The following is a 56,687-nucleotide window of genomic DNA, read 5'->3' on the forward strand; positions in this document are numbered from 1 at the left end:
CCAGAAAACCCCAGTCAGATATGACTGGGGTTTTTTGCTTTCCAGGCGCACAAAAATCATCCCTTCTCGCTGACCCTCCAGGGTATTGACCATGCAACTACAAGACATCCTGTATTCCCAAGGTTTTGGTACGCGTCGTGTTTGCGCGGGCCTGATTCAGCAGGGATGGGTCTCGGTGCGTGAGGCATCTTCGCCCAATGCCGAGTACGTGCTCTGCACGGAGGCTACCGCAGGCTATGAGCCCGAAGGACTGCTGTTACGTGTACAGGGTGTGGATTGGCCGTTCCACGCCAAAGCCTACGTGCTGCTTCACAAACCCGCCGGCACGGAGTGTTCTCAGAAGCCTTCTACGTACCCCAGCATCTATACGCTTCTGCCTCCGCCGTTGCGCCAGCGGCCCACGAAGAGTGCGGTACAAGGAGTGCAGGCGGTGGGGCGCCTTGATCAGGACACAACGGGTATGTTGCTATTGAGCGATGACGGGCAATTCATTCATCGCTTGACTTCGCCCAAGAAGCATGTTCCGAAGGTTTATCAAGTGACGACCAAACACCCGGTGGACGAGACACAGGTGTCGAAATTGTTGGCGGGGGTTGTGCTGGACGATGATCCCAAGCCGGTGCGTGCTGCAAACTGCTCCATCGTGGATTCCCATCGCTTGGATATGACGCTGACTGAGGGCAAGTACCACCAGGTCAAGCGGATGATTGCAGCAGTTGGCAATAGGGTGGAGGGGCTACATCGCTCTCGCATTGGACGCATGGATTTGCCTGCGGATTTGGCCCCCGGCCAATGGCGATGGCTCAATGCTTCCGATCTGGCACTGTTGAACAGCAATGCTTAAGCATGTTATCTGGAGGAGCGGCCTCTTTTGACTGGCTCAGAGCGCGCTGCCAGGGCACTGTGACTCATGTCGTTGATCCCTTGACTGCCGAGGCAGGGAGAGCTTTGCTGGCAAGTTGTGGTCTCGCCCTGCGATATGCCCTGGCACCCCAGGCAGCGCAATATCGGGATGACCTGAGTCAAAGAGAGCACGATCACCCTGATGTTACGTGTTGTCGCTCGGGTCCGTGCTGGGCGCGGCGCTACACTTCAAGGCTGTGTTGAAAGTGGTTTTGTGAAGATTCTCTCGATTGCACGCATCTGCGTTGTGGCCCTTGGTGGGTGGTGTTACTCCTTGGCCAGTGTGGCGGCGGGCGCTCCGCCACTTTTTGTACTCAATTCGCTGGAGGCCAACGTTAGCGTCATCGACCCGGTGACCTGGACGGAGACGGCCCGCATACCTACAGGTAAAGAGCCGCACCATCTGTATCTGACCCCCGATGAAAAGTCGATCATCGTGGCCAACGCGCTTGGTGACACGCTGACGTTCGTAGACCCCCGTACCGCCGAGGTGCAGCGTACCGTACGTGGGATTGTGGACCCCTACCATCTGCGATTCAGTCCCGACATGAAATGGTTCATCACGGCCGCCAACCGTCTGAATCATGTGGACTTTTACCGCTGGGACGGCAAGGACCTGACCCTGGTGCAGCGCGTGGCCACATCGCGCACCCCTAGCCATCTGTGGATCGATAGCCGCAGCACCACCGTCTATTCGACCATGCAGGACAGTGACGAACTGGTGGCGATTGATATTGCCACACAGACCATCAAATGGCGTGTCAAAACAGGCCCCATGCCTGCGGATGTCTACGGCAGTCCCGATGGTAAGCACCTGTTTGTGGGACTGACAGGCGGTGACAGCGTGGAGGTGTTCGATATCTCAGGGCGTGAAGCGGTCAGCGTCAAGCGGATCAAGACAGGCAACGGTGCACACGCCTTTCGCGCTGCTGGCGACGGGCACCACCTGTATGTGAGCAATCGCGTGGCCAACTCGATCAGCAAGATCGACATGAACACCCAGCAAGTCGTCGAGTCGTACCCCGTGCCGGGCGGGCCTGATTGCATGGATGTTTCGGCGGATGGCCGCTATATCTACGTCAGTTCGCGTTGGGCCCGGAAGCTGTCTGTGGTGGACACCCAGGCCAAGAAGGTGGTGCGCCAAGTCAACGTGGGTAAATCGCCCCACGGCGTATGGACCCTGCAACACGCGCCACGTTGAGCGCTGTACAGTCGGTCAGTGGTATGTTCCTCAGCGCTTTTCGTGGATCACGGAGAAGGCGTCGCGATGCTATCGTATTGATAGCTTTTTGGGCATGTTTCACTAGCGCTACCGCCCAAAATGACTGCAAAAAGCCCCTGTACCTGACCTTTGACACTGGCCACATGGAAGTGGCGCCTTTGGTGGCTGAGGTGCTCAAGCGCCATCAGGTGCACGTGACCTTCTTTGCTGCAAACGAGCGCACGAAAGAAGGCGATGGAAGTCTTGGAGACCATTGGGCCCCATGGTGGCGTGCACGTGCCGCGGAGGGCCATGAGTTTGCTTCCCACACCTGGAACCACACCTACTGGCGTGCCGATGCCGGCAGCGCGCCGCATCCGGCGTTTCGGGTCCGTCCCTCGGCGGGACAGCGTGAGGGTCAAAGCTTTGCCGTGTCCGCAGCTGAATACTGCGAAGAAATTGCCCGTGCTGCGGATCGTTTGAAGGCCATTACCGGCAAGACGCCTTTGCCCCTGTTCCGCGCGCCTGGCGGCAAGACCTCTGCACAATTGATTGCCAGCGCGAAGGCCTGCGGTTACGCGCATGTGGGGTGGTCGCCTGCCGGCTTCTTGGGGGATGAGCTGCCCAGTGAGACGGCCAGCAACACCGCGCTGCTGAACAAGGCGCTGCGTGATGTGCGCAGTGGCGATATCCTGCTGGCGCACCTGGGGATCTGGTCGCGCAAGGACGCCTGGGCGCCCGCTGTGCTGGAGCCTTTGATTGAAGGGCTCAAGCAGCGAGGGTTTTGCTTTCGTACCTTGCGGGATCATCCTGACTATGCGGCCGCAGCGGCTCAGGTTCGCTAGATGGGCAGTGGGATCAAGTTGGATCGCGTGTGCCGTGGCTGAGGGCGCACGCGCCGCATGTTTGCATGAATAACCAGGTGCCAGGGAGCGCGACACGATGGGATGGCTAGGCGGTGTATTTGACAGCGTGCAGCAATGGCTTTTTGAGAGCGTGCTGCAGCCGCTGATGTTCACCACAGGGCTGGCCAGCCTGCTGGAGAACGGTTATGAGGCATCCGGCTGGCTGCTGGTGGGATTGCTGCAGCTGGTCGTCATCGTGGCTGTGATTGGCCCCATGCAGCGCTGGTGGCCGGTGGAGCAGGTCAATGACCGCGCCACCATCCGCACTGACATCCTCTACACCCTGATTCACCGGCTGGGACTGTTCCGGCTGGCGCTGTTTTTCACGGTGGATCCGCTGGCGGATTCACTGTTTGGTGCCTTGCGTGTGGCGGGTGTCAGCACGTTCCAGCTCGATGGCCTCTGGCCGGGTGTGACGGACATCTCCTGGGTCAGCTTGCTGCTGTATCTGGTGGTGTTCGATTTTGTGGACTACTGGATCCACCGGGGGCAGCATCACTTTGAGTGGTGGTGGCGCCTGCATTCGCTGCACCACGCACAGCAGCAGATGACGATGTGGAGCGACAACCGCAACCACCTGCTCGATGACCTGCTGCGCGACGTGATTCTGGTGACGGTGGCGCAGCTGATTGGCGTTGCGCCGGGGCAGTTCATTGCCATCGTGGCCATCACTCAGCTCAGCGAGAGCTTTCAGCACGCCAACGTGCGGCTGTGGTTTGGTCAGGTGGGTGAGCGGCTCTGGATCAGCCCCCGGTTTCACCGCCGGCACCACAGCATCGGCATTGGCCACGAGACGGTCAAGCCTTCGACCGAGACAACATCGGGCCAAGCAGCAACGCCGCCGCGTGTGGTACTCGGCGGGCACAACTTCGGGGTGCTTCTGCCTTGGTGGGACATGCTGATGGGCACGGCCAACTTTGAAAAGCGCTTTGACCCCACGGGCGTGCGCGACCAGGTCGAGCCGGGCCCCGATGGCCGTGTGCGCGACTACGGCGCGGGGTTCTGGTCCCAGCAATGGCGGGGCGTACTGAGGTTGCTGGGCAGGGCCTGAGCGGCTTGGCGGGCGCTGCCTGTATGCTTGCCGCCATGGGATTACTGCTTGATTCTTTCTGGCGTGCCGCTGCCTATTGCCTGCGTCCGCGGGTGATTGCGCTGTCGCTCTTGCCTCTGTTCTTGATGGCCGTTTTGGCACTCGGAATGGGTTACTTCTACTGGGACGCGGCGGTGCAGGGGATGCGCGCGTTGCTCGATGCGTCCTCGTTGCTGGCCAGCGTCTGGGGTTGGCTTCAGGGCTGGGGCCTGGGGGATGTGACTGCTGTCATGGCGCCGTTGATGGTGGTGCTGGCCGTGGCGCCTGTGCTGGTGGTGGTGTCGCTGCTGGCCGTAGCGGTACTCATGACCCCCGCCCTGGTGGCATTGGTGGCTGCGCGGCGGTTTCCGGATCTGGAGCGCAAGAAGGGCGGGTCCTTCGTTGCGAGTGTGGCCTGGTCGGTAGGGTCCACGGTGTTGGCGCTGGTGGCGCTGGTGGTGTCCGTTCCGCTGTGGCTGGTGCCGCCGCTGGTGCTCATCCTGCCGCCGCTGATCTGGGGTTGGCTGACCTACCGGGTGATGGTGTTCGACGCCCTGGCAGACCACGCCAGCAAGGAAGAGCGCCTGGAGATATTCCGCCGCCATCGCAGCAGCCTGCTGGCCATTGGCATCGTCACGGGCTACCTCGGGGCAGCGCCCAGCATTGTGTGGGCATCGGGCGTGGTGTTTGCCGCCGCGTTTTTTGTGCTGGTGCCGCTGGCGATCTGGATCTACACCCTGGTGTTCGCGTTTTCCTCGCTGTGGTTCACGCACTACGGTCTGGCCGCCCTGCAGCGCTTGCGTGCCGAGCGGGCCACGATGGCGCCGATGACCGGGCCCGCCCCATTGGCCGAAGCGGCCGCGCACCCCAAAGACGCGCCAGCTCTGAACATGGCGGCACCCCCAGCCCCCGCGCTGCCGCCCCCTGCAAATCCGAACCCTGGAGACAATCCACTATGACCCCCACCTTTGGTCTCATCATCGTCGGTGACGAGATACTGTCGGGCAAACGGGCCGACAAGCACATGCCCAAGGTGATCGAGCTGCTATCGGCGCGGGGCCTGTCGCTGGCCTACGCCGACTATGTGGGCGACAGCCCGGACCGCATCACGGCCACTTTGCAGCGGGCGTTCGCGTCGGCCGATGTGGTGTTCTCGTGTGGCGGCATTGGTGCAACCCCTGACGACCACACGCGGCAATGTGCTGGACGTGCCCTGGGCCGGGATCTGGCCCTGCACCCAGAAGCCGAGGCGCTGATCCGCGAACGCATGCAGGATGTGGCGCGCGAGCAGGGCGTGCCCTATGAGCCCGACCGGTCCGACAACGTGCACCGCCTCAACATGGGCATGTTCCCGGTGGGTGCGCGCATCATCCCCAATCCCTACAACAAGATCCCCGGCTTCAGTTGCGACGGGGCTGGGGGCGGTGCCGTGCACTTCGTTCCGGGCTTCCCAGTCATGGCCTGGCCCATGATCGAATGGGTGCTGGAGCACCACTACGCAGCCCATTTCAACCGGGCACCGCAGACCGAGCAGTCGGTGGTGGTTTATGGTGCGATGGAGGCAGCCTTGACGCCCCTCATGGAGCAGATTGAAAAATCGCACCCGGATGTGCGGGTGTTCAGTTTGCCCAGCGTAGATCATCCACAATACGGGCGGCATATCGAACTGGGTGTCAAAGGGCCCGCGTCCTCGGTGCCTGCTGCATGGCAGGCTTTGAAAACAGGATTGCACGAATTTGGTGCAAATTGCGGCCCTGAATTGGTGCGCAACCTGTGAGACTCAGATTTGGTAGATGGATTGCACCGTATTGGTGCTTTTTGGCGCATGCCACGCCGACCTGTCGCGGGTAGCGCTCCTTCATAGTGCGGTGCTGCACTCGGCTGGCACGCAAACTGCTTTTATTTCGGCAAACTCTTTTTTCAACAAGCGCTTTATCCAGGAGAACCTGATGGCCAAGACCGTTGCAGACGTGATGAAGATGGTGAAGGAGAACGAAGTCAAGTTCGTTGACTTCCGTTTCACCGATACCCGTGGCAAACAACAGCACACCACGGTGCCCGTCTCTCACTTCGACGAAGACAAGTTCACTTCGGGCCATGCCTTTGACGGCTCGTCGATCGCCGGTTGGAAGGGCATTGAAGCCTCCGACATGCAGCTGATCCCCGACCCGAGCACGGCCAACATCGATCCGTTCTTTGAAGAAACGACGCTGATCCTGACCTGCGACGTGATCGAGCCCACCGACGGCAAGGCCTACGACCGCGATCCCCGCTCCATTGCCAAGCGCGCTGAAGCCTACCTGAAGGCCTCCGGCCTGGGCGATACGGCCTACTTCGGTCCCGAGCCAGAATTCTTCATCTTCGACGGCGTGCGCTGGAGCACTGAACCCAACAACACGTTCTACGAAATCGAAGAGTACGAAGCCCCCTGGAACACAGGCGCCAAGCTCGAAGGCGGCAACCGTGGCCACCGCCCCACCGTCAAGGGCGGCTATTTCCCCGTGCCTCCTGTTGACAGCACGCAAGACATGCGCGCCGAGATGTCCCTGATCCTCGAATCCCTGGGCATTCCGGTCGAAGTGTTCCACCACGAAGTGGCGGGCGCTGGCCAGAACGAAATCGGCACCAAGTTCAGCACGCTGGTCGAGCGCGCCGACTGGACGATCCTGCAAAAGTACGTGATCCACAACGTGGCCAACGCCTACGGCAAGACCGCCACTTTCATGCCTAAGCCTTACCACGGCGACAACGGCTCCGGCATGCACGTGCACCAGTCCGTCTGGAAGGACGGCAAGAACCTGTTCGCTGGCGATGGCTATGCTGGTCTGTCGGACTTCGCGCTGTACTACATCGGCGGCATCATCAAGCACGCCCGTGCCCTGAACGCCATCACCAACCCCGGTACCAACAGCTACAAGCGCCTGGTGCCTCACTTCGAAGCACCGGTGAAGCTGGCCTACTCGGCCAAGAACCGTTCCGCTTCGATCCGTATCCCTTACGTGGCCAACCCCAAGGGCCGTCGCGTGGAAGCCCGCTTCCCCGATCCACTGATGAACCCCTACCTGGGCTTCGCAGCCCTGCTGATGGCCGGTCTGGACGGCGTGGAAAACAAGATCCATCCTGGCGAAGCCGCTACGAAGGACCTGTACCACCTGCCTCCAGAAGAAGACAAGCTGGTGCCCACCGTGTGCCACAGCCTGGACCAGGCCCTGGAACATCTGGACAAGGACCGCGCGTTCCTGACCAAGGGTGGCGTGTTCACCGACAGCATGATCGACGCCTACATCGATCTGAAGATGAACGAAGTGACCCGCTTCCGCATGGCAGTGCACCCTGTCGAGTACGACATGTACTACTCGCTGTAATCGTCTGCCTGCAGACCATTGCTCAAGAAAAGGCGGCGCAAGTCGCCTTTTTTCATGGGCGGGCGGCGGCGCTACCTGCGCCGAACGCGTGCGGCGGAACCAAGACGCCAGGTGTTGCATCCGTATACACAGCCCTTCAAGGGTCTGCCCTTGTTGGATTGGAGATGTAGGGTGATTGGGGGATACTCCCCTGTCCCCTGCATGTCAGTGCGAGGAAACCGAATGAATAAAACGCTCATCACCCTGCTCCTCATTGCCGCCACCGTCCCCGCAGTCCAGGCGCAAGACCGCATCTACCGTTGCGGCAACGAATACACCAACAACGCCCAGCAAGCCAAGGAGCGCGGCTGCAAGCTGGTGGAGGGCGGCAACGTTACCGTGGTGCAGGGCACCCGCCCAGCGTCTGCCGCAGCTCCTGCAGCGGGTGGTGCGGCAGCCCCGTCGTCTGCGACCTCGCCCGCAAACGCTCCACGCGTCAGCAACAACGAGCAAAAATCCCGCGACTCGGATGCCCGCGCGATTCTGGAGTCCGAGCTGCGCAAGGCGGAAACGCGCCATGCCGAACTGCTCAAGGAATACAACAACGGCGCCCCCGAGCGCAACGCACTCGATCTGCGCAACCCCCAGCGCTACACCGAACGCACGGCCGAACTCAAGGCCAGCGTGGCCCGCAGCGAGAGTGACATTGCGGGTATCAAGCGCGAGATTGCCCGCCTGCCTGCCCCTGCTGCACCCACCAACTGATAGCGGTGATTGCGTGTGAGTGCCCCTTCTTCCTTCGACCTTCCCGGCACTGACACCGGGCGTTTTCATTCCCTGGACCTGATGTCCACCCTGGTGGCGGTGCTGCGCGCTGACGATGGCGCGGTGCAGTTTGCCAATGCCGCGCTGGAAAACACACTGGGCCTCTCGCGCCGTACCCTGGAAGGGGCGGACTTCTCCACCTTCTTCACCGACCCGGCACTGCTGCAGACCGCACTGGCGGGCGCCCGGGGCAAGGACTTTGCCGCGCTGCGCTACGAGGCCAGCCTGAAGCGCCTGCACCAGGACCCGGTGCCCGTGCACGTCAACGTGGCCGATGCCGAGCAGGTGGGCGAAATCCTGGTGGAGCTGTGGCCGCTGGAGCAGCAGGCCCGCCAGGACCGCGAAGAGCGCCTGCGTGACCAGGCCCAGGCCAACAAGGAGCTGATCCGCAACCTGGCCCACGAGATCAAGAACCCGCTGGGCGGCATTCGGGGCGCGGCACAGCTGCTGGAGATGGAGCTCGACAACCGGGAGCTCACCGAATACACCCAGGTCATCATCCACGAGGCCGACCGCCTGCAGAGCCTGGTGGACCGGCTGCTCGCGCCCCATCGCCACCCCCACCTGGTGGGCGATGTGAACATCCACGAGGTGTGCGAGCGCGTGCGCTCGCTCGTGCTGGTCGAATACCCGCAGGGCCTCAAGGTACAGCGCGACTACGACACCTCCATCCCCGAGTTTCGTGGGGACCGTGCGCAGCTCATTCAGGCGGTGCTAAACATCGTGCAGAACGCGGCCCAGGCGTTGTCAGAGCGAATCGCCAAAGGCGATGCCGTGATCACGCTGCGCACGCGCGTGGCCCGCCAGGTCACGTTCGGCCGACAACGCTACCGGCTGGCACTGGAATTGCATGTCATCGACAACGGACCGGGCGTACCCGATGCCATCAAGGAGCGGATTTTTTATCCACTGGTATCGGGTCGGGACGGCGGATCAGGGCTGGGGCTGACGTTGGCGCAAACCTTCGTGCAGCGTCACCACGGGTTGATCGAATGCGACAGCGTACCGGGTCGCACCGACTTCCGAATCCTGATCCCCTTGCCCTGACAGCGCATGACGGTCCCTGACACGCAACCACAGGGAAGGTAAGAAAAACATATGAAGCCGATCTGGATAGTAGATGACGACCCCTCGATCCGCTTCGTCCTGGAAAAGGCGCTGGCGCGCGAGAACCTGCCCACGCGCAGCTTCACGCACCCCCGCGAAGTGCTGGACGCACTGGCCGATGTCACCGCAGGCGACCCCGCGCGCCAGGGCCCCCAGGTTCTGGTGAGCGACATCCGCATGCCGGGAGGTTCGGGCCTGCAACTGCTGGAGAAGGTGCGCGAGCTGCAGCCCGGCCTGCCCGTCATCATCATGACGGCGTACTCCGACCTCGACAGCGCTGTGTCGGCCTTCCAGCGCGGCGCGTTCGAATACCTGCCCAAGCCGTTTGACCTGCCCAAGGCGGTGGAGTTGATCCGCCGCGCGGTGGAAGAAAGCCAGCGCGAAGAAGTCACCGAAGAGCGCCAGACCGCGACCCCCGAAATGCTGGGCCAGGCGCCCGCCATGCAGGACGTGTTCCGCGCCATCGGGCGGCTGTCGCAAAGCCAGGTCACGGTGCTCATCACCGGCGAATCGGGCTCGGGCAAGGAGCTGGTGGCGCGCGCGCTGCACAAGCACTCGCCTGTGGCAGACGGCCCCTTTGTGGCCATCAACACGGCTGCCATCCCCAAGGACTTGCTGGAGAGCGAACTCTTCGGCCACGAGCGCGGCGCGTTCACCGGCGCGCAGACCCAGCGGCGCGGCCGCTTCGAGCAGGCCGAGGGCGGCACGCTGTTCCTCGACGAAATCGGCGACATGCCGTTTGATTTGCAGACGCGCTTGCTGCGCGTGTTGTCCGACGGCCAGTTCTACCGCGTGGGCGGCCATGCGGCCGTCAAGGCCCATGTGCGTGTGATTGCCGCCACCCACCAGAACCTGGAGCAGCGCGTCAAGGAAGGCGGCTTCCGCGAGGACTTGTTCCACCGCCTCAATGTGATCCGCCTGCGCCTGCCCGCGCTGCGCGAGCGGCATGAAGACGTGCCCATGCTCACGCGCCACTTTCTGCAGCAAAGCGCGCGGCAGCTGGGCGTGGAGCCCAAGCGTATTGCCGATTCGGCACTGGCGCGGCTGGAGCAGTTTGCCTTCCCGGGCAACGTGCGCCAGCTGGAGAACATCTGCCACTGGCTCACGGTGATGGCGCCCGCGCAGGTGATCTCGCTGCAAGACCTGCCCCCCGAAGTGCTGGAGGCCCCGGTCTACCAGCCGCCGGTGCGTGCAACGGCGGGCGCCGAGCCTGCGGCGGCCACGGTGACATCGATGCCGGTGGCCCCGCTGGCGCCTGTTGCGCCAGTAGCGCAGCCTGTACCCGAATTGGTGGGGGGCCTGCACCCTGCAGCGCAGGTGTCCGCTCCAGTGTCGGCGTCTGCACCTGCGGCCGTTGCGTCCTGGTCGGCCGACGCCGCCGTAGCCCCTGTGGCTGCCGCCCACAGCTGGGAGCAGGCACTGGAAACCGAGGCGCAAAAACTGCTCGCAGGCGGCCAGCCCGAGGTGTGGGATGCGCTCACGCGGCGCTTTGAGTCGCGCCTGATCCGCACGGCCCTGGTGGCCACCCACGGCCGTCGCATGGAGGCCGCGCAGCGCCTGGGCATTGGGCGCAACACCATCACCCGCAAGATCCAGGAGTTGGGTCTGGACGCGCCGGAGGAAGTATGAAAATGGCCGCAGGTGCATGTTTATCATGCCTCTGCAGCTATTGAAATCGTAGCAATGCAAGGTGCCACTACATCGCTGGTGGCATCGCTGCAACCTGGCCCGGATGCGCGCTGCGCATCGCACTGCATGGCGGGCCATGTCCTACATGCAGGCCCTCCCTGGGCCGACCCGGCACTCCGGAGGTGGCTTCAACAATGAAGTCACTGTCAACCAACCGGAGATGTTCCTATGTCGGATTTCAACGATGCCAACCGTGACCCCTTGACCAATGAGCCAGGTGCTCACCCCGTCGGAACGGGCGTGGGCGCCGCCCTCGGGGGCGCCGCTGCCGGGGCTGCTGCAGGTGCTTTTGGCGGCCCGATCGGCGCTGCCATTGGTGGCGTGGCGGGTGCTGTGGCGGGCGGCCTGGCAGGCAAGGCTGCTGCCGAGGCCGTCAACCCCACCGAAGAAGACGCGTACTGGCGCGAGACCTACCACCGCGAGCCCTACTACGTGGGCGGCCGCACGTACGACCAATACCGTCCTGCCTATGAACTGGGCTGGTCGTCGGTAGGCCGCTACGAGGGCGACTTTGACGCCATCGAGCCGCGCCTGGCCGACGACTGGCGTGCACGCCACGGCAGCGACGGCCTGGCCTGGACCGATGTGCGCCCGGCCACCCGCGCCGCGTGGGAGCGCGCCGCCAACCGCACTGCGCTGGCCAGCGACCGCCCGATGGACGTGATCGACGCCGAAGACGTGGTCGATGTGCTCAACGACCTGCTGGAGTCTGCACGTGACGGCGAATACGGCTTCCATGCCTGTGCCGAGCACGCAGAGTCGGGCCAGCTCAAGGGCATCTTCCAGCGCCACTCGCGCGAGTGTGCGGCTGCCGCCGTGGAGCTGGAACACGAGATCCGCCGCCTCAATGGCGACCCCGCGCAGGGGGGGACCGTGGCGGGCGCGTTGCACCGGGGCTGGGTGTCGGTGAAGACCGCTTTGTCCACCCAGGACGACAAGGCCGTGCTCGAAGAGTGCGAACGTGGCGAGGACGCTGCGGTGGCCCGCTACCGCAAGGCGCTGAAGGCGACGCTGCCTGCCGATGTGCGCGCTCTGGTGGAGCGCCAGGCCCAAGGCGCCCAGCGCAACCACGACGAGGTGCGTGCGCTGCGCGACGGGTTCTCGCCCCGTCCCTGATCCCAGGTGCCAAGGGCGACCCTTGGGTAAACCGCACCTGACCGTGCGTCGGTTGCTGCGCTGAGGGCTGACCCCAAGAAAAAGGCTGCCAGAGCATTCCTCTGGCAGCCTTTTTTGCATCGCGTGCGGAGCGGCTCAAGGGTGCATCAGGCGCTCATCGTGACAACCACCGGCGCATGGTCGCTGGGCTGTGGGTTCTTGCGCGGGGCGCGGTCCACCACGCAGGCCGTCACCGTGGGCTTGAGGGCCTCGCTCACCAGAATGTGGTCAATGCGCAGGCCCCGGTTTTTCTGAAAACCCAGCATGCGGTAGTCCCACCAGGAATAGCTCTTCTCGGGCTGCTCGAACATGCGGAAGGCATCGGTCAGCCCCAGGGCCAGCAGGGCCTGGAAGTGGTTGCGCTCTTCGGTGGTGTGGTGGATGGTCTCGCGCAGGCCCTCGGGGTCGTACGAGTCGCGGTCTTCGGGCGCCACGTTGAAGTCGCCCACCAGCACCAGGCGCGGGTGGGCGGCCATCTCGGCGCGCACCATGTCCTGCAGCGCCTGCAGCCAGCGCATCTTGTAGGCGAACTTTTCCGAGCCCGGCTCCTGGCCGTTGACGAAGTAGCCGTTGAGCAGGCGCAGCGGGCCTGCCGGCGTGTCCAGCGTGGCGGCGATGACGCGGGCCTGCTCGTCGCCAAAGGCGGGGATGTTGCGCACCACATCGCGCAGCGGGTGGCGGCTCAGGATGGCCACGCCGTTGTAGGTCTTTTGGCCGAAGGCCACGGCTTCGTAGCCGACCTCTTTCAACGCGTCGTGGGGAAACTTGTCGTCGGTGAGCTTGAGCTCCTGCAGGCACAGGGCATCGACCGGGTTGGCGGCCAGCCAGGCCAGCACCTGGGGCAGGCGCACCGACAGGGAGTTCACGTTCCAGGTGGCAATTTGCATGGTTTTTGGCCGGTAGCGCTAGTGGATAATGCGCTGGCAGCTATCAAAATGTGAGTAGATGAGGGATGGGGCAGAAGCGTCAGGCGCGGCGCACACGGGTCACAAAGCTGAACGGCAGCCCGTTGGTGCTCACGTGGTGCTCGCGGGCGGTTTCTACCCATTCTGCGCCCAGCACAGGGGCATAGGCATCGCCGTCAAAGTCCTGGGCGATCTCCGTCACCTCCAAGCAGTCCGCCAGGGGCAAGGATTCGGCATAGATCTGCGCGCCGCCAATGATCCACACGGTTTTGCCTGCGTCGCACAGCGCCAGGGCTTCGGCCAGGCTGCCTGCGCGGTGGGCACCGTCGGCCTGCCAGTCGGCCTGCCGCGTCACCACGATGTTGGTGCGGCCGGGCAGGGGGCGAAAGCGTGCGGGCAGCGAGTCCCAGGTCTTGCGGCCCATGACCACCGGGCAGCCCTGGGTGAGCTGCTTGAAGTGCGCCATGTCCTCGGGGATGTGCCAGGGCAGGCGGTTGTCCTTGCCGATGACGCCGTTGGCCGCGCGGGCGTAGATGAGGTGCAGGGGCATGGGGCTCGCTCGGTGCGTGAGTGGGGAGGGGATCAGATGTGCAGGAACGCCAGCGCGCCCACACCCAGGCCCACGGCGGCCACGCCGTACATGCCGTATTCCAGCCACTTCTTCTTGGTCAGCAGCGCAATCGCGGCCAGGGCAATCGCCACCTGCAGCGCGGTGGTGGCCTGGGCCCAGCGGTGGTGCTGGTGCATCTGGGCCTCGCTTTGCTGATCGAAGGCGTGGGCATCGGCCTCCAGCTTTTCGGCCGCGGTCTTGATCTCGTTCTTTTCTTTTTCGTAGCGGTCGATCTTGGCCTGGTATTTGACCTTCTCGGCTTCAGCCGGGGTCAGGTCACGGGCCAGCTCGGCCAGGCTTTGTTTGGTGCTTTTGGACTGGAAGTAATTCCACTGGTTGGAGGCCTCGGTCTTCTTGATGGCCGCGTCGTTCTTCATCAGGCCCGCATTGGCCTGGGTGGCGCCGCCCATGTAGGCAAAGATGGCACCCACCGTCGCCACGATGGCCGTGAACATGGCGATCTTGTTGGTGGACGAGCCGCCGCCATGTTCCGCGCCGTGGTGTGCAGCATCGTGGCCGTGGGTGGCATGTTCGACCGCGTGGTCGTGGGGGCCGTGTACGTGGAATCCGCCGGAAGACATAGATAGAAGCTCGTTGTATTGGTTATGGGTGAAAGCGGGGCCTGTGCCGCAGGCTGGCTGGTGCAGTGGTCAGGTCAGACTGCCACGGGCGCCTTGATGGCAGGGTGGCACTGGTAGTCCACCACTTCAAAGTCTTCGTACTCGTAGTCGAAGATGCTGTCCGGCTTGCGTCTGATCTTCAGCACGGGGTAGGGGTAGGGCGTGCGCGCCAGCTGGGTCTGCACTTGCTCGTGGTGGTTGCTGTAGATGTGGCAGTCGCCACCCGTCCAGACGAAGTCGCCCACCTCCAGGTCGCACTGCTGGGCCACCATGTGGGTCAGCAGCGCATAGCTGGCGATGTTGAACGGCACACCCAGAAAGATGTCTGCACTGCGCTGGTACAGCTGGCAAGACAGCGTGCCGCGCCCGCCGGGCTCTTGCGCCGGGGCTACGTAAAACTGAAAGAAAGCGTGGCACGGCATGAGCGCCATCTTGTGCAGCTCGGCCACGTTCCAGGCGCTCACGATGATGCGGCGCGAGTCGGGGTTGGTCTTGAGCGTTTGGATGACGTCGCTGATCTGGTCGATGTGCCCGCCGTCCGGCGTCGGCCAGCTGCGCCACTGCACGCCGTACACCGGGCCCAGGTCGCCGTCCTCGCGCGCCCATTCATCCCAGATGGTCACGCCGCGCTCTTTCAGCCAGTTGTTGTTGCTCGATCCGGTCAGGAACCACAACAACTCCTGGATGATGGACTTGAGGTGCACCTTCTTGGTCGTGACCAGCGGAAAACCTTCCTTCAGGTCAAACCGCATCTGGTGGCCGAACACGCTCTTGGTGCCGGTGCCGGTGCGGTCCGACTTGTCCACGCCGTGGGTGAACACATGGCGCATGAAATCTTCGTACTGGGAGCGCACGGGGCGGGCGGGCAAGGCAGGAGCTGCCGGGGCAGCAGAAGGCTGGGTCATGGGATGGATCACTCAGGGTAGGGCGCCGCCATCAAGGGGTGGCCGTTGCCGACGGCGGATTTTATGCGGAGCGGGAGAATGCCAGACTCGCCATCCATCCACTGCACTTCCAATGACGACTTCCGATACCCCCGTCACCATCCGCCCCCTCCAGGCTGCCGACTGGCCCGCCGTGTGGCCCATCCTGCGCACCACCTTCCAGGAGGGAGACACGTATGCGTTTGCCCCCGACAGCACCGAGGCCGAGATCCACAAAGCCTGGGTAGAGCTGCCTGCTGCGACCTTTGTCGCCCTGGGCGTGGGCGGGGAGATTCTGGGCACCTACTTCATCAAGCCGAATCAGCCTGGGCAGGGCGCCCATGTGTGCAACTGTGGCTATGTGGTGGCGCCGACCGCGCAGGGGCAGGGCGTGGCCTCGTTGATGTGTGAGCACTCCCAGCAGCAGGCTGTGGCCATGGGCTTTCGGGCCATGCAGTTCAACCTGGTGGTGGCGAGCAACGTGCGCGCCGTGCGGCTGTGGCAGCACCTGGGCTTTGCGATCTTGGGCACGCTGCCCGGGGCCTTCCGGCACCACACGCTGGGCTATGTCGATGCCCATGTGATGTTCAAGACACTGGTTGCCTGAGCTTGTTGCCAATGCAAAAAGGGCTCCCACATGGGAGCCCTTTCCGAGAGTCCGGGGGCACACGTCCACAACAGTGAGAGGCCGCCACCCAGGAAGGTCGGCGTTCTTACATCGCGCTGATTTCGCCCGATGGGATCTTGCCGGTGCGCACGGCTTCGGCCGCTGCGGCGCGCACTGCAGCACGGTCGGCAGTCGACTTGTAGGTTACGACACGCGAACCAGCGGGTTCGATGCTGCGTGTTTGGGCCACGGTAGAGGCTTCAGCAGCCACTTCGGCACGGGTGCGGTTGGTGTCGAACTTGAGGGCGAATTGCGAGCTGTCGGCTTCGTCAGCGTGGGCGCCGAAAGCGGAGAAAGCAGCCACAGCAGCGATGGACAGGAAACGTGTTGTCTTGTTCATGGTGATCTCGATTCTTGATGGGGTGGGGGGCGAGGTCCGTTGATTCCGGGACGGCTTACAGAGCGCCGAGTTCGCCGGAAGGGATCTGGCCAGTGCGCACAGCTTCAGCAGCCTGGGCACGCACGGCAGCACGGTCAGCCGTGGACTTGTAGGTCACCACACGCGAACCAGCGGGTTCGATGGAGCGGGTCTGGGCCACGGTAGCGGCTTCGGCGGCCACTTCAGCGCGGGTGCGGTTGGTTTCAAACTTGGTGGCGAACTGCGAAGCGTCGGCTTCGTCAGCCTGGGCACCAAAAGAAGCGAAAGCGGCGACAGCGGCGATGGAGAGGAAACGTGCGGTGTTGTTCATGATTGATAAGTCCTTGAAGTTGAAAAGCGTCTCAAAAAAGCCGGGTCAAAAACCATTCCTGAACCGGGTTCGGTGAGTCGCCTTGCGGGTTCGGCTCATCGATGGGTTGAACTGTACGCCGATGGTGTTCAGGGAAAAACCACTGAGTCGCAAACTGACTGTTCCAGTTTTGGAAACAGTAGGCCCACTCAGGACGCGCCCTTGGGTCAAATGTGCGCAGCGCCCCGCAGCGCCAGGGCGGGCACCCCAGGCCCACAATGCACATACCCAATTGATGCGACTAGGTATAAATCCTGAGATTCTGGCGAAATTTAGTATGTGTAGTGCTTTTCAAAGTATCAACTGAGCATCAGAGCATCGGTATCGTTCAGCCCATCAATGCCGCAATCCGACTGGCGTTGAATGGCAGATCCATACCAACTACGCAGGAGACGTTCTGATGCCCCGTTCCACTCGTCCACACACTCGCCTGGCTCTGGCCGTTGCTGCCCTGGCGGCATCGCTGTGCGGAGCCGCTGCGCATGCGCAGACCGAACTCGTGATTGCCACCGTGAACAACGGCCACATGATCGAGATGCAAAAGCTCAGCAAGAACTTCGAGCAGGCCCACCCCGACATCAAGCTCAAGTGGGTCACGCTCGAAGAGGGTGTGCTGCGCCAGCGCGTCACCACCGACATCGCCACCAAGGGCGGCCAGTTCGACGTGATGACGATTGGCATGTACGAAGCGCCCATCTGGGGCAAGAAGGGCTGGCTGCAGGAGCTGAAGACCGATGCTGCCTACGACGTGGATGACCTGCTGCCCGCCGTGCGCAATGGTCTGACGGTGGACGGCAAGCTGTTTGCCGCGCCGTTCTATGGCGAAAGCTCCATGCTGATGTACCGCAAAGACCTGGCCGACAAGGCCGGCGTGCAGGTGCCTGAGCGTCCCACCTGGCCGCAGATCAAGGACCTGGCCGCCAAGATGCACGACCCCAAGAACGGCGTGTACGGCATCTGCCTGCGCGGCAAGCCAGGCTGGGGTGACAACATGGCGTTTTTGACCACCCTGGTCAACACCTTCGGCGGCCAGTGGTTCGACATGCAGTGGAAGCCGCAGCTCGAATCCAAGCCCTGGAAGGACGCGATCACCTTCTACGTCGACCTGCTCAAGAACTATGGCCCGCCCGGCTCGTCGGCCAACAGCTTCAACGAGATCCTGGCGCTGACCAACTCCGGCAAGTGCGGCATGTGGGTGGATGCCACCATCGCCGCATCGTTCGTGGCCGACCCCAAGCAGTCCAAGGTGGCCGACCAGATGGCCTTTGCCCAGGCGCCCACCATGAACACGCCCAAGGGCGCGAACTGGCTGTGGTCGTGGAATCTGGCCATCCCGGCTGGTTCCAAAAAGGTCGACGCCGCGCAGAAGTTCATCACCTGGTCCACCAGCAAGGACTACATCCAGCTGGTGGCCAAGACCAACGGCTGGGCCAACGTGCCCACCGGCACGCGCAAGAGCACCTACGCCTCGCCGGAATTCCAGAAGGCCGCGCGTTTTGCCGCCGCAGAGAAGACCGCCATCGACTCGGCCAACCCCACGGATTCGACCTTGCCCAAGAGCCCGTATGTGGGCGTGCAGTTCGCGGCCATTCCGGAGTTCCAGGCCATCGGTATCGCCGTGGGCCAGCAGATGAGTTCTGCGCTGGCAGGCAAGACGACGGTGGACGCGGCACTCAAGGCCGGCCAGGTGGCGGCTGACCGCGAAATGAAGAAGGCTGGCTACTACAAATAGGCAAGCACCCATTGGGCTACTGCGCGGCCCGATCTGGGGGCGGTGTTCCTCGCCGTACTGGAGTACGACTGCGGTACAGCACCCCCACCTCGGGCCGCTCGCTACGCCCGCTGGGCGCTTGCCTCACTGCGCTGTGTAAGTCTGTATCGGAATTCCCATGAACCGCCGCCTGCTACCCCGTCTGCTGCTCACGCCAGCCATGGCCACGCTCTTCCTGTGGATGATCGTGCCGCTGGTGATGACGATCTACTTCTCGCTCATCCGCTACAACCTCATGCAGCCGGACCAGACGGGCTTTGCCGGGCTGGAGAATTTTGAGTATTTCGTCACCGACCCGTCGTTTGGCACGGCGGTGGTCAATACGCTGCTGCTGCTGGGCAGCGTCATTCTCATCACGGTGGTGTTTGGCATTGCGATTGCGCTGCTCATCAACGAGCCGTTTGCGGGCCGGGGCATCGTGCGGGTGCTGTTGATTTCGCCGTTTTTCGTCATGCCCACGGTGAACGCGCTGATGTGGAAGAACATGATGATGAATCCCATCTACGGCGTGCTCGCCCAGGTGTGGATGTTCTTTGGCGCACAGCCGGTGGATTGGCTCACGGACCACCCTTTGTTCTCGGTGATCGTCATGGTGTCGTGGCAATGGCTGCCGTTTGCCACGCTGATCTTCATGACCGCGTTGCAGAGCATGAACCACGAGCAGCTCGAAGCCTCGCGCATGGACGGCGCCAACTACCTTCAGCAGCTGCGCTACCTGTATGTGCCGCACCTGGCGCGCTCGGTGGCTGTGGTGGTGATGATCGAACTCATCTTTTTGCTCAGCATCTTTGCCGAGATCTACACCACCACGGGTGGCGGGCCGGGCGATGCGAGCACCAACGTCACCTTCCTGATCTTCAAGCAGGCGCTGCTCAACTTCGATGCGGGCGTTGCATCGGCCGGGGCGCTGTTTGCAGTGCTGCTGGCCAATATCGCGGCGGTGTTTTTGATCCGCATGGTCGGCAAGAACCTTGACAAGTAAGACGGGGCAACGCTCATGACAACGACACAACGACGCCGCTCCAACTACCCGCTGGGCCTGCTGGCTTTGCGCACCGTGGCCGCCTGGGGCGTGGCCCTGCTGCTGTTCTTTCCGCTGGGTTGGCTGTTCCTCACGGCGTTCAAGACCGAGTTGCAGGCCATCGCCGTGCCGCCGCAGCTGTTCTTTGTCCCCACGCTCGAAAACTTCCACGAGGTGCAGGAGCGCAGCGACTACCTGCTGTACGCCAAGAATTCGGTCATCACCAGCGTGGTCTCTACCCTGGTGGGGCTCATGCTGGCTGCGCCTGCGGCCTACGCCATGGCCTTCTTTAAGGGCAAGTACACCAAGGACATCCTCATGTGGATGCTCTCGACCAAGATGATGCCTGCCGTGGGCGCGCTGGTACCCATTTATGTGCTGGCGCAAAAGAGCCACCTGCTCGATACGCAGCTTGCGCTCATCATCGTGTTCGCGCTGTCCAACCTGCCCATCATGGTCTGGATGCTGTATTCGCACTTCAAGGACATCCCGCGCGAGATTCTGGAAGCCGCGCGCATGGACGGCGCCACGCTGTGGCAGGAGGTGCGCCTGGTGCTGCTGCCGCTGGGCATGGGCGGCCTCGCGTCCACCGGCCTCCTGTGCCTCGTGCTGTCGTGGAACGAGGCCTTCTGGAGCCTGAACCTCAGCGCCGCCAAGGCCGGCACGCTGGCCACACTGATCGCGTCGTACTCCAGCCCCGAGGGCCTGTTCTGGGCCAAGTTGTCCGCCGCCTCGCTGATGGCCATTGCGCCCATCGTGGTCTTTGGCTGGTTCAGCCAGAAGCAGCTGGTGCAGGGCCTGACGTTTGGTGCGGTCAAGTAAGCCGTAGTTTTCCTCCCAGTTTTCAAGATTTCAGGAACCCGATTCCATGGCCTACCTTCAACTGCGCGGCATCGAGAAATTCTTTGGTGAACACCGCGCCATCAAGGGCATCGACCTCACCATCCAGCAAGGCGAGTTCATCGTCTTCGTCGGCCCCTCGGGCTGTGGCAAGTCCACGCTGCTGCGGCTGATCGCGGGGCTCGAAAACATCGACGGCGGCACCCTGATGCTGGACGGCCGCGACATCACCGACCAGCCCTCGAGCAAGCGCGACCTGGCCATGGTGTTCCAGAGCTATGCGCTGTACCCGCACATGAGCGTGTACGAGAACATGAGCTTTGCGCTCAAGCTCGCCAAGGTGGACAAGCAGGTGATCGACGAGAAGGTGCAGAACGCCGCGCGCATTCTCAACCTCACGCAGTACCTGCTGCGCACGCCCAAGGAGCTGTCGGGCGGGCAGCGCCAGCGTGTGGCCATCGGCCGCGCCATCGTGCGCGCGCCCAAGGTGTTCCTGTTTGACGAGCCACTGTCCAACCTCGACGCGGCGCTGCGCGGACAGACGCGCGTGGAGATCGCCAAGCTGCACCGCGACCTTGGGGCCACCACCATCTACGTCACGCACGATCAGGTCGAGGCCATGACGCTGGCCGACCGCGTGGTGGTGCTGCGCGATGGCGTCATCGAGCAGGTGGGCACGCCGCTGGAGCTGTACGACAAGCCTGCCAACCAGTTCGTGGCCCAGTTCATCGGTACGCCGCAGATGAATGTGGTGCCCTTGCCGCAGCTGCCATCGCCCGTGCAGCAGCAGGCGCCCGCCGGGGCCGAGGGCGGCGCCATCGGCCTGCGACCCGAGAACATCACGGTGCGCAACGCCGGCGCGACGCCGATGCCGGGCCAGGTGGACCTGGTGGAAGCATTGGGCGCAGAGACGCTGATCTACGTGAGCACCCCCAGCGGCGCGCAGTTTGTGGCGCGCCAGAACGACCGCACAGGCCTGCGTGCGGGCGATGCGGTTTGCCTGGACATCGATGCTTCGCAAGCCCATTGGTTCGACCTGAACGGCCGCGTGGTGGCCCGCCAGACCGTATGACCGCCATGACTGCTTCCATGCCCCCCGGACAAGAACTTCAAGGCAAGGTGGCTGCCGTTACCGGCGCCGCATCAGGCATCGGCTTTGCCAGTTCCCAAGCCATGGCCCACGCTGGCGCGCGCGTGGTGCTCATCGATCGCGACGAGGCCGCGCTGGCCAAGGCCTGTGCAGCGATTGGCGCCAACGCCTTGCCGCTGGTGCTGGACCTGCTCGATGCCAGGCAATGCGCCAGCCTGCTGCAGCGCACGCTGGCGCTCGCGGGCCAGCTCGACATCTTCCACGCCAACGCCGGGCTGTATGTGGGCGGCGACCTGGTTGATGCCGACCCCGACGCCATCGACCGCATGCTGAACCTGAACGTCAACGTGGTGATGAAGAACGTGCACAACGTGCTGCCCCACATGATCGAGCGCGGCACGGGCGACATCATCGTCACCAGTTCGCTGGCCGCGCATTTCCCCACGCCGTGGGAGCCCGTCTACGCATCGTCCAAGTGGGCCGTCAACTGCTTCGTGCAGACCGTGCGCCGCCAGGTGTTCAAGCACGGCATTCGTGTGGGCTCCATCTCGCCCGGGCCCGTCATCACCTCGCTGCTGGCCGACTGGCCCGCGGAAAAGCTGGCCGAGGCCAAGGCCAGCGGCAGCCTCATCGAGGCGTCCGAAGTGGCCGACGTGGTGCTTTTCATGCTCACGCGCCCCCGCGGCATGACTATCCGCGACGTCGTGATGATGCCCACGAACTTTGATCTCTAGAAACCCGCAGTCACGCACCATGAATTTCATCCTGCACCTGGGCCTGGGCTCGTTCCACCGCGCCCACCAGGCCGTTTACGTTCACGCATTGCGCCAGCAGGGCGACACGGGCTGGGCCATCGCAGGCGGCAACCTGCGCCCGGACATGGCCGACACCATCGCGGCGCTGCAAGCGCAGGATGGACGCTACACGCTCGAAACCGTCACCCCCCAAGGCGAGCGCAACTACGCCGTCATCGAGTCGATCCAGCGGGTGATCCCCTACCAGGACGACTTGGCCCCGCTGATTGCCATGGGTGCCGACCCCGCCACCCGCATCATCAGCTTCACGGTGACCGAGGCGGGCTACTACCTGGATGCCCAGAACCAGCTCGACTGGCCCACGTTTGCCGACCTGCGCGCCGACCTGGCGGCCGTGAAGGCGGGCCAGGCAGGTCACACCATCTATGGCGGCCTGGTCAGCATCCTGCGCGCGCGCAGGGCAGCCGGTGCGGGCGCCGTGACGCTGATGAACTGCGACAACCTGCGCCACAACGGCGACCGCTCGCGCGGCGGGCTGCTGCAGTTCATCGAGGCGCTGGGCGATGCGCCACTGAAAGAGTGGGTAGAGCAGAACACCACCAGCCCCAACGCCATGGTGGACCGCATCACGCCGCGCCCCACGCCCGATGTGGCCGAGCGCGTGAAGGCTGCAACAGGTTGGGATGACAAGGCAGCACTCATGGGTGAAAGCTTTATCCAGTGGGTCATTGAAGACGACTTCATCGCAGGCCGCCCCGCGTGGGAAACGGTCGGTGTCGAGATGGTGCAGTCGGTGCAGGCCCATGAAGAGGCCAAGATCCGCCTGCTCAACGCCACCCACAGCTGCATTGCCTGGGCGGGCACGCTGGCGGGCTACCAGTACATCCACGAAGGCACACACGACGCGGCCATTCGCCAGATGGCCTACGACTACGTCACCGACGACGCGATCCCGGTGCTCCACACGCCCGAGCAACCATGCCCCATCAACCTGGAGCAGTATCGTGACGTCGTGCTGGACCGCTTCGGCAACCCCGCCATTGCCGACACCAACCAGCGCGTGGCCATGGATGCGTTCTCCAAGATCCCCGGCATGATTGCGCCCACTATCCGCGACAAGCTCGCGCGCAACGCGTCGTTCGACAGCGTGGCCATGCTGCCCGCGCTGTTCCTGGCCTACCTGCAGCGCTGGCACGCGGGGCAGATTCCCTACACCTACCAGGACCAGGCCATGGACCCCGCCGTGGCGCATGCCATCTGCGATGCCGCTGACCCCGTGGCGGCGTACGCGGCCGACACGACCCTGTGGGGCGAGATGGCCAGCCACCCCCAACTGGTGGACGCGTTGCGCAAAGCCTATGCCCGTGTGCTGGCTTTTGTGGCGGAGCGGACAGGCGCCTGATGCTGGTGTAATTTGAGCCCACTATCGCCATGACCGTGAAGATGCCCATCGCCCCGCGCCAGACCAAGCCCGAGCTGGAGCACGACTATGTGCGCTCGCCCGCGTTGGGCTACGAGTCGCCCGAGACGGCGGGCTTCATCCGTTGTTTGTCGCACGGGTTTCCCACGCCGCTGGCGCGCTGGCATTACCACGACGAGTACGAGCTGCACCTGATCACGGCCACCTCTGGCAAGGTCTTTGTGGGGGACTGGATCGGTCAGTTCCAGCCCGGCCACCTGGTGCTGACCGGGCCGCGCCTGCCGCACAACTGGATCAGTATGGATCTGCCCGAAGGCGGCGTGCCGCTGCGCGACCTGGTGATCCAGTTCTCGCACGCGCCGCTGGTGGCCAGCAGCGAGACCATCCCCGAGCTGCGCGAGGTGCTGCCTCTGCTGGAGCGCGCGCGCCACGGCGTGGAGTTCTTTGGCATGGAAGCGCAGGCGCAAGAGCATTGGCACCGCATCAAGGCGCGCCAGGGGCTCGCCCGGTTCGGCGCGTTCTGTGAGTTCCTGAGCGACCTGGCGCGCTGCACCGACTTTCGCCTGCTGTCGAGCACGCAGCTGCAAAGCGAGGACAACGATACTCAGCTCGACCAGATCAACGCCATCGTGAGCCGCATCACCGACCACCTGGCCGACCCGCTGTCGGCGGCCGACCTGGCGCAAGAGCTGGGCATGACGGAAAGCCGCTTTTCGCGCTTCTTCCGCCGCGCCACGGGCAATACCTTCACCGACTTTGTGAACCTGGTGCGCGTGAACCGCGCGTGCCAGCTGCTGATGGAGACCGAGCGCTACATCACCCACATTGCATATGACGTGGGCTTCAACAACATGGCCAACTTCAACCGCCGCTTTCTGGACATCAAGGGCATGACGCCCAGCGAGTACCGCAAGCAGGGCGCAGGAAGATTTGGAAAGACTTCCTGATCCCCGGCCGGATCTGCACCCTGAGAGGCGGGGGGGCCCTTGTTGCGTGACCCCTGCACGCAGCCCGCCAAAGGCAAAGGCCGGGCCATGGCTTTCACTGTGAATCACTGACATCTGTCCATCACCCATGTACCTCGGAATCGATTTAGGCACCTCGGGTGTCAAGCTCCTGCTGCTGGACGATGCGCGCACTGTGGTCGCTACGGCAGATGCCGCCGTGCCTCAACTGCGCCCCCAGCCCACCTGGAGCGAGCAGCACCCCGTTGACTGGTGGGCGGCAGTGGAGTACGCCGTGGCGCAGTTGCGCGCGCAGGCTCCCGCAGCGTGGGCGCAGGTGCGGGGCATCGGCCTCTCGGGCCACATGCACGGCGCGGTGGTACTGGACGCGCAGGGCCAGGTGCTGCGCCCGGCCATCTTGTGGAACGACGGCCGCGCCAGCGCCGAATGTGCGCAGCTGGAATCGGCTGTGCCCACTTCGCGCCAGATCACCGGCAATCTCGCCATGCCCGGCTTCACCGCGCCCAAGCTGCTGTGGCTGCGCACGCACGAGCCCGCCGTGTTCGACCAGATCCGCACCGTGCTGCTGCCGAAGGACTGGCTGCGCCTGCAGCTCACGGGCGATGCGGTGAGCGACATGTCCGACGCATCGGGCACGCTGTGGCTGGACGTGCAGGCCCGCGCCTGGAGCCCGGCCATGTTGCAAGCCTGTGGGCTCAATGTTTCGCACATGCCGACGCTGGCCGAGGGCAGTGCGCCCACCGGCACACTGCGCAGCGATGTGGCACGCCGCTGGGGGCTCGGTGACAGCATCGTCGTGGCTGCTGGCGCGGGCGACAACGCCGCCAGTGCCGTGGGCGTGGGCGCCCGCACTGCGGGGCAGGGCTTTGTGTCGCTGGGCACCTCGGGTGTGGTCTTTCGCGTGACGGACGCTTTTGCGCCTGCCACCGAGCGCGCCGTGCATGCCTTTGCCCATGCGCTGCCGCAGCGCTGGCACCACATGTCCGTCATGCTCAGTGCAGCGAGTGCGTTTGGCTGGGTTACCCGGATGACGGGGCGTGGCGACGAGGCGCAACTGTCTGACGCCGTCAGCGTCCTCAACACCACCCGCCAGGCGCAGGCGCCGCTGTTTTTGCCGTACCTGAGTGGCGAGCGCACACCGCACAACAACGCGGCTGCCACCGGCGTGTTCATGGGCCTGCGTGCCGAGCACGAAGCGGCGGACCTGGCCTATGCCGTGATGGAAGGCGTGGGCTTTGGCCTGCTCGATGGCCTAAATGCCATGCGTGCCGCCGGGGCCGGGCAGGGTGGTGCAGCCCGCCGGGATGACGCAGCCCTGGCCTTGGTCGGTGGCGGTGCCCGCAGCAACCCCTGGGCGCAGCTCTTGGCCAGCGCGTTGGGCACCCCGCTGCAGCGCCCGCAGGGCGCACACGCCGCAGCCGCCCTGGGGGCTGCGCGCCTGGCGGCCATGGCCTGCGGTGGTGACGAAGCCCACTGGTGCCAACCCCTGCCCGCTGACGCCACCTTCATGCCACAGCCCGCACAACAAGCCCAGCTGGCCGAACGCTATGCCCGCTTTGTCGCGCTGTACCCCGCGCTGCAATCGCAGTTCTGACGCACTGTCTGCTTCCTTCCAAACGTCCATGACTTCCGCATCCACGATTTCCAACGGCACAGCGCCCATCCACGCTGCCATTGCCGGCGAGGCCCTCATCGACCTGATCCGCCGCCCCGATGGCAGCTACCTGCCGTGCCTCGGCGGCGCGCTCTACAACCTGTGCCGTGCACTGGCCCGCCAAGGCGTGGGCACCCAGTACCTCAACCCCCTGTCGCGCGACCGTTTTGGGCGTGAACTGGCTGCGCAACTGGTGGCTGACGGCGTGGTGCTGGCCCAGCCCGAGCCCGTGCAGCAGGTCACGTCACTGGCCGTGGTCAACCTCGACGCACATGGCCACCCCGACTACGCCTTCTACCGTGAAGGCGTGGCAGACCGTGCCGTGTCTGCCGCAGGTCTGGGCGATAGCTGCGCCGCCTTGCCCGCGCTGCAGTTGGTGTGCACCGGCGCGCTGGCGCTCGACGCGCGTGACACTGCCATCTACCTGCCGTGGCTGGCCGCCCAGCGCGCCGCAGGCCGCTGTGTGGTGGTCGATGCCAATCTGCGCCCCTCCGTCATGCCCGACCTGGCGGCCTACCGCACCACGGTGCACGCCGCGCTGGCCCACGCCCACATCATCAAGGCCAGCGACGAAGACCTGGAGCATCTGGCTGTGCCTGGTGTGGATGCCCTGGCCCGCGCGCAGCACCTGCAGGCCGCCAACCCACAGGCCCATCTGCTGGCGCTCACGCTGGGCGCGGAAGGCGCCTGGCTGCTGCACCGCAACGGCGTGCAGCGTTTTGCCAAAGAGGCCCAGCCGCTGCCAGTGGTGGACACCGTGGGCGCGGGCGACAGCTTTCTGGCCGGGCTGCTGGCGCATTTGCTGCGGCAATTGCAGGCTGCCGGTGGTGCGAGCTTTGTGCGGTTTGTCGAGGCGCTGGTGGCCGATGCGTGCCAGCAGGCGCTGCGCCATGCGCTGGCCAGCGCCAGTTTGTGCGTGATGGAGCAAGGCTGCGTGCCGCCGGGCTGGGAGGCTGCCCGCGCTTGGGGCCAGCAGCATCCCGCAGCCCAAGACCCGCGCTGACATGGGGGTTGCGCCCGCACCCTTGGAGGCGGGCCGTCTATGATCCAACGTCGCCGATTCGCTGGGGATGCCAATGACTGATCTTGTGGTTGCGGTGCTGTGGTCAGCCGTCGATGCGCTGCTGATATTCACTGGCGCATTGGTGGTGCGTGTGCTCAGCCTGGGTCGCTGGCGCACAGAGCATGTGCGCCACCAGGAAGCCCGTATGTTTGCTCCCGCCGGAGCATTGTCGTTTCGGCGCGAGGGTCAACGCGTGGTGACTGCGAGCAGCCTGTACATCGCCGGATCTTTGTTCTACGTATTGCTGGCTGTGTTGCTGGTGGGCTTGTCGCGGGCCGCATCGGCATGAGGCCTGACAACGCAGCCTCCGGCGCCCTCCGCATCATCCCTGTGGGCCCCGATGCCGCAGAAGCCGCCTGCACGGTCATCCGCCAATCCATCACCCACTGCTGTGCGCTTGACCACAGCCATTACCCCACCATCCTGATGGCCTGGCTGGCCAACAAGACGCCCGAGAACCTGGCTGCTTGGATCTCCGCGCCGGGCGCTGCAGCATGGGGGGCATACCGAGGCAACACGATGGTGGGCTTTGCGCTGCTGGCGCGGGCCACGCTGGCGCTTTGCTATGTGGTGCCAGAGGCCTTGCACCAAGGGGTGGGGCGGGGCCTGCTGCAGCACGTGGAGGCCCATGCACGCGGGGTGGGGCTCGAAGCTTTGGGGTTGGAGAGCACGCGCACTGCGGAGGCCTTTTATCGCCGCCATGGCTATGTGCCGCATGGAGCGGTGCAAACCTGGGCGGGGCTACAGGCACAGCCAATGCGCAAGGTGTTGTGACGTCACCTTTTCTGCCGTGGCGTCGCCCTTCGTGTCACGGACGGGAGGGCGAATGTTCTAGTAGAAATGGCCTCTGGCGCCCAATTTATATGCGCTTAAAGCTCTCATTTTCATAGCGGTGGGTGCTCCCAGTCCTGCCGCAGCTCACACGTCGGTACGCACCCGGTGGCCCTGGTTATCGCTCATTTCCAGAATCCACCACTGCGCCCCCGTGTTCTTGTCGATGAAGCGCATGTGCGAAGCGATGTTGGCCAGCGTGGGGCTGTCGAGGTGGAGCAGGCGTTGCACATAGTCCACCAGGTCCTCGGCCGCGTGGGTGAATTCAAAACCGTCGTGGTCGAACTCGAACACCTGGCCGGCGCACTCGCCATCGGTCGCGATCAGGATGTAGTTGCCCGAATGGGGTGTCTCGCCAATCACTTGGCAGTGTTCGATCCAGTCGGGCAGGATCTCTTCGCGTTCTTCGTCGCTCAGGTGTTCCGTCCAGCCCTCAAACGCCTCTTGCAGCGTGGGCCATTCAGCGGGCGGGGCGATGTAGCGGGCGGCGTCGCCCGAGTCGGCATCGTGGTACAGCAGCACGCCGCCGAACGTGGCGTAGAAAGCGGCGAGCTGGCCCACACCGGGCAGGGGGGCATCCAGCGCAGCGGGGGGCTGGATGCGGTGCTGAAAATTCACCGTTTTGGTCTCTTGCGGCTTGTTGATGCGCTCACAGGAGAACGTGCCTTTGTGTTCGGCGATGGCGCGGTGCAGATCAGGCAGTGTCATGGGCAGACCTTGGGTGGCTGTCAAAGTTCTTGTGCGTACACGATGAAACCATGGTGCTTGGCCAGCTTGTCGTACAGCTGGCGCCCGGCGGCATTGGTCTCGTGGGTTTGCCAGTACACGCGGGACGATTGGGCGGCGCGCGCTGCGCCGTACACCGCTTCGATCAGCGCCCGTCCCACGCCCCGGCCGCGCGCGGCTTCGCGGGTGAACAGGTCGCTGAGGTAGCACACGGGCTCGATGCGCGTCATGCTGCGGTGAAACACATAGTGCGTGAGGCCCAGCAGCTCGCCGCTGGCATCGTCTTGCGCCACCAGGCAGAACATGGGCTCTGCCGCGTCATGAAACCGCTGCCAGGTGGCTTGCGTGATGTGCTCCGGCAGCGCGGTGGCGCCAAAGCGGCCATAGAACGCGTTGTAGCCGTCCCAGAGCGGTCGCCAGGCGGCGTAGTCTTCGGGTTGAACCGGGCGCACAGTCACGGCAGCGGTCATGGGTCAGCTTTCAGTGGGTTTACTGCAGCACGCGCTTGGGGTTCATGATGCCCTGCGGGTCCAGCGCCTGCTTGATGGCGCGCATCATGCCAAGCGCCACGGGCGACTGGTACTTGGCGAGCTTGTCGGCCTTGAGTTCGCCGATGCCATGCTCGGCCGAGAACGAGCCGCCAAACTCGGCCACGGCCTCGTACACCAGGTGGTTCACATGCGCCTCGTGCTCGCGCAGGAAGGCCTTGGGGTCGCCTTCTGCCGGTGCCTGCACGTTGTAGTGCAGATTGCCGTCGCCCAGGTGGCCGAAGTTGACCAGGCGCACGCCGGGGATCTCGCGCTGCAGCACCGCGTCGGTGTGGGCCACAAAGGCGGGGATGCGCGAAATCTGCACCGAGATGTCGTGCTTGATGTTCAGGCCCTCTTCGGCCTGGGCGAGCGGAATGCTCTCGCGGATGTGCCACAGCTGGTGCGCCTGGGTGAGGTTCTCGGCCACCACGGCGTCGGTCACGCAGCCCATTTCAAACGCGGTCTCCAGCAGCGATTCAAACCGTGCACGCGCATGTTCTTCGGATTCGCTGTCGGAGTTTTCGAGCAGCACACACCAGGGCGCGTTGTCGTCGCCCAGAAACGGCACGCGCAGCTGCGGCATGTGTTTGCCCACCAGGCTCAGCGCAAACTGGCCCATCACCTCAAAGCCCGTGAGGCCCGCGCCCAGCTGCTTGTGCGCCAGGCCCAGCAGCGCCACGGCGTGCTCCATGGATGGCACGGCGGCCCAGGCTGTGAGGCGTGCGGCGGGCTCGGGGTAGAGCTTCATCGTCGCGGCGGTGATGATGCCCAGCGTGCCTTCGCTGCCGATGAACAGGTCGCGCAGGTCGTAGCCGGTGTTGTCCTTGCGCAGGCCCTTGAGGCCGTCCCACACCTCGCCCTGCGGCGTGACCACTTCGAGGCCCAGGCACAGGTCGCGCGCATTGCCGTAGCGCACCACCTGCGTGCCGCCTGCGTTGGTGCCCAGGTTGCCGCCAATGGTGCAGCTGCCCTCGGCAGCGAGGCTCAGAGGGAAGAGTACGCCGGCCTTCTCGGCCACGTCCTGGAGGTTCTGCAGGATGCAGCCCGCTTCTACCGTCATGGTCAGGTTGTCGGTGTCCACGCTGCGCACCGCGTTCATGCGCGTGAGGCTCAGCACGATCTGTGTGCCGCTGTCATCGGGCGTCGAGCCCACGGCCAGACCGGTGTTGCCGCCTTGCGGAACGATCGCGGTGCCCGCTGCCGCACAGGCCTTGACCACAGCGGCCACCTCTTGCGTATTGGCAGGGCGCACCACGGCCAGGGCCTTGCCGCGCACGCGGCGGCGCCAGTCCTGTTCCCAGGCGGTGAGGTCGCCTTCGTTGAGTACATGGGCGGGGCCGACGATGGTGCGCAGGGTGTCGAGCAAGGTGGTCATGGGTGAAGCGACGGGTTCAGTGGGTTGATCGGGTAGCGGAGGGCTGCGACATGGGCATCAGGGGGCGGGTGGCGCAGCGCTGGCTTCTGCCGCAGCGGCGGCTGCCTTGGCGTTGCGCTGGCGCACGCGCACATGCAGCGTGCAGGCGGTGAACAGCACGAGGCACAAGGCCACTTCGCCCCAGGCCAGCCATTGCGATGGGGGCTTGTCGCCCCAGCCGCGCACCACGCCTTCGGTGAAATACAGCCAGATCACCAGGCTGACCCAGCGGTAGGTGTACATGCGGTTTTTCAGGATGCCTGCCAGCGGGATGCACAGCGGCAGGGCCTTGATCGCCAGCCAGGTGCCGCCTGGGCGCAAGGGGGCCAGCACCAGTTCCCAGGCCAGGCACAGAACAATCAGGGCGAGCAGGCTGCCGGTGGCTACCCAGCGTGTGGCGGCAACGCCGTTGTCGGACGGTGTGAGAGGGGAGGCAGGGGCGGTGGGGGAGGCGGTCATTGGGGTGGCATCATATCGGCCATGCCTTTTTCCATACAGACAGTAGCGTCGCGCACCGAGGCGTTGATCAATGAGCTGTCGCACTTCCCATGGAAGACCACGGCCCAGACGCTGCGTGAGCGCTTTCGTGAGGACCACCTGGGCCTCACGGCCAGCAGCCTCACCTTCACCACCATCCTGGCGCTGGTGCCGTTTTTCACCGTGGCGCTGGCGGTGTTCACCGCATTTCCCATCTTCGGCAAGCTGCAGGATGCGCTGCAGGGCTGGCTGGTCAGCAGCCTGGTGCCCGACAGCATCTCGCGGCAGGTGCTGGGCTACCTCACGCAGTTTGCGGCCAAGGCCAGCAGCCTCGGCGTGGCGGGGTTCAGCATCCTGCTGGCCACGGCGCTGGCGCTGATCCTGACCATTGACCGCACGCTCAACGACATCTGGCGCGTGCAGCGCCTGCGGCCGCTGGGCCAGCGGGTGCTGATCTACTGGGCCGCCATCACACTCGGCCCGCTGCTCATGGGGGCGAGCCTGGCGCTCACGTCGTATGTGATGTCGGCCTCGGGTGGGCTGGTCAAGCGCCTGCCCGATGGTGTGCAGCTGCTGTTCGATTCGATCCAGTTTGTGGTGCTGGCGGGCGGCATGGCGTCGCTGTACCACTATGTGCCCAACACGCCGGTGAAATGGCGGCACGCCTGGACGGGCGGCTTTTTTGTCGCGGTGTGCATCGAGCTGGCCAAGAAGGTGCTGGCGGTGTACCTGGGCAAGGTGCCCACCTATTCCGTGGTGTACGGCGCGTTTGCCACGCTGCCCATCTTGCTGGTCTGGATCTATGTAGCCTGGGTCATCGTGCTGCTGGGGGCGGTGGTTACCGCGTACTTGCCCAGCCTGCTGGCGGGGGTGGCGCGGCGCGGCACGGTGGCGGGCTGGACGTTCCAGCTGGCGGTGGAGGTGCTGCAGGCGCTGCACCGTGCGCGCCAGCAGCCCATCAAGGGCCTGCGCCCCAGCCAGCTGGCCCAGTTGCTGCGGGTCGATGGATTGCAGCTGGAGCCGGTGCTGGAAGCCCTGACCGCGCTGGACTGGGTCGGACAGGTGGCCGATGCTGCGGTGAGTGCGGCCGACGTGCCCGAGTCCCGCTATGTGCTGCTGGCCGACCCGGAAAGTACCTTGCTTGCGCCCCTGGTGCAGCGCTTGCTGCTGCAGCGCGTGGACAGCCTGGGGCCGCTGTGGGTCAACGCCAAGCTCGAAAGCTTGCACATGGCGGATGTGCTGCAGGCGCGTTGACCGGTGTGAATGACTGCCTTCAAATAGCGGCTCATTGCTATACAAATAAGAGCTAATGAGGCATGTTGCACTAGCGCTTCCAGCCTCTGGGGCTTCAAGTCATCTCACAGGGGCACTTTACCCGTCCAGATGTCCTTGTACATGACCCAGTCGCCCATGAAGCTGTACAGCGGGCGCTTGAAGCTGGCGGGCTTGTTCTTTTCAAAGCCGAAGTGCCCTAGCCAGGCAAAGCCGTAGCCGCAGAGCAGGCCGTACAGGAGGTACTGGGGCTTGCCCGTGGCCACCAGCATGGCCAGGCAGACCAGCGTGAGCGTGGAGCCCACAAAATGCAGGCGGCGGCACGTGCGGTTGCTGTGTTCGCTCAGGTAGAACGGGTAGAAGTCCGCGAAGCGCTTGAAGGCCCGAGGGTCCGTGCTGGGCGCTGGTTGCGGGGTGGCAGTCTGGGTGGTCATGGCGTTGTCTCCGGGCGGCGTTGGGGCTCTGCCCGCGTTATACGCCGTGACCCCGGCGCGCACCAGCGGGGCAGTGCGGGTGTGGTGTCGCCAACGGGTCTGCCGCTTTGAACAGGTTCTGAAAGCCCCGGCGGGCCTGCCAGCGCGCCGGGGTTTGGGAGTCACCGGGCCAGGAAGTCCCGGATGGCGGCCAGTGTCTCTTCAGGCGCCTCGGTCATCTGGTTGTGCCCCACGGGCAGATGGGCGATCTGCACCTGCTTGCCCGCCGCCTGGGCGGCCTTGACGAGTCCCTGTGCGGCCTTGGGCGCCGTCATCTGGTCCTGGCTGCCCAGCGCAAACAGCACGGGGCAGGTCAGTTGCGCCATGGCCGCTTCGCCACCGGCATAGCTGTCACAGGCCACAAATCCCCGGTGGAACACGTTGACTGCCGTATTGCTGCGCAGCACCTTGCGCCCCAGCGCCATGCCCGCACCAAACACCCAGGTGCCCGGGCCCAGGGCCGACGGGGGCGCAGACAGGGTGCTGCGGGAAAACACATTGACCATGCGCATCGCCTTCTCCGGGTCGGTCTGCGAGGCTTCTATGAGTGCGGGCGACACCTTCATCGGGAAGGCGGTGCCCACCAGCACCAGGTGGCTGATGCGGTCCTTCAGGCGCGCAGCGGCTTCCATGGCGATGAGGGAACCCCAGCTGTGGCCAACCAGCGCCGCGCGCTGCACGCCCGCGGCATCGAGCAGCGCGCCGATGAAGTCTGCGCCTTGCTCCACCGTGGCGGGGGCATCGCCGCCACTGCGGCAGTGGCCGGGCAGGTCGATGGCCAGAACGTTCCAGCCGTGGTTGGCCATGTAGCGGCTTTGCAGGGCCCACACGCTGTGGTCGTTGAGGACACCGTGGATGAACACCACCGTGGGCTTGGCGGCATCAAATGCCTTGCCGCCGGTGTAGCAGTAGATGGCGGCGCCGTTGACTTGGATGTGCATGGTCAGGCCCCCGCCTTTTCTGCGGCTTTGAGCGCGCGTTTCAGGTCGTCAATGAGGTCGTCGGCATCTTCGAGACCGATGGACAGGCGGATCGTGCCCTGGCTGATGCCTGCGCCCGCCAGCGCTTCGTCGCTCATGCGGAAATGCGTGGTGCTGGCCGGGTGGATCACCAGGCTGCGGCAGTCGCCCACGTTGGCCAGGTGGCTGAAGACCTTGAGGGTTTCGATGAATTTCTTGCCCTGCTCGCGGTTGCCCTTGAGGTCAAAGCTGAACACCGAGCCCGCACCGCGTGGCAGCAGCTTTTGCGCCAAGGCGTGGCTGGGGTGAGACTCCAGCAACGGGTGGCCCACGCGCGACACAAACGGCTGCGCCGCCAGAAACTCCACCACCTTCTCGGTGTTGCGCATGTGCTGTGCCATGCGCAGCGGCAGGGTCTCGATGCCTTGCAGGATGAGCCAGGCGGTGTGCGGGCTCATGCAGGCGCCAAAGTCGCGCAGGCCCTCGCGCCGCGCGCGCAGCAGAAAGGCGCCCACGGTGCTCTCTTCGGTGAACACCATGTTGTGAAAGCCATCGTACGGCTGCGTGAGTTCGGCAAATTTGCCGGCCGATTTGGGACCGTCCCAGTCAAAGCTCCCTCCGTCCACCACGATGCCCCCCACCACCGTGCCGTGGCCCGAGAGGAACTTGGTGGCAGAGTGGTAGACCAGGTCGGCGCCATGCTCGAAGGGCTTGATGAGCCAGGGCGAGGTGAGGGTGGAGTCCACCAGCAGCGGCACGCCCGCTTCATGGGCGATAGAGGATACGGTAGGGATGTCCAGCACATCCAGGCCGGGGTTGCCCACGGTTTCGCCAAAAAACAGCTTGGTGTTGGGGCGCACAGCGGCGCGCCAGCCGTCGATGTCGCCGGGTTTGACGAAGGTGGTCTCGATGCCGAAGCGCGAGAGCGTGTAGTGCAGCAGGTTCTGCGATCCGCCATACAGCGCCGTGCTGGCCACGATGTGGCTGCCCGCGCCCATCAGCGTGGCAATCGCCAGGTGCAATGCCGCCTGGCCGCTGGCGGTGGCAATGGCGCCCACGCCGCCTTCCAAGGCGGCCACGCGCTGCTCCAGTACCGCATTGGTGGGGTTGCTGATGCGGCTGTACACATGGCCGCCGCGCTCCAGATTGAAGAGGGACGCGGCGTGTTCGCTCGACTCGAAGACGAACGAGGTGGTCAGGTGGATGGGCACGGCGCGCGCGCCGGTGGCGGGGTCGGGGCTGGCGCCTGCGTGCAGCGCCAGCGTGTCAAAGCCGGGGTCGGAGTAACCGGGCATCTGTGTGTCTCCCATGTTGTCAATGCAGGCGGGCATTGTGGGCTATATTTGCTGACAAACAGCCTGCAGCACCTGGGCAACCCCAGCGGTTGTGCTGGTGTGTGCGGGCCCACACATACTCTTTCCGATTCTTCCCGATCCCCCGGAGACTCCGCACCATGAAAGTCAGCGACATCCTTCGCGTCAAAGGCAACACCCTCTACACCGCATCGCCGGACGAGCCGCTGGCGGGTGCCGTGAGCCTGATGGCAGAGCGCGACATTGGCTCGCTGGTGGTGATGGAGCATGGCGACCTGGTGGGCATGCTCACCTTCCGCGAAGTGATCCAGGCGCTGGTCAAGAACGGCGGCAGCGTGGGCACGATGCTGGTGCGCACGGCCATGGACGATGCGCCACTGACCTGCACTCTCGAAACCGACATGGACGAAGTGCGCCGCATGATGCTGGACCGCCACGCACGCTATATGCCCGTGATGGACCGCCGCATGCTGATGGGCGTGATCAGCTTCTATGACGTGGCCAAGGCCGTGGTGGACAGCCAGAACTTCGAGAACAAGATGCTCAAGGCCTACATCCGCGACTGGCCGGAAGAAGAACCTCGTACTTGAGGTTGTGGGCAGGGCGCGAGGCCTGCGCCCCGGCGTGACGGCACAGATGAGCCTCTAGCCAGGTCAGCGATAGGGGCGAGGCGCCTGGGCGCAGAGCCAGGCCTCGATCTCATCGGGTGGTAGCGGCTTGCCGAACAGGTAGCCCTGCATGACCGGGCAGCCGTGGGCCTGCAGCCACTGCTGCTGGCCGGTGGTCTCCACCCCCTCAGCCACCACCACCATGCCCAGGCTGTGCGCAATGCTCAGCACCGACACCGTGAGGGCGCGCGCCGTGGCGCTGGTGGTGAGGTCTTGCACAAAAGCCATGTCGAGCTTGAGCTCGCTGATGGGCAGGCGGTGCAGGTAGCTCAGGCTGGAATAGCCGGTGCCGAAGTCATCCAGGGACAGCTTGAAACCCTGGTGGTGCAGGGCCTCGATGTTCTGCAGCGTGACGGGCCGCGCATCCATCATCACACTCTCCGTGATCTCCAGCAGCACATCGCTGGCGCGCAGGCCATGGCGCTGCAGCGCATCGCTGATCTCCTGCGCAAACTCCGGCCGGTGGAAGCTGCGGCCCGACAGGTTGATGGCCACGCAGGGCACGTCGTGGCCTGCAGCGCGCCAGGCCGCCAGCTGGCGGCAGGCTTCGTCCAGCAGCCACAGGGTCAGCTCATGGATCAGCCCGGCGTCCTCGGCCACGGGGATGAACTGCGACGGCGGCACCATGCCCCACTGCGGGTGGTTCCAGCGCGCCAGAGCCTCCACACCGTGCAAGGTGCCGGGGGAACTGCTGAGAACCTGCGGCTGGTAGTGCAGCGTGAGGCTGCGCTCGGACAGCGCCTGCTGCAGCGCGCGCTCCAGCGAGGCGCGCTCCTGGGCACGGCGGTTCATCTCGGCGCTGAAAAGCTGCAGGCTGTGGCGATGGTCGCTTTTGGCCTGGTGCATGGCCTGGTCGGCATGGCGCAGCAGGGTGTCGATGGTGTCTCCATCGTTCGGAAACATCGCAATGCCGATGCTGGCGTGGGGCACATGGGTCTGCCCGAAGATGTCCAGCGGCTGGGCAATGTCGTGCAGCACGCGCTGGGCGCTTTGCACGGCCTGTTCGGTGGTGCATTCGGAGAGCAGCAGCACGAATTCGTCGCCCGACAGGCGCGCGATCAGGTCGCGCGCGCGCAGGCCTTGTGTGAGGCGCTGGGCCACCTCGCTCAGCAGCGCATCGCCTGCGGCGTGCCCCTGGGTGTCGTTGATCTGTTTGAATCGGTCCAGGTCCAGAAACAGCAGCGCGCCGGTATGGCGCCCCCGCTGCAGGTCGGCCAGCGCCCGCTCTCCACTGCTGCGAAACAGGGCCCGGTTGGGCAGCCCCGTCAGCACATCAAAAAACGCGAGCTGGTGGATACGCTCGTGCGTGCTGTTGCGTTCGATGGCCAGCGCACACAGGTGCAGGCATACATCGACAAGGCGCTGATGCAGCGCGTCGGGTGCGCGCGGTTCGCGGAAGTAAAACGCAAAGGTGCCAATCGGCTGACCCCGGTGGTCGCGAATGGGGCTGGACCAGCAGGCGCGCATGCCGCTCGGGGCAAACAATTCCTGGTAGTCAGCCCAGAGGGGGTCTGTGGCCATGTCGGTGACCACCACGGGCGCGTTGCGGAAGGCGGCGGTGCCACACGACCCTACCTTGGGGCCAATCGCCAGTCCGTCCAGCGCGCGGCTGATGGTGGCTGGCAGGCTGGGCGCTGCCAGCGGGTGCAACCGGCCTTGTGCATCTACCGCCAGGATGGAGGCGGTGACCTCGGGCGCGATGCGTTCGACCTCGCGGCAGACCAGTGCCATCAGCTCGGGAAGGGGCAACTCGTTGACCATGCCCTCCAGCACGTGCGTCTGCAGGACCTCGTGCATCTTGGTGAGCGTGATGTCGGTCAGGATCGAAATGCTGCCCCCCGGTCCGCCGGAGCTTTCGTCGGACGCATTGATCACCAGGGACACCCAGCGGGGTTGCCCCGCCTTGCTGTAAAGCAGTGTGTCCGTACGAAAACTGCCTTTGGCCAGCACATTGCCCCGGATGCTTTCGAGCAGGTCCGGATCAGAGTGGGGGCCCAGCAAGACCTCGCTCAGGTGCCGGCCCAGCACTTCGGCGGGCTGGTAGCCAAATAATCGCGTGAACCCTTCGTTGATATAGACCACACACTTGGAGCTGTTGGTCATCACGACAGCGTTGTCGCTGGCGTCCAGTGCGCGGCGAAGGGGAGCATCTGCCAGGGCGGCAGTCAGAAGGGTGCGGGAAGGTGATGTCGGACCCGGAGAGGGCGGCGCGAGGGCGGGCATGGAGATCCCAAAAATCGATGTTTACATGCTAACAAGCGTCCAGAACCCTGCCAAGCAGGATATGTCATGCCTGTGCAAACGCGCCACGTATCGGGCGTGTGGTGCCTCGTGAGTGCGGTGACGTAGGAGCTGTTGGGGAGTACACCGCAGCAAACCGGTGCGGCCTTGCGTCGGGCACCCGGGGCTCTGGGATAATCCCGCCCCATGAGCGGCAACACCATCGGTACCCTATTCGCAGTCACCAACTTTGGTGAATCCCACGGCCCGGCCATTGGCTGCGTGATCGACGGCTGCCCGCCCGGCATGCCGCTCACCGAGGCTGACATCCAGGCCGACCTGGACCGGCGCCGCCCTGGAACCAGCCGCCACGTCACGCAGCGCAACGAGCCCGACGCGGTGGAGATCCTCTCTGGCGTGTACGAGGGCAAGACCACCGGCACCCCCATCGCCCTGCTGATCCGCAACACCGACCAGCGCAGCAAGGACTACAGCAACATCGCCGAGAGCTTTCGCCCCGGCCATGCCGACTACACCTACTGGCACAAGTACGGCATCCGCGACCCGCGCGGTGGCGGCCGCTCGTCGGCCCGCCTGACGGCGCCCACGGTGGCCGCCGGTGCAGTGGCCAAGAAGTGGCTGGCACAGCAGTATGGCGCCCAGTTCCGCGCCTGCATGACGCAGCTGGGCGAGCTGCCCATCCCTTTCGAGAGCTGGGATCACGTACGCGCCAACCCCTTCTTTGCCCCCGTGGCCGACGTGCAGCAGTACGAGGACTACATGGACGCCCTGCGCAAGGCCGGTGACTCGTGCGGCGCCCGCATCCGTGTGCAGGCCACGGGCGTGCCGGTGGGCCTGGGCGAGCCGCTGTATGACAAGCTCGACGCCGACATCGCCCACGCCATGATGGGCTTGAACGCGGTGAAGGGCGTGGAGATTGGCGCGGGCTTTGCCAGCGTGGCCCACCGGGGCACCATGCATGGCGATTCGATGACGCCGCAGGGCTTTCGCACCAACAACGCCGGTGGCGTGCTGGGCGGCATCAGCACGGGGCAAGACCTGGAGGTGAGCATTGCGATCAAGCCCACCAGCTCCATCATCAGCCCGCGCGAGTCCATCGACATCCACGGCAAGAGCACCGAGGTGATCACCAAGGGCCGCCACGACCCCTGCGTGGGCATTCGCGCCGCGCCGATTGCCGAGGCGCTGCTGGCGCTGGTGGTGATGGAGCACGCGCTGCGTCACCGTGCCCAGTGCGGCGATGTGGTGCCGCCTGTGCCGCCGATCCAGGCCTCGTTTCTGTAACACCAACTCCCACCGTCCCTGGGGCGGTGCCTCCGTATGAGCAACCGCTTGTTCCGGGCCTTTCACCGCAGGGCGCTGGCCGCCTTGGCGGTGCCGCTGTGGCTGGCTGGCTGCAGCGGCATTGCGTCCACCGCCCCTGCGGCGGGTAGCGCGCCGGCCCACATCGACATCACCCTCATTGGCTTCAACGACCTGCACGGCAACCTGGAGCCGCCCCACATGGCGCATCGAGTGCAGGGGCCCACGGGACCGGTGCTGGCGCCTGCGGGGGGCATGGCGTATTTCGCCAGCGCCATGGCAGCCCTCAAGGCCCAGTCGCCGCACCATGCGGTGGTCTCTGCGGGTGACATGGTGGGCGCCTCGCCGCTGGTGTCGTCGCTGTTCCTGGACGAGCCCACCATTGAGGCCGTCAACCGCATGCAGATCGACTTCAACGCGGTCGGCAACCACGAGTTCGACCGGGGCTGGCGCGAGCTGCTGCGGCTGCAGAACGGTGGCTGCGAGAAATTCACCTCGCGCGAGCCTTGCCGCATCAGCAAACCTTTTGAGGGCGCCCAATTTGGCCTGCTGGCGGCCAACACGGTGCGTGAAGACGGGCGCACCCTGCTGCCCGCCACAGGGCTCAAGCGGTTTACCGAAGGCGGTGTCACCGTCACCATGGGGTTTATCGGCCTCACGCTGCAGGCCACACCGACCATGGTCAGCCCGTCCGGGGTCGCTGGGCTGCGTTTTGAGGACGAGGCGGCCACGGCCAACGCGCTGATCCCTCAGCTCAAGGCCCAAGGCGCCGATGTGATTGTGGTGGCCATCCATGAAGGCGGGGGCACCACGGCGGGCGTGCAGGAGACCAGCTGCGCAGGTCTGTCGGGCGACATCGTGCCCATCCTGGAGCGCCTGGACCCGGCCGTGGATGTGGTGGTCTCGGGCCACACGCACCAGGCCTATGTGTGCGACTACAGCCGCGTGAACCCGGCCAAGCCGTTTTTGCTGACCAGCGCAGGCCAGTACGGCACGCTGCTCACCGACATCCAGCTGCGCGTGGATACGCAGACCCGCCGTGTGGTGAGCAAGACGGCGCGCAATGTGGTGGTGCAGGGCGAGGCCTTCACGGGCGCCCAGGGGCCGGTGCCGCTGACCACGGCCGTGCCGACGTTCCCTGCGGATCCCGGCGTGCAAAAGATCATCGACACCTACCGCGCTGCCGCCATTCCGCTGGCCCAGCGTCCAGTGGGGCAGGCCCAAGGGGCCATGCGCCGCCAGCCCAACGCGGCGCTGGAGAGCGTGCTGGGCAATCTGGTGGCGGACGCCCAGCTGCTGGCTACACGAGCGCCTGCGGATGGTGGTGCGCAGCTGTCCTTCATGAACCCGGGCGGCCTGCGCGCTGACCTGGTGCCGGATGAGCAAGGGCTGGTGCGTTACGGCCAGCTGTATGCGGTGCAGCCTTTTGGCAACCAGCTGGTGATCAAGACCTTCACGGGTGCGCAGATCCGCGCGGTGCTGGAGCAGCAGTTCGCCAGCGGGGGCAACACGGTGCAGCGGCCCCGGGTGTTGTCGGTGTCCGGCGGGTTCAGTTACCGCTACGACCTGAGCCAGCCCGCCGGGGCGCGCATCAGCCACATGGTGCTGAATGGTGCGCCGGTGACAGACATGCAGTCCGTGCGTGTGGTGATGAGCAGCTTTCTGGACAGCGGTGGTGACAACTTCACGGTGCTGACGCAAGGCCAGGACCGGCGCGTGGGTGAGCTGGACCTGGATGCGCTGGAGGCGTACTTCCGGCTGCAGAGCCCGGTGGCACCACCCGCTACCCACCGCATCACCCGCGTTGCGCCTGCCGCGCGCTGAGGAACACCAAAGGCGTTGGGTGCACGCTGGGTGGGGGAGTCCGCCGCTTAGTCGTCTGTGCGGCGCAGCGCGCCCAGCCATTGCAGCGGGTTGAAGCCGGTGACCAGCCCGGTCGCCACCAGCACCAGCGCGCCGCCCCAGAGCATGCCCGGCCCCAGTGCCTCGCCCAGAAAGATATGGCCCCAGGCCACGCCGAACAGCGGGATCATGAAGGCGGAACTCATGGCGGCCACGGGCGAGACATGTTTGAGGACCCGCAGGTTGAGCCAGTAGGCGAGCCCCGAGGTCACGATGCCCATCACGGCTACGGCGGCCAGCGCCTCGGGAGTGAAACGTGCGGTGGGCAATGTCCAGGCCGCCCCGGGCAGCAGCAGAACCAGGGCAGCGGCGTGGATACCGGCCGCGATCGACAGCGGTGACATGCGGGTGGTCGCCCGCTTCATCCAGGTGAGAGACAGGCCGTAGCACGCCGCAGCGGTCACGCACGCGCCTGCCGCAAGCAGTACCGCCGAGGTGGGCGCCACAGGCCCCAGCTGCACGATCAGCGCGACCCCTGCAAAGCCGCAGAGGCAGCCCGCCCATTTGCGCGTGCTCAGCGTGTCTTCCTTCATCCAGGCGGCGGCGATCACGCCAAACGGCACGGCCATGGTGTTCAGCAGAGAGCTGTAGCCCGCAGGCAGGTGCAGTGCCGCCCAGGCGTACAGCAGAAAAGGCGCTGCCACCGTCAGCGCACCCAGCCCCAGCAGTTCCCGCCAGTGGCGCCAGGGCCAGGGCTCACCCGCCCAGCGCATGATGCCGATCAGCGTGAGAGTGGCCAGCCCAATGCGCAGCGCGGCCATCACATTCGGACCCAGTACCGGGCTGGCGATGCGGATGAACAAAAAGGAAGCGCCCCACAGGGCAGACAGCAGCACCAGCTGCAGGAAATGGCGGGTTTTCACCGCGCGCATTGTCAGGCACCTGCGCAGTGCTTGCCGAAGTGTTGGATGGCGGTTTTGATGTAAAAACTGCTTGAAGCGCTAGTCCATCATGCTGCGATAGCTATCAAATTAGTAGCAATTGCAGAGTAGCTTGCGCGACATGCGCAGGGGCCATGGCAGAACCTGGGAGTGCGCAATGTATGCCAACGGTGCCGCGCTCTGCATTGGCCAGACGAGGTAGCAGGTGCGGGGGCTGCAAAGGGGCGGTCATCCGCGTGACGGCCACCCTGGGGGGCGTGGCTACTTGCGCACCTCATCCACCATGGCGCGAAAGTCGTCGATGTCTTCAAAGCTGCGGTACACGCTGGCAAAGCGGATGTAAGCCACCTTGTCGAGCTTCTTGAGCTCGCGCATCACCAACTCACCAATGCGGCTGGAGATCACTTCGCGCTGGCCCAGGTTGAGCAGCTTTTCTTCGATGCGCTCGATGGCGCTGTCGATCTGGTCTGTGCTGACCGGTCGCTTGCGCAACGCCAGGTTGAAAGAGCCCAGCAGCTTGCTGCGGTCGTATTCAATGCGCCGGCCGTCTTTTTTGACGATGGCCGGGAAGTTCACTTCCGGCCGCTCGTAGGTGGTAAAGCGCTTGTCGCACGCGCCGCACTGGCGGCGGCGGCGGATGAAGACCCCATCCTCAGACACCCGCGTTTCAACAACTTGCGTTTCGAGGTGGCTGCAGAAGGGGCACTTCATGGGCGCTGAGGACCGGCTTGTTGCTTAACGGTAGACCGGGAAACGAGCGGTCAGGGCGTTGACCTTGGCACGCACGGCGGCGATGTTGGCTTCGTCGCGGGGGTTGTCCAGCACATCGGCAATCAGGTTGGCCGTGATGCGGGCTTCTTCTTCCTTGAAGCCACGCGTGGTCATGGCGGGGGTGCCAATGCGCACGCCGCTGGTCACCATCGGCTTTTCAGGGTCGTTGGGGATCGCGTTCTTGTTGATGGTCATGTGGGCGGCGCCCAGCACGGCCTCGGCTTCCTTGCCGGTAATGCCCTTGGCGCGCAGGTCCACCAGCATCACGTGGCTTTGCGTGCCGCCGGACACGATGCGCAGGCCGCGTGCGGTCAGCGTCTCAGCCACGACCTTGGCGTTCTTGGCCACTTGCTCCTGGTAGGCCTTGAACTCGGGCTGCAGCGCTTCCTTGAAGGCTACGGCCTTGGCAGCAATCACGTGCATCAGCGGGCCGCCTTGCAGGCCGGGGAAGATGGCGCTATTGATGGCCTTCTCGTGCTGTGCCTTCATCAGGATGATGCCGCCACGGGGGCCGCGCAGGCTCTTGTGCGTAGTGGATGTGACCACGTCGGCGTGGGGCACGGGGTTGGGGTACACACCGGCGGCAATCAGGCCGGCGTAGTGGGCCATATCCACCATGAAGATCGCGCCCACGTCCTTGGCCACCTTGGCAAAACGTGCGAAGTCAATGTGCAGGCTGTAGGCCGAGGCACCGGCGATGATCAGCTTGGGCTTGGTCTCGTGCGCCTTTTTCTCCATCGCTTCGTAGTCGATGGCTTCGTTGGCATCCAGGCCATAGGACACCACGTTGAACCACTTGCCCGACATGTTCAGCGGCATGCCATGTGTAAGGTGGCCGCCTTCGGCCAGGCTCATGCCCATGATGGTGTCGCCGGGCTTCAAGAAGGCCAGGAACACGGCCTCGTTGGCCGATGCGCCGCAGTGGGGCTGCACGTTGGCGGCTTCTGCGCCGAACAGCTGCTTGACCCGGTCGATGGCCAGTTGCTCGGCCACGTCCACATGCTCGCAGCCACCGTAGTAGCGCTTGCCTGGGTAGCCTTCTGCGTATTTGTTGGTCAGCTGGGTGCCCTGGGCCCACATCACGGCGGGGGAGGCGTAGTTCTCGCTGGCGATCAGCTCGATGTGGTGCTCTTGGCGCGCGTTCTCCGCCTGGATGGCAGCAAACAGCTCGGGGTCGGTTTGTTCGACAAGAATTTTGCGGTCGTACATGATTGGCAGTCCTATGAACTTGTGTCCCTTGAAACAAGGGCTGCCCAGGCGAACGGCTGAACGCATGGGGCAGGGCCCCTGCGGCACGCTTCCCAGTGGTTCACAAGAAGTAGGTTCTTGCTGGTTTCCACGTCAGCGGCAACATCCAGTGGCAGGATGTTGCGCCTATCGCCAGTCGCGTACCCCGTTAGTGTAGCCGACACGGCGCCAGTGCCGCACCGTCCGAACCGCTGGGCGCCAGGGTTGTTGCCTGGGTGCCGGGAGCCTGCAGGGTTACAGGCCAGGTGTCAGCAAAGCCACCTTGTCGCTGACTGCTGCAGGGGCTGTGGTGCGGGGTACCGCTGCGGGGATGCTCTGCACAGGAGCCTGGGTAGACAAGGAGGGCGGAGGATTGAAAGGCACTGCGCGACCGCCGGCCACCTGGCGCAGGCGTAAATGTTCCGCCATCACCTTGGCGGCATAGCCTCCGTCGTCGGCCATGTTGCCTGCACCCACATAAAAGCGCAGGCCGCCTTCGAGCGAGCCAGCGCGAGCGATGCATTCCTGCAGCACCTTCACACCGACCCGCAGGTTGCTCACCGGGTCAAAGGCTGCAAAGTGACCGCCGAAGTTCTGGTACTTGTCAGTGTGCACGCGGGTCATCACCTGCATGAGCCCCTGTGCGCCCACGGCGCTTTCGGCAAATGGGTTGAAGCTCGACTCAATGGCCATGATGGCCAGGATCAGGGTGGGATCGATCTTTGCGCGGGTGCCAATCTCGTAGGCCTCGGCCACCAGAGCGCTCAGGGGCTCAGGCGCCACGCGGTACTTTTTGCTGAGCCAGAAGGCCACGGCTGCCTGCTCTTTGGGCAGATCCTTGGGGTTCACCGCCGTAGCGCGCTCGCTGGCTTCCGGTTCGATGGGCATGCCCAGCATTTCAACCTGACGGGCTTGCAGCCAGTTCATCAATTGCTCTTCACCAGCCTGGCGCAGATCGGGCCGTGCAGTGAGGGCAATGACGACAAAGGCAACGGCCAAGCCGATAAGGGCGAAGCTGTTGTGGGTGATTTCAAGAAAACCTTCGGTCACGTCGGCCGCGAAGGTTCGCACGCCGGAGACTATTTTTCCTGACGCTGTCATAGCTCTTCCTTTCTGAGGCGGGCCAGTGGAGCGGAGCAGTCGCAGTGGACTGTGCTTTGCTGGCAGATCGCCTGGATTGGTACGCCATCAAGTCCGGGCTGCACGTCTGTGGAGTGCTTGGCGCCCTGGATTGACTTAGCCGGGTTCGGCAGCGATTGGGGTTTGTACTAGCCCTGTTTTTGGGGCTGGCGGATTCTAGAAGCTCACTAAATGCATAGTCAATACTAACAAAACTATTTTTAAGACATAAAAATTATGAAAAACATGTGAAAAATCACAGTTTTTGTGGGGGTGAGGGGCTGTTCAGCGCTGTGGGTGGGCCGGTGGTGGCTGACATCACCATGTCAAATTCAATCGGGCTTTTCTCCGCCATTGAGAATCCGATTTGAGTTGGCCGAGTGAGTTTGATAAGGTGGAGGCGCCTGTAGATTTCAGGCATCGCCAGACGAAGCGAAGTCTCCCTCCGAGGGCATTCAGTGCCAAGGTGCAGCAGATGCCGCTTCCATGGCAACCCCTGGAGGCAATACCTTGCCTCCTCGCCATGCGGACCTTTCTCTCCGCATCGCGACCGATGGCAAAGACCGTTGTGTCAGCCGTCAAGCCCGGCGGGCAGGCCCTTCAGGCACTGCTCGTCGGGCTTTCTTATTGGTGCTTCGCCTTGTGGGTGGGCGGCGCTGTCTTATATATAGATAATGGGGGCTGTTCCCTAGAGCGGCGACCCTTCGCCCGGAGTGTCGCGCGGCGTTCTCGCAGAGGTCCATCGGCGGGGCGGCCTGCCTCGCAAAGCCTTGTGCCAGATCACCTGGCTGGTGTGGACGATGCTCCCCGCCACGGCTTGCTGGCCCAATCCGGTGAAAATAGCCCTTTTGTTGTCCTGGCGTGCGCATGGTGCGGTCGCTCGGGCACGGCCCCAGGCCCTGCGCCAGGGACGCCTTCGTAATCCATTGGATCCATGTTTCCATTTTTTTCCCGCAGCAAAATGTCCGACGCACCTGAAGTGAATCCGGCCCCGGCCAAAACCCACGAGCCGCACCCGCTCGATGCGCTGACCGGCGGCGCTTTTTCTGCCGCTACATCGGGTGAGCGCGCTTCCCGCATCCGTGACTGGCTGGCCACGCAGCCAGCGCCTGAGCAGCTGCAGGAGGTGTTCAAGGAGTTGAGCGGACGTGACAAGGGCGCAGCCCGCGCCGTGCGCGAACGGCTGGACGAAATCCGTCGTGCCAAGGGGCAAGAGGCTATTGCGGCCGAATGGGCGGACAAGGCCCAGGCACTGCTGGCGGCCCCCAAGCTCAATATTGCAGATGCCCTGGCCTGGCAGCGGGATGCCGCCAAGGCGGGTGCGCCTCTGTCGCGCGAGCCGCTGTCGCTGCTCAAGGTGCAGCTGGCGGACCGTGTGAAGGTCATTGAAGACCTGCAGCACCGCGTGCAGGTGCAGCGCGAGGCCGCTGTGCTGCTGGCGCAGCGCATTGAAGTGCTCTCCACCAAACCCTGGCGTGATGCCCATGCTGCGCTGGAGCTGCTGCGTGCCGATGTGGCGCGCTGGCAGGAGCAGGCCCAGGAGCTCACGGGCGATGCGAGCTGGGCGAGCGTCGAAGCGCGGTTCCCCCCTTTGCTGGATGCCTCTCGCACCCAGTTGCTGGTGGTGTGGGAGGCTTTTCAGCCCGCAGTCGCCCAGGCGGCTGCAGCGGCAGAAGATGTCTCCGCGCCCCTGCCTCCCGTGCCTGTTTGGGCGGACGAATTGCGCGCTGCCCGTGGCCTGCCCACGGAGGCCGCCGCCGCTGCGGCTGCTTCAGCAGCGGCCAGCAAGCCAGCCCGCGTCGCCAAACCCAAGGTGGCGCCAGAGGTGATCGAAAAGGCGCACCAACTGGTGCGCGATGCGCTGGCGACGCTCGAAAAAGAAACCGCTGAAGGCCATGGCAAGGCCAGCGCTGGCGCGGCGGCTGCGCTGCGCGCCGTGCTCAAGGTGCATGGCAAACACATTGACAATGCCCTGGAGCAGCAGGTGCACACGGCGCTGGTGGCTGCCGGTGAGCTGGAAGGCTGGCAACGCTGGAGTGCCGACCAGGTGCGTGAAGACCTGGTGGCCAAGGCCGAAGCGCTGCTCAACCGCCCCGAGGGTCAGGCCCTGGGTGGCCGCAAGATGCAGGAGACCCTGCGCAATCTGCGAGACCAGTGGAAGCAGGCAGACCAGGGTGGTGCGCCTAACCACGCCCTGTGGAAGAAATTTGATGAAGCCTGCAACGCGGCGCACAAGGTGGTCGAGGCCTGGCTGGACAAGATCCGCACTGAAGCGGCCGAGCACAAGGCTCAGCGCCTGGCGCTGATCGAGGAGGTCAAGGCCTGGGCGCAAGAACACGCTGCGTCGGGCGACTGGAAGGCCATCAACCGCTCGCTGTATCAGTTCGGCGACCGCTGGCGCGAAGGCGGGCATGTGGGCGAGAAGATTTTTGCAGAGCTGCAGCCCCTGTGGAAACAGGCCATTGCCCTGGCCGCTGCCCCCCTGGAGGCTGCACAGAAGGAAAGTCTGGCGCGTCGCCACGCGATGATCGATGAGGCCACAGCCTTGGGCGCGGCACCCGCTTTGCGCATCGATGCCGTCAAGGCGTTGCAACAGCGCTGGCAGGCTGAGGCACAGACCGTGCCGCTGGATCGCAAGCACGAGCAAAAGCTGTGGGACGCATTCCGCAAGCCCATTGATGAAGCGTTCAACCGCAAGTCTGCGGATCGTGATCGTGCTGTCACCGAGTTGAGTGCGCGGGACCGCGTCGTTCTGGACGCTTCCAAGGCTCTGGAGGCTGCCAACGCCACGGGTGATGCGCAGCAGATCCGTGCTGCGATGCAGGCGCTGGAGGCTGCATTGCGCGGCCAAGCCCAGGCGGCTGAAGCGGTCGCCACGGCCAACAAGGATGCCCAGTCGCATGCCGACGCGCAGGCGAGTGCTGCTCCAGCTGCTACTGAAATTGCAGCAGAGGCCTCTGCCGAGGCTGCGGAAGGTGGTGACACCGCTGCAGCCGCGCCTGCGGCGACACCTGCAGCCCCCAAGCCTGCTGCACGACCTGTTGTGGCGGTGCGTGGGGATGACCGCCCTGGCATGAAGAAAGACGCTCCGGTGGCCCCCGGCCGTGGTGCGCGACCCGGAGACCGCCGCGATGGTCGTCCTGGCGACCGTGACGGTGCCCGCGGCCCACGCAGTGATGGCCGCATGGGCGATCGCGCTGACCGGGGAGGCCGTTTTGGTGATCGTCCAGCCTTCGAGGACCGTGGCCCTCGCTTGGGGGACACAGCATTCCGTGCTCAGCGCGAGGCGATGGAGCACGCACAGCTGGCCCTGAAGAAGCTGGCCGCACAGGCCCACGGCGAAGCCTTGACCCAGCTGTTGACCGCATGGGAAAAGCGCGATGCTGCGCTGGTCCCCGGCACGCAAGATTTGGGTTCGGGTGTGACGGCGTCGGTGCGCAGTGCCTGGACACAGGCATTGTCGGCTGCGCCCAAGGGCGATGCGGCAGAAGCGCTGCTGCGCCTTGAAATGGCGGCCGAGGCCCCAACGCCTGCCGAGCACATTGCTGCGCGGCGGATGTTGCAACTGCAGTTGCTGACGCGCCGCAACGACCCTGCGCCCACCCAGACCTGGGGCCAGGATGTGGCGCGCGTGCTGGCGAGCAATAGCGATGCGGCGAACGCACGCCGTTTGCAGAACGTGCTCAAGACGCTGCTGCGCAAGTAGTTGAAGGGCTGGGGCGCGCGCCGCGGCGCGTGTACCCTCAGGGCAGCAGACAGAACGAAAAACGAGACCGCTGGCGGTCTCGTTTTTTTCTTTGCTTTGATGGTTTGAAAACAAAAAAGCCGTTGCGGATGCAACGGCTTTTTATATGTTTGGTGCCCAGGAGAGGACTCGAACCTCCACGATGTTACTCGCTAGTACCTGAAACTAGTGCGTCTACCAATTCCGCCACCTGGGCTTTCAGATCAGCCTCGAATTATAGGACAAGAAATTCGGGCTTCTGAAGAGTTTTCAAAAAAATGTGCCGTCGGCTCAAAAATCGTTGAGCCGCAGCAGGGCATGCAAAACATCTCAGCAAACAAAAAAGCCGCTGGGTGTACAGCGGCTTCGATATTATGAAAACCATCGCTGGTTCTCGTTAAACTTGGTGCCCAGGAGAGGACTCGAACCTCCACGATGTTACTCGCTAGTACCTGAAACTAGTGCGTCTACCAATTCCGCCACCTGGGCATTTCAGGAAAGACTAAGATTGTATAACAAAAAATCCACCCCCGGCACGCAGCCAGCCACACATTTGTCGCAAGAGATCGAAGGCAGCGTGCAAGGGCACCGTGATGGACACGGTTTCGTCATCCGCGACGATGGCGAAGGCGACATCTATATTCCCCCGAACGAAATGCGCGCAGTCCTGCACAAGGACCGTGTGCGCGTGCGCATCGTGCGCCAGGACCGCCGTGGCCGTCCCGAGGGCCGCGTTGTGGAAATCATCGAGCGTCCACCCCAGCCCATCATCGGCCGACTGCTGCAGGAAAGCGGTGTGTGGCTCGTGGCTCCCGAAGACAAGCGCTATGGCCAGGATGTACTGATCCCCAAGGGCGCCACGGGCGCCGCGAAGCCCGGGCAGGTCGTGGTGGTTGAGCTGACCGAGCCGCCGGCCCTGTTCGGCCAGCCCGTGGGCCGCATCACCGAAGTGCTCGGCGAGGTCGACGACCCGGGCATGGAGATCGAGATCGCGGTGCGCAAGTACGGCGTGCCGCACGAGTTCTCGGCCGAGTGTCTGGCCCAGGCCAAGGAGCTGCCCGACAAGGTGCGCGCGCAGGACAAGAAGCGCCGCGTCGACCTGACCGACGTGCCCCTGGTCACCATCGACGGCGAAGATGCGCGTGACTTCGACGATGCCGTGTACTGCGAGCCCGCCAAGGTCGGCCGCAGCAAGGGCTGGCGCCTGCTGGTGGCGATTGCCGACGTGAGCCACTATGTGGAGACGGGCAGTGCCATCGACATCGATGCCTACGACCGCGCCACCAGCGTGTACTTTCCGCGCCGCGTGATCCCCATGCTGCCCGAGAAGCTCAGCAACGGGCTCTGCTCGCTCAACCCCGAGGTGGAGCGCCTGTGCATGGTCTGCGACATGCTGGTCACCGCCAAGGGCGAGGTGCACGCGTACCAGTTCTACCCGGCCGTGATGTTCAGCCACGCGCGCTTCACGTACACCGAGGTCGCAGCCATCCTGGCCAACACGCGCGGCCCGGAAGCCAGCAAGCGCAAGGACCGCGTCAAGGACCTGCTCAACCTGCATGACGTGTACCGTGCGCTGCTCATCGCGCGCCAGGCGCGCGGCGCCGTGGACTTCGAGACCACCGAGACGCAAATTGTGTGTGACGAAAACGGCCGCATCGAAAAGATCGTGCCGCGCACCCGCAACGACGCGCACAAGCTCATCGAGGAAGCCATGCTGGCCGCCAACGTGTGCAGCGCCGACTTCATTGCACAGGGTGGCCAGCCGGGCCTGTTCCGCGTGCACGAAGGCCCCACGCCCGAGAAGCAGGAGATCCTGCGCAACTACCTCAAGGCCATGGCTGTGGGCATGACGATTGGCGACGACCCCAAGCCGGGCGACTTCCAGGCGATTGCTACGGCGACCAAGGATCGGCCCGACGCACAGCAGATCCACACCATGCTGCTGCGCTCCATGCAGCAGGCCATCTACACGCCCATCAACAGCGGCCACTTCGGCTTGGCGTTCGATGCCTACACCCATTTCACCAGCCCCATTCGTCGGTATCCCGACTTGCTGGTGCACCGGGTCATCAAGGCCATCCTGAGCAAGACGAAGTACGCGCTGCCGTCCTTGCCCACACCCGGCGAAGCCCATGCCAAACTGGCCAAACGTCTGGCTGCGCGCGTGGCCGCACCTGGCACCAAGCCACGCAAGGATGTGAAACCGCCCAGCCGCGACACCCAGGCCTGGGAGGCTGCCGGTCTGCACTGCAGTGCCAACGAGCGCCGCGCCGACGAGGCCAGCCGCGATGTGGAAGCCTGGCTCAAGTGCAAGTACATGCGCGAGCACCTGGGCGAGGAATATAGTGGCGTGGTCAGTGCTGCGACGAGCTTCGGCATCTTCGTGACGCTGGACGCGATGTACGTCGAGGGACTGGTGCACATCACCGAATTGGGCGGCGAATACTTCAAGTTCGACGAGGCGCGCCAGGAGCTGCGCGGCGAGCGCACCGGTATCCGCTACGCCATCGGCGCGCGGGTGCGGGTGCAGGTGAGCCGTGTGGATCTGGACGGGCGCAAGATCGACTTCCGCCTGGTGCGCGAAGGCGAGGAGCTGCTGGGCCGCGCGCTCAAGGACAAGGGTGTGGGCACCGAGGGGGCTGGTGGTGGCGCCCGCAAGGCGGGTGGTCGGTCCGGCGGACGCAAAGCCGACAAGGCTGCAGGTCCATCTGCCACCGAGCAGGCAGGCCTGACCCGCGAGCGGGCCGCGCGTTCGCCGATCCAGTCGCTCAAAGCCTCGGTCAAGAAGGCGGTGGCGGGTAAGTCCAGCAAAGGCAAAGCGCGCAAGCCACGCCGCGGCTGAGGCCGTCGAGCTGGTGGACCAAGGCCCTCCAGCTCGCCTCACCATTGCTATTTAATTGATAGCTGCAAGCGCATATAGAACATGCGCTTGCGGCTATTTTTTATTGAAATGTGCATGCTTGGCGGCTTGAGGGGCGCTCGATTGCTCCAGAAAGCGCGCATACCGTTGTACCGTGTCGGCGGGGGCTTCCATCATGGGCAGGTGCCCAATGCCGGGCAGCGCGGCGATGTGTGCCTGCGGAAGCAGCTTCTGCACCGTCTGAAGGCCGCTTCGGTCGAACACGCGGTCGCTGTCGCCCCACAGGACCAGGGTGGGGTGCTGCTGCAGGCGGGCCAGGTGTTGTTCCAGCAGATAGCGGTCTTTCAGCTGCGCGTCCCACAGGCGGGTGTTGGATGCAGCGTTGCGCAGCGCGTCCTGCTCGGAGGCATGCAGGATGGGGTAGGGCAGGAAGGGGCGCTTTTCAAACACCAACTCCATCATCGCTTTGAAGGCGGTGGCATCGTGGGCCACCAGCGGGCGTTGCCCGGCGTCGATGAGGCGGTCCATGGTGCTGGGCTGGGGCGAGCGGATGCCGTGGGGTGCGCCGATGAACGCCACGCTGGCCACGCGCTCGGGATGCTGCAAAGCAAAGAGAGCGGCGATGGTGCCGCCCATCGAGTTGCCCGCCAGATGCACTCTCGCAAGGCCGAGCGCGTCCAGAAACGCGGCCAGCCGCGTGACGTGGGCGGCATAGTCGTAGGGCTGGTCGTCTCGCCGTGTGCTCTCGCCAAAGCCCGGGATATCTGGGGCAATCACCCGGTACTGGCCGGTGAGCGGTCGCGCAAAATCCACCCAATGGTCTTTCTCCGCAAAAATGCCGTGCAGCAGAACGATGGGTGTGTCACTGCTGTGAACCGACGCGGGGTTTGGGGGAGTGCCGTTATCCAGGTAGTGGATGGTGTGCATGGCCGCATCAGCGGTTTTTTCTTCCAGGCCGGACAGATGGCGATTGGCGCTGAGCAGAGGCTCTTTGAACAGCGAAGGTGCCCCGTAGTAGAGGCCGACCGTGCCCAGTACCAGAGCCGTTGCGACAGAAATAACGATGCGTTTCAAGAAGCGTTCTCCAAGGATATGGCTGCGTGCATGCCAGGGACTGCTGCTACAAGCCTCAACACACGCTCGGCCCCTGGCGGGAGAGGCAAGGCTACGGAGAACGCGGTAAAAAAACTTGTAGGTTTGGGCTATGCCGGCACGCAACACACTGACCCTGGGCACTGACCGCGCGCTCTACGTCGGGGAGATCCCGGCCACGGGCTGGCACTGCCATGCGTCGCCGGTGCTGCTGATGGGGCTCTCGGGCCGGTTTGCGGTGCACTGGGGGCCAGGGCGTGTGGAGACCTGCCACAGCGCGTTGGTCGACGCCGGGGTGGAGCATCTGTTCGACCCCTGTGGTGAAGTGGTGGCGCTGGTGTACCTTGAGCCAGATTCGGCGCAGGCGCGCGGCCTGCGGGGGCTGTTCGGGCAAGAGGGGGGGGTGGTGGTGGACGTTGCAGCCCCTGTGGGCGCGCGCAGTGCCATGGAGGGTTATCTGCATCACTTCGACCTGCCCGCCTTGCTGCGTTGCCCGCTCGATAGCGAGGTGGCGCCACTCGACCCACGCGTCGTCCGCAGCCTGCATGTGCTGCGCCATCCGCAGGCGGGGCGGGTGGCTCGGGGTGACCTGGCCTCGGGCGTCCAGCTTTCAGCATCGCGTTTCAACCACCTGTTTCGCGCCGAAATGGGGGTGAGCTTGCGCACCTATCGGGTCTGGTCCCAGGTGCGGTTGGCGATGGCGGGGCTGGCGGTCAGCTCGCGCCTGACCGACGCGGCGCTACATGGCGAGTTTTCTGATTCGGCCCACTTCAGCCGCATGTTCCGGCAGACCTTTGGCATGACACCGTCGAGCGTGCTCAAGCCGCTCAAGAAGGTGACCTTGCTGGCCTGAGGCTCAGCTTCCGCCCACGCGCTGCGCCAGCGCACTGGCCGTCAGCGCCTGGCGTGCTGGCCAATCATCAGCCGCCTGGCCATGCTGGTACACCGCTTCACTCGCCGCGCGCAAGGCGCTGGCACCGGCGGCCAGGTGGGCGCCCACCATGCCTGCCAGCACATCGCCCGTACCCGCCGTGGCCAGCCGCGCATTGCCCGTGGGGTTGATGGCGGGCACGCGGTCGGGTGCGGCAACCACGGTGCCCGAGCCCTTGAGCACCGCCACGCAGTTGAATTGGTCTGCCAGCTGCTGCGCGGCCCCAAGCCGGTGGGCCTGGACCTCGGCCGTGGTCAGGCCCAGCAGGCGCGCAGCCTCCAGCGGGTGCGGTGTGAGCACCGTGGGTTGCCCGTGCTGTCCGCGTGCCACCACCAGCGCGTGCAGTGCGGCCTGGGTGGCGATGGTGTTGAGCGCGTCGGCATCCAGCACCAGCCGGGCCGCGCGGGTGATGACTTCGGGCAGCACGCGTGCGATGGCCTGCCCGCCGCCACAGCCGCAGACCACGGTGAGCTGTTCGAGCGCGAGGGCGTCAAAGCGGCGGAACATCAACTCCGGCTGCTGCAGGTCCAGTTGCAGATGCCCATCGTCCAGCAGGGCCACCAGCACCCGGCCCGCGCCGCTGTGCAGAGTGGCCGAAGCGGCCAGCAATGCGGCGCCCGCCATGCCCATGCCCCGCGCTGCCAGTCCTTCGCCGCCCACCACGGCCACGTCGCCATAGCTGCCCTTGTGGCTGGCGTGGGCGCGGGGGGCGGGCAGGGCGGGGCCGGAGAGCCAGGCGTTGGGCGGCTCGTGCCCGGGTTCTACGCCCAGATCATCCAGCCAGACCTGGCCTGCTGCGTCCCGCCCGGCGGCGGTGAACAGGCCGGGCTTGAGGGTGAGCAGACTCAGCGTGTGGCGTGGCGGGGGCGCTTGGTGGTGCAGGTGGGGTGGGGTGTCGGGCGCCAGGCCCGCGGCAAACTGGCCGGTGTCCGCGTCCAGCCCGCTGGGCAGGTCCACGGCCAGCACGGGGGCCGGGCTGTGGTGCAGGGCTTGCAGGCAGGCTCTGAGCCTTGCGTCGGGCGCGCGTGCGGAGCTGTGGGGTGACGAAGAGACGCCAATGCCCAGCAGCGCATCAATGCACAGGTCGTTGGCCCCCAGATCGTCGGGGGCAGTGTCTGCCCAGGATACGCCCGCATCCCGTGCGCGCTGCCAGGAGGCCCTGGCATCCGCCGGGGCCGTATCGGGCTGGCCCAGCCAGGTCACGACCACTCTGCGGCCACTGCGCTGCAGGTGCATGGCAGCCGCCAACCCGTCACCCCCGTTGTTACCGGGGCCGCAGGCAATCCACACGGTGCGTGCGTGGGGTGCCAGCGACTGGGCCAGTTGGGCGATGGCCAGGCCGGCGCGCTGCATGAGCGTGTGCGGGGGCAGGGCGGCTGCCGCGGCTTTTTCCAGGCGGCGTGTGGCGGCCGCGTTGAACAGGGGATAAGGCTGGTGGGCGGTGATGCGGTGCATGGGCTGCAGGGGGCAAAGGCTGCTGCCAGCGGCAGCGCGCCTGCCATTGTGCGCCGATGCCCCGTGCGGGCAAAGCGCAGGCGGGCCTGTGAACAGGCTCTTAGAACCGCCGCATGCCCAGCCCATCCAGCGACACCTCAGGTTCCCGCTGCGCGATCAGGTCGGCCAGTGCCCGCGCGCTGCCGCAGGCCAGGGCCCAGCCGCCAGCGCCATGGCCGGTGTTGAGCCACAGGCCCGGCACGCCGCTGGCGCCCACCACCGGGGCACCGTCGGGCAGCATGGTGCGGGCACCGCGCCAGATCTGCAGGTTGGATGAGAGCTGCGCGCCCCCGGGGAACCAGTCGTTCAGCGTGCGGTACAGGCGCTGCAGTGTGGGGGTGTGGTGCTCGGCATCGGCCCCGGCCAGTTCAGCGCCACCGGCAATGCGCACGCGCTGGCCCAGGCGGGTGATGGAGATTTGCTGGCCCGCATCCACCACGCTGGCGCGGGGGGCGTGGGTGGATTCGCGCAGTGGGGCGCTCACGGAGTAGCCGTACACAGCCGCCATGGGCAGCCCCAGGCCCAGTGCGGGCAGCAGCGTGGCCGATGCCACGCCGGCGCACAGCACCACGGCATCAAAGCGTCGCAGGTCCGTTTCGCCCTGCAGCACCACGCCCGTGGGGCTGGTGCCGACGCGGTCTACGCGGGTGTTGAACACAAACTGCACCCCCGCACCCTGGATGCCCTGGCGCAGCAACTGTGCAAACAGACGGCAGTTGCCGGCGCGTGCATCGGGCAGGTGGATCGCGCCGGCCAGCGGGGCTTCGGGCGAGAGGCCAGGCTCGATCTGGCGCGCCACATCGGCGTCGATCTCACGCAGGGCCACGCCGCTGTCGCGCAGCACTTGCAGCGCGGGTTGCAGGCGGGTGCGGTCTTCTTCGGTGCGCAGCAGCACCAGGCGGCCGTCGCTGGCTTCAAAGTCCAGCTCATGCTGGTTCGCAATGGCTTGTAGTCGAGCTTGGCTGTATTGCGCCAGGCGTTCGACCGCGGCGGCCGGGGCGCTGTGGCTGTGCGCCATGCTGCGCCAGCGACGCAGCCAGGCCCAGTTGGCGCGGGTCAGGCCGCCAGCCAGCCGCAGGGTGGCCTGTGTCCCCATCAGTCGCAGCGGCTGGCCGAAGCCCGGCAGCGCCCAGGGGCTGAGCAGGTGGGGCGCTAGCAGCCCGGCGGTGGCAAAGCTGGCCTCTTCGGCGGCCGCACTGCGTTGTTCAAACACCGTGACTTCGTGGCCGTCGCTGGCCAGTTCGTACGCG

51 protein-coding genes, 2 tRNA genes and 1 riboswitch (1 of these 54 running past the window's edge) are annotated in these 56,687 nt (G+C 65.0%); of the genes, 30 read left to right on the plus strand and 23 right to left on the minus strand.

Annotated elements, in window-relative coordinates; all coding sequences use genetic code 11:
- Positions 1–91: 91 nt before the first annotated feature.
- The 11 genes from N4G42_RS09175 (at position 92) to N4G42_RS09225 (ending at position 12,159) form a co-directional block, all read left to right on the plus strand.
- Entirely contained in the window at positions 92–844 is a 753-nt protein-coding gene (locus N4G42_RS09175; protein WP_260666943.1) for a 16S rRNA pseudouridine(516) synthase, read from the plus strand.
- 273 nt (positions 845–1,117) lie between these two features.
- A complete protein-coding gene (locus N4G42_RS09180; RefSeq protein ID WP_056067105.1) occupies positions 1,118–2,104 on the plus strand; it encodes a YncE family protein in 987 nt (328 codons plus the stop codon).
- Between the two features lie 23 nt (positions 2,105–2,127).
- Positions 2,128–2,949, plus strand: a complete 822-nt coding sequence (locus N4G42_RS09185) for a polysaccharide deacetylase family protein (protein ID WP_260666944.1) — start codon at positions 2,128–2,130, stop codon at positions 2,947–2,949.
- A 97-nt stretch (positions 2,950–3,046) separates the two neighbouring features.
- On the plus strand, positions 3,047–4,060 hold the full coding sequence (locus N4G42_RS09190) for a sterol desaturase family protein (protein WP_260666945.1): 1,014 nt from the start codon (positions 3,047–3,049) through the stop codon (positions 4,058–4,060).
- A gap of 35 nt (positions 4,061–4,095) precedes the next feature.
- Positions 4,096–5,037, plus strand: a complete 942-nt coding sequence (locus tag N4G42_RS09195; RefSeq protein WP_260666946.1) for an EI24 domain-containing protein — start codon at positions 4,096–4,098, stop codon at positions 5,035–5,037.
- Positions 5,034–5,855, plus strand: coding sequence for a competence/damage-inducible protein A (locus N4G42_RS09200; protein WP_260666947.1), 822 nt, complete (start codon positions 5,034–5,036; stop codon positions 5,853–5,855). The genes N4G42_RS09195 and N4G42_RS09200 overlap by 4 nt, the downstream gene beginning before the upstream one ends.
- Before the next feature lie 172 nt (positions 5,856–6,027).
- Positions 6,028–7,443, plus strand: a complete 1,416-nt coding sequence (gene glnA / locus N4G42_RS09205) for a type I glutamate--ammonia ligase (protein WP_094291201.1) — start codon at positions 6,028–6,030, stop codon at positions 7,441–7,443.
- A gap of 222 nt (positions 7,444–7,665) precedes the next feature.
- Positions 7,666–8,187, plus strand: a complete 522-nt coding sequence (locus N4G42_RS09210; protein ID WP_056067114.1) for a hypothetical protein — start codon at positions 7,666–7,668, stop codon at positions 8,185–8,187.
- A gap of 81 nt (positions 8,188–8,268) precedes the next feature.
- Positions 8,269–9,294, plus strand: a complete 1,026-nt coding sequence (glnL, locus tag N4G42_RS09215; protein WP_043566259.1) for a nitrogen regulation protein NR(II) — start codon at positions 8,269–8,271, stop codon at positions 9,292–9,294.
- Between the two features lie 51 nt (positions 9,295–9,345).
- Positions 9,346–10,983 carry a nitrogen regulation protein NR(I) gene (gene ntrC / locus N4G42_RS09220; RefSeq protein ID WP_260666948.1) on the plus strand — a complete coding sequence of 546 codons (1,638 nt, stop codon included), beginning with the start codon at positions 9,346–9,348 and terminating at the stop codon, positions 10,981–10,983.
- 228 nt (positions 10,984–11,211) lie between these two features.
- On the plus strand, positions 11,212–12,159 hold the full coding sequence (locus N4G42_RS09225) for a ferritin-like domain-containing protein (RefSeq protein WP_192421059.1): 948 nt from the start codon (positions 11,212–11,214) through the stop codon (positions 12,157–12,159).
- Positions 12,160–12,305: 146 nt separating this feature from the next.
- On the opposite strand, the gene xth is transcribed toward N4G42_RS09225, so the two are convergent.
- From xth to N4G42_RS09245, 4 genes are all read right to left on the minus strand, one after another.
- On the minus strand, positions 12,306–13,085 hold the full coding sequence (gene xth / locus N4G42_RS09230; protein WP_146872302.1) for an exodeoxyribonuclease III: 780 nt from the start codon (positions 13,083–13,085) through the stop codon (positions 12,306–12,308).
- A gap of 79 nt (positions 13,086–13,164) precedes the next feature.
- Positions 13,165–13,653, minus strand: a complete 489-nt coding sequence (locus N4G42_RS09235) for a dihydrofolate reductase (protein WP_260666949.1) — start codon at positions 13,651–13,653, stop codon at positions 13,165–13,167.
- Positions 13,654–13,685: 32 nt separating this feature from the next.
- A complete protein-coding gene (locus N4G42_RS09240) occupies positions 13,686–14,294 on the minus strand; it encodes a DUF4337 domain-containing protein (RefSeq protein WP_260666950.1) in 609 nt (202 codons plus the stop codon).
- Positions 14,295–14,368: 74 nt separating this feature from the next.
- Positions 14,369–15,238, minus strand: coding sequence for a thymidylate synthase (locus N4G42_RS09245; protein ID WP_260666951.1), 870 nt, complete (start codon positions 15,236–15,238; stop codon positions 14,369–14,371).
- Between the two features lie 112 nt (positions 15,239–15,350).
- Between N4G42_RS09245 and N4G42_RS09250 the strand changes: the two genes are divergently transcribed.
- Positions 15,351–15,863, plus strand: coding sequence for a GNAT family N-acetyltransferase (locus N4G42_RS09250; RefSeq protein WP_260666952.1), 513 nt, complete (start codon positions 15,351–15,353; stop codon positions 15,861–15,863).
- A gap of 106 nt (positions 15,864–15,969) precedes the next feature.
- On the opposite strand, the gene N4G42_RS09255 is transcribed toward N4G42_RS09250, so the two are convergent.
- On the minus strand, positions 15,970–16,263 hold the full coding sequence (locus N4G42_RS09255) for a hypothetical protein (RefSeq protein ID WP_056067132.1): 294 nt from the start codon (positions 16,261–16,263) through the stop codon (positions 15,970–15,972).
- Between the two features lie 55 nt (positions 16,264–16,318).
- A complete protein-coding gene (locus N4G42_RS09260; RefSeq protein ID WP_099729858.1) occupies positions 16,319–16,612 on the minus strand; it encodes a DUF4148 domain-containing protein in 294 nt (97 codons plus the stop codon).
- 439 nt (positions 16,613–17,051) lie between these two features.
- Here N4G42_RS09260 and N4G42_RS09265 point away from each other — a divergent pair, with 439 nt between their 5' ends.
- The 11 genes from N4G42_RS09265 to N4G42_RS09315 all read left to right on the plus strand — a co-directional run bounded on the left by N4G42_RS09265 (position 17,052) and on the right by N4G42_RS09315 (position 28,004).
- Positions 17,052–18,383 carry an ABC transporter substrate-binding protein gene (locus tag N4G42_RS09265; protein WP_260666953.1) on the plus strand — a complete coding sequence of 444 codons (1,332 nt, stop codon included), beginning with the start codon at positions 17,052–17,054 and terminating at the stop codon, positions 18,381–18,383.
- Between the two features lie 157 nt (positions 18,384–18,540).
- Entirely contained in the window at positions 18,541–19,404 is an 864-nt protein-coding gene (locus tag N4G42_RS09270; RefSeq protein ID WP_056743676.1) for a carbohydrate ABC transporter permease, read from the plus strand.
- A gap of 15 nt (positions 19,405–19,419) precedes the next feature.
- Positions 19,420–20,265, plus strand: a complete 846-nt coding sequence (locus tag N4G42_RS09275; protein WP_260666954.1) for a carbohydrate ABC transporter permease — start codon at positions 19,420–19,422, stop codon at positions 20,263–20,265.
- A 46-nt stretch (positions 20,266–20,311) separates the two neighbouring features.
- The gene (locus N4G42_RS09280; protein ID WP_260666955.1) at positions 20,312–21,355 is read left to right on the plus strand and encodes an ABC transporter ATP-binding protein; all 1,044 of its coding nucleotides are present in this window, start codon (positions 20,312–20,314) and stop codon (positions 21,353–21,355) included.
- 5 nt (positions 21,356–21,360) lie between these two features.
- Positions 21,361–22,107, plus strand: a complete 747-nt coding sequence (locus N4G42_RS09285; protein WP_260666956.1) for an SDR family oxidoreductase — start codon at positions 21,361–21,363, stop codon at positions 22,105–22,107.
- A gap of 19 nt (positions 22,108–22,126) precedes the next feature.
- Entirely contained in the window at positions 22,127–23,530 is a 1,404-nt protein-coding gene (gene dalD, locus N4G42_RS09290) for a D-arabinitol 4-dehydrogenase (protein ID WP_260666957.1), read from the plus strand.
- Between the two features lie 29 nt (positions 23,531–23,559).
- Positions 23,560–24,495: an AraC family transcriptional regulator gene (locus N4G42_RS09295; protein ID WP_260666958.1), complete on the plus strand. Its 936-nt coding sequence runs from the start codon at positions 23,560–23,562 to the stop codon at positions 24,493–24,495.
- Positions 24,496–24,622: 127 nt separating this feature from the next.
- Positions 24,623–26,107 (plus strand): xylulokinase, encoded by a 1,485-nt coding sequence (xylB, locus tag N4G42_RS09300; RefSeq protein WP_260666959.1) that lies wholly within the window; start codon positions 24,623–24,625, stop codon positions 26,105–26,107.
- A 28-nt stretch (positions 26,108–26,135) separates the two neighbouring features.
- Entirely contained in the window at positions 26,136–27,170 is a 1,035-nt protein-coding gene (locus N4G42_RS09305; protein WP_260666960.1) for a PfkB family carbohydrate kinase, read from the plus strand.
- Between the two features lie 73 nt (positions 27,171–27,243).
- On the plus strand, positions 27,244–27,519 hold the full coding sequence (locus N4G42_RS09310; protein WP_260666961.1) for a hypothetical protein: 276 nt from the start codon (positions 27,244–27,246) through the stop codon (positions 27,517–27,519).
- Positions 27,516–28,004 carry a GNAT family N-acetyltransferase gene (locus tag N4G42_RS09315; protein WP_260666962.1) on the plus strand — a complete coding sequence of 163 codons (489 nt, stop codon included), beginning with the start codon at positions 27,516–27,518 and terminating at the stop codon, positions 28,002–28,004. The genes N4G42_RS09310 and N4G42_RS09315 overlap by 4 nt, the downstream gene beginning before the upstream one ends.
- Before the next feature lie 144 nt (positions 28,005–28,148).
- Here N4G42_RS09315 and N4G42_RS09320 read toward each other — a convergent pair whose 3' ends face one another.
- From N4G42_RS09320 to N4G42_RS09335, 4 genes are read right to left on the minus strand one after another with little or no spacing between them, the layout of a single operon-like run.
- Positions 28,149–28,769 carry an SMI1/KNR4 family protein gene (locus N4G42_RS09320; protein ID WP_260666963.1) on the minus strand — a complete coding sequence of 207 codons (621 nt, stop codon included), beginning with the start codon at positions 28,767–28,769 and terminating at the stop codon, positions 28,149–28,151.
- A 20-nt stretch (positions 28,770–28,789) separates the two neighbouring features.
- Positions 28,790–29,257 (minus strand): GNAT family N-acetyltransferase, encoded by a 468-nt coding sequence (locus N4G42_RS09325; protein WP_121943278.1) that lies wholly within the window; start codon positions 29,255–29,257, stop codon positions 28,790–28,792.
- A 19-nt stretch (positions 29,258–29,276) separates the two neighbouring features.
- The gene (locus N4G42_RS09330; RefSeq protein ID WP_192421155.1) at positions 29,277–30,692 is read right to left on the minus strand and encodes an FAD-binding oxidoreductase; all 1,416 of its coding nucleotides are present in this window, start codon (positions 30,690–30,692) and stop codon (positions 29,277–29,279) included.
- 57 nt (positions 30,693–30,749) lie between these two features.
- Positions 30,750–31,190 carry a DUF2069 domain-containing protein gene (locus tag N4G42_RS09335; RefSeq protein ID WP_260666964.1) on the minus strand — a complete coding sequence of 147 codons (441 nt, stop codon included), beginning with the start codon at positions 31,188–31,190 and terminating at the stop codon, positions 30,750–30,752.
- Positions 31,191–31,211: 21 nt separating this feature from the next.
- Here N4G42_RS09335 and N4G42_RS09340 point away from each other — a divergent pair, with 21 nt between their 5' ends.
- On the plus strand, positions 31,212–32,462 hold the full coding sequence (locus N4G42_RS09340; protein ID WP_260666965.1) for a YihY family inner membrane protein: 1,251 nt from the start codon (positions 31,212–31,214) through the stop codon (positions 32,460–32,462).
- Positions 32,463–32,566: 104 nt separating this feature from the next.
- On the opposite strand, the gene N4G42_RS09345 is transcribed toward N4G42_RS09340, so the two are convergent.
- From N4G42_RS09345 to N4G42_RS09355, 3 genes are all read right to left on the minus strand, one after another.
- Complete coding sequence (locus N4G42_RS09345; RefSeq protein WP_099729870.1) at positions 32,567–32,914, minus strand: Mpo1-like protein; 348 nt, start codon at positions 32,912–32,914, stop codon at positions 32,567–32,569.
- A 161-nt stretch (positions 32,915–33,075) separates the two neighbouring features.
- On the minus strand, positions 33,076–33,894 hold the full coding sequence (locus tag N4G42_RS09350) for an alpha/beta fold hydrolase (RefSeq protein ID WP_008906693.1): 819 nt from the start codon (positions 33,892–33,894) through the stop codon (positions 33,076–33,078).
- A 2-nt stretch (positions 33,895–33,896) separates the two neighbouring features.
- Positions 33,897–35,207, minus strand: a complete 1,311-nt coding sequence (locus tag N4G42_RS09355; protein ID WP_260666966.1) for an O-acetylhomoserine aminocarboxypropyltransferase — start codon at positions 35,205–35,207, stop codon at positions 33,897–33,899.
- Positions 35,208–35,365: 158 nt separating this feature from the next.
- Between N4G42_RS09355 and N4G42_RS09360 the strand changes: the two genes are divergently transcribed.
- A complete protein-coding gene (locus tag N4G42_RS09360) occupies positions 35,366–35,815 on the plus strand; it encodes a CBS domain-containing protein (RefSeq protein WP_015013536.1) in 450 nt (149 codons plus the stop codon).
- 63 nt (positions 35,816–35,878) lie between these two features.
- Here the strand turns inward: N4G42_RS09360 and N4G42_RS09365 are convergent, their stop codons facing one another.
- Entirely contained in the window at positions 35,879–38,116 is a 2,238-nt protein-coding gene (locus N4G42_RS09365) for an EAL domain-containing protein (protein ID WP_260666967.1), read from the minus strand.
- A gap of 204 nt (positions 38,117–38,320) precedes the next feature.
- On the opposite strand from N4G42_RS09365, the gene aroC reads away from it, so the two are divergent.
- Both aroC and N4G42_RS09375 read left to right on the plus strand, forming a co-directional pair.
- The gene (gene aroC, locus N4G42_RS09370; RefSeq protein WP_056067164.1) at positions 38,321–39,418 is read left to right on the plus strand and encodes a chorismate synthase; all 1,098 of its coding nucleotides are present in this window, start codon (positions 38,321–38,323) and stop codon (positions 39,416–39,418) included.
- 36 nt (positions 39,419–39,454) lie between these two features.
- Positions 39,455–41,260, plus strand: a complete 1,806-nt coding sequence (locus N4G42_RS09375; RefSeq protein WP_260666968.1) for a bifunctional metallophosphatase/5'-nucleotidase — start codon at positions 39,455–39,457, stop codon at positions 41,258–41,260.
- Between the two features lie 47 nt (positions 41,261–41,307).
- Here N4G42_RS09375 and N4G42_RS09380 read toward each other — a convergent pair whose 3' ends face one another.
- The 4 genes from N4G42_RS09380 to N4G42_RS09395 form a co-directional block, all read right to left on the minus strand.
- Positions 41,308–42,210 (minus strand): DMT family transporter, encoded by a 903-nt coding sequence (locus tag N4G42_RS09380; RefSeq protein ID WP_192421163.1) that lies wholly within the window; start codon positions 42,208–42,210, stop codon positions 41,308–41,310.
- A 270-nt stretch (positions 42,211–42,480) separates the two neighbouring features.
- Positions 42,481–42,930, minus strand: a complete 450-nt coding sequence (gene nrdR, locus N4G42_RS09385) for a transcriptional regulator NrdR (protein WP_015013541.1) — start codon at positions 42,928–42,930, stop codon at positions 42,481–42,483.
- A 24-nt stretch (positions 42,931–42,954) separates the two neighbouring features.
- Positions 42,955–44,199, minus strand: a complete 1,245-nt coding sequence (gene glyA / locus N4G42_RS09390) for a serine hydroxymethyltransferase (protein WP_056067170.1) — start codon at positions 44,197–44,199, stop codon at positions 42,955–42,957.
- A 35-nt stretch (positions 44,200–44,234) separates the two neighbouring features.
- Positions 44,235–44,388, minus strand: a riboswitch (ZMP/ZTP riboswitch).
- A gap of 84 nt (positions 44,389–44,472) precedes the next feature.
- Positions 44,473–45,318: a lytic transglycosylase domain-containing protein gene (locus N4G42_RS09395; protein WP_146872325.1), complete on the minus strand. Its 846-nt coding sequence runs from the start codon at positions 45,316–45,318 to the stop codon at positions 44,473–44,475.
- A gap of 952 nt (positions 45,319–46,270) precedes the next feature.
- On the opposite strand from N4G42_RS09395, the gene N4G42_RS09400 reads away from it, so the two are divergent.
- Entirely contained in the window at positions 46,271–49,042 is a 2,772-nt protein-coding gene (locus N4G42_RS09400) for a DUF349 domain-containing protein (protein ID WP_260666969.1), read from the plus strand.
- Between the two features lie 150 nt (positions 49,043–49,192).
- On the opposite strand, the gene N4G42_RS09405 is transcribed toward N4G42_RS09400, so the two are convergent.
- Together N4G42_RS09405 and N4G42_RS09410 are read right to left on the minus strand one after the other, a co-directional pair.
- A tRNA-Leu gene (locus N4G42_RS09405) sits at positions 49,193–49,277 on the minus strand.
- A gap of 187 nt (positions 49,278–49,464) precedes the next feature.
- Positions 49,465–49,549, minus strand: a tRNA-Leu gene (locus tag N4G42_RS09410).
- Between the two features lie 19 nt (positions 49,550–49,568).
- Here N4G42_RS09410 and rnr point away from each other — a divergent pair.
- Complete coding sequence (gene rnr, locus N4G42_RS09415) at positions 49,569–51,902, plus strand: ribonuclease R (protein ID WP_056067177.1); 2,334 nt, start codon at positions 49,569–49,571, stop codon at positions 51,900–51,902.
- 93 nt (positions 51,903–51,995) lie between these two features.
- Here rnr and N4G42_RS09420 read toward each other — a convergent pair whose 3' ends face one another.
- On the minus strand, positions 51,996–52,994 hold the full coding sequence (locus N4G42_RS09420) for an alpha/beta fold hydrolase (protein ID WP_260666970.1): 999 nt from the start codon (positions 52,992–52,994) through the stop codon (positions 51,996–51,998).
- 130 nt (positions 52,995–53,124) lie between these two features.
- Between N4G42_RS09420 and N4G42_RS09425 the strand changes: the two genes are divergently transcribed.
- Positions 53,125–53,865, plus strand: a complete 741-nt coding sequence (locus N4G42_RS09425) for a helix-turn-helix transcriptional regulator (RefSeq protein WP_260666971.1) — start codon at positions 53,125–53,127, stop codon at positions 53,863–53,865.
- A 3-nt stretch (positions 53,866–53,868) separates the two neighbouring features.
- Here N4G42_RS09425 and N4G42_RS09430 read toward each other — a convergent pair whose 3' ends face one another.
- Together N4G42_RS09430 and N4G42_RS09435 are read right to left on the minus strand one after the other, a co-directional pair.
- Positions 53,869–55,398, minus strand: coding sequence for an NAD(P)H-hydrate dehydratase (locus N4G42_RS09430; RefSeq protein WP_260666972.1), 1,530 nt, complete (start codon positions 55,396–55,398; stop codon positions 53,869–53,871).
- Positions 55,399–55,498: 100 nt separating this feature from the next.
- Positions 55,499–56,687, minus strand: partial view of an FAD-dependent oxidoreductase gene (locus N4G42_RS09435; protein WP_108498907.1) — the 3' portion only. The gene runs 44 nt beyond the window's last position; 1,189 of the gene's 1,233 nt are visible here — the last part of the coding sequence; the start codon falls outside the window, past its right edge; it ends in the stop codon at positions 55,499–55,501.

The organism is Acidovorax sp. K2F, from assembly GCF_025246485.1.
Lineage (GTDB): Bacteria > Pseudomonadota > Gammaproteobacteria > Burkholderiales > Burkholderiaceae_C > Acidovorax > Acidovorax delafieldii.

Coding starts and splice junctions, on each gene's coding strand:
- N4G42_RS09175 (WP_260666943.1), top strand. CDS start 92: ATGCAACTACAAGACATCCTGTATTCCCAAGGTTTTGGTACGCGTCGT.
- N4G42_RS09185 (WP_260666944.1), top strand. CDS start 2,128: ATGTTCCTCAGCGCTTTTCGTGGATCACGGAGAAGGCGTCGCGATGCT.
- N4G42_RS09190 (WP_260666945.1), top strand. CDS start 3,047: ATGGGATGGCTAGGCGGTGTATTTGACAGCGTGCAGCAATGGCTTTTT.
- N4G42_RS09195 (WP_260666946.1), top strand. CDS start 4,096: ATGGGATTACTGCTTGATTCTTTCTGGCGTGCCGCTGCCTATTGCCTG.
- N4G42_RS09200 (WP_260666947.1), top strand. CDS start 5,034: ATGACCCCCACCTTTGGTCTCATCATCGTCGGTGACGAGATACTGTCG.
- glnA (WP_094291201.1), top strand. CDS start 6,028: ATGGCCAAGACCGTTGCAGACGTGATGAAGATGGTGAAGGAGAACGAA.
- N4G42_RS09210 (WP_056067114.1), top strand. CDS start 7,666: ATGAATAAAACGCTCATCACCCTGCTCCTCATTGCCGCCACCGTCCCC.
- glnL (WP_043566259.1), top strand. CDS start 8,269: ATGTCCACCCTGGTGGCGGTGCTGCGCGCTGACGATGGCGCGGTGCAG.
- ntrC (WP_260666948.1), top strand. CDS start 9,346: ATGAAGCCGATCTGGATAGTAGATGACGACCCCTCGATCCGCTTCGTC.
- N4G42_RS09225 (WP_192421059.1), top strand. CDS start 11,212: ATGTCGGATTTCAACGATGCCAACCGTGACCCCTTGACCAATGAGCCA.
- xth (WP_146872302.1), bottom strand. CDS start 13,085: ATGCAAATTGCCACCTGGAACGTGAACTCCCTGTCGGTGCGCCTGCCC.
- N4G42_RS09235 (WP_260666949.1), bottom strand. CDS start 13,653: ATGCCCCTGCACCTCATCTACGCCCGCGCGGCCAACGGCGTCATCGGC.
- N4G42_RS09240 (WP_260666950.1), bottom strand. CDS start 14,294: ATGTCTTCCGGCGGATTCCACGTACACGGCCCCCACGACCACGCGGTC.
- N4G42_RS09245 (WP_260666951.1), bottom strand. CDS start 15,238: ATGACCCAGCCTTCTGCTGCCCCGGCAGCTCCTGCCTTGCCCGCCCGC.
- N4G42_RS09250 (WP_260666952.1), top strand. CDS start 15,351: ATGACGACTTCCGATACCCCCGTCACCATCCGCCCCCTCCAGGCTGCC.
- N4G42_RS09255 (WP_056067132.1), bottom strand. CDS start 16,263: ATGAACAAGACAACACGTTTCCTGTCCATCGCTGCTGTGGCTGCTTTC.
- N4G42_RS09260 (WP_099729858.1), bottom strand. CDS start 16,612: ATGAACAACACCGCACGTTTCCTCTCCATCGCCGCTGTCGCCGCTTTC.
- N4G42_RS09265 (WP_260666953.1), top strand. CDS start 17,052: ATGCCCCGTTCCACTCGTCCACACACTCGCCTGGCTCTGGCCGTTGCT.
- N4G42_RS09270 (WP_056743676.1), top strand. CDS start 18,541: ATGAACCGCCGCCTGCTACCCCGTCTGCTGCTCACGCCAGCCATGGCC.
- N4G42_RS09275 (WP_260666954.1), top strand. CDS start 19,420: ATGACAACGACACAACGACGCCGCTCCAACTACCCGCTGGGCCTGCTG.
- N4G42_RS09280 (WP_260666955.1), top strand. CDS start 20,312: ATGGCCTACCTTCAACTGCGCGGCATCGAGAAATTCTTTGGTGAACAC.
- N4G42_RS09285 (WP_260666956.1), top strand. CDS start 21,361: ATGACTGCTTCCATGCCCCCCGGACAAGAACTTCAAGGCAAGGTGGCT.
- dalD (WP_260666957.1), top strand. CDS start 22,127: ATGAATTTCATCCTGCACCTGGGCCTGGGCTCGTTCCACCGCGCCCAC.
- N4G42_RS09295 (WP_260666958.1), top strand. CDS start 23,560: ATGACCGTGAAGATGCCCATCGCCCCGCGCCAGACCAAGCCCGAGCTG.
- xylB (WP_260666959.1), top strand. CDS start 24,623: ATGTACCTCGGAATCGATTTAGGCACCTCGGGTGTCAAGCTCCTGCTG.
- N4G42_RS09305 (WP_260666960.1), top strand. CDS start 26,136: ATGACTTCCGCATCCACGATTTCCAACGGCACAGCGCCCATCCACGCT.
- N4G42_RS09310 (WP_260666961.1), top strand. CDS start 27,244: ATGACTGATCTTGTGGTTGCGGTGCTGTGGTCAGCCGTCGATGCGCTG.
- N4G42_RS09315 (WP_260666962.1), top strand. CDS start 27,516: ATGAGGCCTGACAACGCAGCCTCCGGCGCCCTCCGCATCATCCCTGTG.
- N4G42_RS09320 (WP_260666963.1), bottom strand. CDS start 28,769: ATGACACTGCCTGATCTGCACCGCGCCATCGCCGAACACAAAGGCACG.
- N4G42_RS09325 (WP_121943278.1), bottom strand. CDS start 29,257: ATGACCGCTGCCGTGACTGTGCGCCCGGTTCAACCCGAAGACTACGCC.
- N4G42_RS09330 (WP_192421155.1), bottom strand. CDS start 30,692: ATGACCACCTTGCTCGACACCCTGCGCACCATCGTCGGCCCCGCCCAT.
- N4G42_RS09335 (WP_260666964.1), bottom strand. CDS start 31,190: ATGACCGCCTCCCCCACCGCCCCTGCCTCCCCTCTCACACCGTCCGAC.
- N4G42_RS09340 (WP_260666965.1), top strand. CDS start 31,212: ATGCCTTTTTCCATACAGACAGTAGCGTCGCGCACCGAGGCGTTGATC.
- N4G42_RS09345 (WP_099729870.1), bottom strand. CDS start 32,914: ATGACCACCCAGACTGCCACCCCGCAACCAGCGCCCAGCACGGACCCT.
- N4G42_RS09350 (WP_008906693.1), bottom strand. CDS start 33,894: ATGCACATCCAAGTCAACGGCGCCGCCATCTACTGCTACACCGGCGGC.
- N4G42_RS09355 (WP_260666966.1), bottom strand. CDS start 35,207: ATGCCCGGTTACTCCGACCCCGGCTTTGACACGCTGGCGCTGCACGCA.
- N4G42_RS09360 (WP_015013536.1), top strand. CDS start 35,366: ATGAAAGTCAGCGACATCCTTCGCGTCAAAGGCAACACCCTCTACACC.
- N4G42_RS09365 (WP_260666967.1), bottom strand. CDS start 38,116: ATGCCCGCCCTCGCGCCGCCCTCTCCGGGTCCGACATCACCTTCCCGC.
- aroC (WP_056067164.1), top strand. CDS start 38,321: ATGAGCGGCAACACCATCGGTACCCTATTCGCAGTCACCAACTTTGGT.
- N4G42_RS09375 (WP_260666968.1), top strand. CDS start 39,455: ATGAGCAACCGCTTGTTCCGGGCCTTTCACCGCAGGGCGCTGGCCGCC.
- N4G42_RS09380 (WP_192421163.1), bottom strand. CDS start 42,210: ATGCGCGCGGTGAAAACCCGCCATTTCCTGCAGCTGGTGCTGCTGTCT.
- nrdR (WP_015013541.1), bottom strand. CDS start 42,930: ATGAAGTGCCCCTTCTGCAGCCACCTCGAAACGCAAGTTGTTGAAACG.
- glyA (WP_056067170.1), bottom strand. CDS start 44,199: ATGTACGACCGCAAAATTCTTGTCGAACAAACCGACCCCGAGCTGTTT.
- N4G42_RS09395 (WP_146872325.1), bottom strand. CDS start 45,318: ATGACAGCGTCAGGAAAAATAGTCTCCGGCGTGCGAACCTTCGCGGCC.
- N4G42_RS09400 (WP_260666969.1), top strand. CDS start 46,271: ATGTTTCCATTTTTTTCCCGCAGCAAAATGTCCGACGCACCTGAAGTG.
- N4G42_RS09425 (WP_260666971.1), top strand. CDS start 53,125: ATGCCGGCACGCAACACACTGACCCTGGGCACTGACCGCGCGCTCTAC.
- N4G42_RS09430 (WP_260666972.1), bottom strand. CDS start 55,398: ATGCACCGCATCACCGCCCACCAGCCTTATCCCCTGTTCAACGCGGCC.